The 55176-nt window shown below is 59.5% G+C and carries 58 protein-coding genes and 1 pseudogene (1 of these 59 only partly in view); 37 read left to right on the forward strand and 22 right to left on the reverse strand.

Annotated elements, in window-relative coordinates:
- Positions 1-1094, forward strand: the 3' portion of a protein-coding gene (locus PFU01S_RS14140) for a hypothetical protein (protein WP_028687353.1). The gene continues 529 nt to the left of window position 1, outside the view; 1094 of the gene's 1623 nt are visible here — the last part of the coding sequence; its start codon lies off the left edge, out of view; its stop codon occupies positions 1092-1094.
- Between the two features lie 184 nt (positions 1095-1278).
- Here the strand turns inward: PFU01S_RS14140 and PFU01S_RS14145 are convergent, their stop codons facing one another.
- The 6 genes from PFU01S_RS14145 to PFU01S_RS14175 all read right to left on the reverse strand — a co-directional run bounded on the left by PFU01S_RS14145 (position 1279) and on the right by PFU01S_RS14175 (position 4369).
- Complete coding sequence (locus tag PFU01S_RS14145; RefSeq protein WP_028687352.1) at positions 1279-1554, reverse strand: pyocin activator PrtN family protein; 276 nt, start codon at positions 1552-1554, stop codon at positions 1279-1281.
- The gene (locus PFU01S_RS22655) at positions 1551-2036 is read right to left on the reverse strand and encodes a nucleoside/nucleotide kinase family protein (protein ID WP_248694600.1); all 486 of its coding nucleotides are present in this window, start codon (positions 2034-2036) and stop codon (positions 1551-1553) included. The genes PFU01S_RS14145 and PFU01S_RS22655 overlap by 4 nt, the downstream gene beginning before the upstream one ends.
- On the reverse strand, positions 2033-2530 hold the full coding sequence (locus PFU01S_RS14160) for a hypothetical protein (RefSeq protein WP_028687351.1): 498 nt from the start codon (positions 2528-2530) through the stop codon (positions 2033-2035). The genes PFU01S_RS22655 and PFU01S_RS14160 overlap by 4 nt, the downstream gene beginning before the upstream one ends.
- Positions 2531-2615: 85 nt before the next feature.
- Positions 2616-2861, reverse strand: a complete 246-nt coding sequence (locus PFU01S_RS14165; RefSeq protein ID WP_028687350.1) for a pyocin activator PrtN family protein — start codon at positions 2859-2861, stop codon at positions 2616-2618.
- The gene (locus PFU01S_RS14170; protein ID WP_028687349.1) at positions 2858-3367 is read right to left on the reverse strand and encodes a hypothetical protein; all 510 of its coding nucleotides are present in this window, start codon (positions 3365-3367) and stop codon (positions 2858-2860) included. Before PFU01S_RS14170 ends, PFU01S_RS14165 begins: the two co-directional genes overlap by 4 nt.
- A gap of 297 nt (positions 3368-3664) precedes the next feature.
- Complete coding sequence (locus PFU01S_RS14175; RefSeq protein WP_028632506.1) at positions 3665-4369, reverse strand: LexA family transcriptional regulator; 705 nt, start codon at positions 4367-4369, stop codon at positions 3665-3667.
- Between the two features lie 96 nt (positions 4370-4465).
- Here PFU01S_RS14175 and PFU01S_RS14180 point away from each other — a divergent pair, with 96 nt between their 5' ends.
- From PFU01S_RS14180 to PFU01S_RS14340, 33 genes and pseudogenes are all read left to right on the forward strand, one after another.
- Positions 4466-4690 carry a YdaS family helix-turn-helix protein gene (locus PFU01S_RS14180; RefSeq protein ID WP_028632507.1) on the forward strand — a complete coding sequence of 75 codons (225 nt, stop codon included), beginning with the start codon at positions 4466-4468 and terminating at the stop codon, positions 4688-4690.
- 223 nt (positions 4691-4913) lie between these two features.
- Positions 4914-5402: a phage regulatory CII family protein gene (locus PFU01S_RS14185; protein ID WP_028687348.1), complete on the forward strand. Its 489-nt coding sequence runs from the start codon at positions 4914-4916 to the stop codon at positions 5400-5402.
- A complete protein-coding gene (locus tag PFU01S_RS14190) occupies positions 5395-5598 on the forward strand; it encodes a TraR/DksA C4-type zinc finger protein (protein ID WP_028632509.1) in 204 nt (67 codons plus the stop codon). The genes PFU01S_RS14185 and PFU01S_RS14190 overlap by 8 nt, the downstream gene beginning before the upstream one ends.
- Positions 5595-8375 (forward strand): bifunctional DNA primase/polymerase, encoded by a 2781-nt coding sequence (locus PFU01S_RS14195; RefSeq protein ID WP_028687347.1) that lies wholly within the window; start codon positions 5595-5597, stop codon positions 8373-8375. Before PFU01S_RS14190 ends, PFU01S_RS14195 begins: the two co-directional genes overlap by 4 nt.
- A gap of 325 nt (positions 8376-8700) precedes the next feature.
- Positions 8701-9249, forward strand: coding sequence for a hypothetical protein (locus tag PFU01S_RS14200; protein ID WP_050437998.1), 549 nt, complete (start codon positions 8701-8703; stop codon positions 9247-9249).
- A 208-nt stretch (positions 9250-9457) separates the two neighbouring features.
- On the forward strand, positions 9458-9805 hold the full coding sequence (locus tag PFU01S_RS14205; RefSeq protein WP_028687345.1) for a phage holin family protein: 348 nt from the start codon (positions 9458-9460) through the stop codon (positions 9803-9805).
- Positions 9806-9965: 160 nt separating this feature from the next.
- Positions 9966-10547, forward strand: a complete 582-nt coding sequence (locus PFU01S_RS14210; protein WP_028687344.1) for a hypothetical protein — start codon at positions 9966-9968, stop codon at positions 10545-10547.
- Positions 10548-10551: 4 nt separating this feature from the next.
- Positions 10552-12591, forward strand: coding sequence for a phage terminase large subunit family protein (locus PFU01S_RS14215; RefSeq protein ID WP_028687343.1), 2040 nt, complete (start codon positions 10552-10554; stop codon positions 12589-12591).
- Between the two features lies 1 nt (position 12592).
- Positions 12593-12799, forward strand: coding sequence for a phage head-tail joining protein (locus PFU01S_RS14220; protein WP_028687342.1), 207 nt, complete (start codon positions 12593-12595; stop codon positions 12797-12799).
- The gene (locus PFU01S_RS14225) at positions 12796-14286 is read left to right on the forward strand and encodes a phage portal protein (RefSeq protein ID WP_028687341.1); all 1491 of its coding nucleotides are present in this window, start codon (positions 12796-12798) and stop codon (positions 14284-14286) included. Before PFU01S_RS14220 ends, PFU01S_RS14225 begins: the two co-directional genes overlap by 4 nt.
- Complete coding sequence (locus PFU01S_RS14230) at positions 14283-15440, forward strand: head maturation protease, ClpP-related (RefSeq protein WP_028687340.1); 1158 nt, start codon at positions 14283-14285, stop codon at positions 15438-15440. Before PFU01S_RS14225 ends, PFU01S_RS14230 begins: the two co-directional genes overlap by 4 nt.
- Positions 15437-15784, forward strand: a complete 348-nt coding sequence (locus tag PFU01S_RS14235; protein ID WP_028687339.1) for a head decoration protein — start codon at positions 15437-15439, stop codon at positions 15782-15784. Before PFU01S_RS14230 ends, PFU01S_RS14235 begins: the two co-directional genes overlap by 4 nt.
- A 62-nt stretch (positions 15785-15846) precedes the next feature.
- Entirely contained in the window at positions 15847-16842 is a 996-nt protein-coding gene (locus PFU01S_RS14240; RefSeq protein ID WP_028687338.1) for a major capsid protein, read from the forward strand.
- Between the two features lie 2 nt (positions 16843-16844).
- Positions 16845-17159 (forward strand): head-tail joining protein, encoded by a 315-nt coding sequence (locus tag PFU01S_RS14245; RefSeq protein ID WP_028687337.1) that lies wholly within the window; start codon positions 16845-16847, stop codon positions 17157-17159.
- Positions 17156-17821 carry a hypothetical protein gene (locus tag PFU01S_RS14250; protein ID WP_028687336.1) on the forward strand — a complete coding sequence of 222 codons (666 nt, stop codon included), beginning with the start codon at positions 17156-17158 and terminating at the stop codon, positions 17819-17821. Before PFU01S_RS14245 ends, PFU01S_RS14250 begins: the two co-directional genes overlap by 4 nt.
- Positions 17811-18341, forward strand: coding sequence for a hypothetical protein (locus PFU01S_RS14255; RefSeq protein ID WP_028687335.1), 531 nt, complete (start codon positions 17811-17813; stop codon positions 18339-18341). Before PFU01S_RS14250 ends, PFU01S_RS14255 begins: the two co-directional genes overlap by 11 nt.
- A complete protein-coding gene (locus PFU01S_RS14260; RefSeq protein WP_028687334.1) occupies positions 18338-18898 on the forward strand; it encodes a phage baseplate assembly protein V in 561 nt (186 codons plus the stop codon). The genes PFU01S_RS14255 and PFU01S_RS14260 overlap by 4 nt, the downstream gene beginning before the upstream one ends.
- 40 nt (positions 18899-18938) lie before the next feature.
- Complete coding sequence (locus tag PFU01S_RS14265; RefSeq protein ID WP_033736937.1) at positions 18939-19148, forward strand: hypothetical protein; 210 nt, start codon at positions 18939-18941, stop codon at positions 19146-19148.
- 3 nt (positions 19149-19151) lie between these two features.
- Positions 19152-19478, forward strand: a complete 327-nt coding sequence (locus PFU01S_RS14270; protein ID WP_028687333.1) for a GPW/gp25 family protein — start codon at positions 19152-19154, stop codon at positions 19476-19478.
- Positions 19475-20362: a baseplate assembly protein gene (locus PFU01S_RS14275; protein ID WP_028687332.1), complete on the forward strand. Its 888-nt coding sequence runs from the start codon at positions 19475-19477 to the stop codon at positions 20360-20362. The genes PFU01S_RS14270 and PFU01S_RS14275 overlap by 4 nt, the downstream gene beginning before the upstream one ends.
- Positions 20362-20973 carry a phage tail protein I gene (locus PFU01S_RS14280; RefSeq protein ID WP_028687331.1) on the forward strand — a complete coding sequence of 204 codons (612 nt, stop codon included), beginning with the start codon at positions 20362-20364 and terminating at the stop codon, positions 20971-20973. Before PFU01S_RS14275 ends, PFU01S_RS14280 begins: the two co-directional genes overlap by 1 nt.
- Positions 20963-21760 (forward strand): annotated as a pseudogene (locus tag PFU01S_RS22935) (phage tail protein); the annotation flags it as partial. The gene PFU01S_RS14280 and the pseudogene PFU01S_RS22935, both read left to right, overlap by 11 nt.
- A gap of 2958 nt (positions 21761-24718) precedes the next feature.
- The gene (locus tag PFU01S_RS22940) at positions 24719-25255 is read left to right on the forward strand and encodes a tail fiber protein (protein WP_439646144.1); all 537 of its coding nucleotides are present in this window, start codon (positions 24719-24721) and stop codon (positions 25253-25255) included.
- A 7-nt stretch (positions 25256-25262) separates the two neighbouring features.
- A complete protein-coding gene (locus PFU01S_RS14295) occupies positions 25263-25976 on the forward strand; it encodes a tail fiber assembly protein (RefSeq protein WP_081783950.1) in 714 nt (237 codons plus the stop codon).
- Positions 25977-26062: 86 nt separating this feature from the next.
- Positions 26063-27241, forward strand: a complete 1179-nt coding sequence (locus tag PFU01S_RS14300) for a phage tail sheath subtilisin-like domain-containing protein (RefSeq protein ID WP_028687330.1) — start codon at positions 26063-26065, stop codon at positions 27239-27241.
- A gap of 14 nt (positions 27242-27255) precedes the next feature.
- Positions 27256-27765, forward strand: coding sequence for a phage major tail tube protein (locus tag PFU01S_RS14305; RefSeq protein WP_033736936.1), 510 nt, complete (start codon positions 27256-27258; stop codon positions 27763-27765).
- Positions 27766-27795: 30 nt separating this feature from the next.
- Positions 27796-28092, forward strand: a complete 297-nt coding sequence (locus PFU01S_RS14310; RefSeq protein ID WP_028687328.1) for a phage tail assembly protein — start codon at positions 27796-27798, stop codon at positions 28090-28092.
- Between the two features lie 132 nt (positions 28093-28224).
- Positions 28225-31467, forward strand: a complete 3243-nt coding sequence (locus PFU01S_RS14315; protein ID WP_028687327.1) for a phage tail tape measure protein — start codon at positions 28225-28227, stop codon at positions 31465-31467.
- Positions 31468-31476: 9 nt separating this feature from the next.
- The gene (locus tag PFU01S_RS14320) at positions 31477-32322 is read left to right on the forward strand and encodes a phage tail protein (RefSeq protein WP_028687326.1); all 846 of its coding nucleotides are present in this window, start codon (positions 31477-31479) and stop codon (positions 32320-32322) included.
- Positions 32297-32509, forward strand: coding sequence for a tail protein X (locus PFU01S_RS14325; RefSeq protein WP_028687325.1), 213 nt, complete (start codon positions 32297-32299; stop codon positions 32507-32509). Before PFU01S_RS14320 ends, PFU01S_RS14325 begins: the two co-directional genes overlap by 26 nt.
- A gap of 58 nt (positions 32510-32567) precedes the next feature.
- Positions 32568-33620, forward strand: a complete 1053-nt coding sequence (locus PFU01S_RS14330) for a phage late control D family protein (RefSeq protein ID WP_028687324.1) — start codon at positions 32568-32570, stop codon at positions 33618-33620.
- A gap of 22 nt (positions 33621-33642) precedes the next feature.
- A complete protein-coding gene (locus tag PFU01S_RS14335; protein WP_028687323.1) occupies positions 33643-34194 on the forward strand; it encodes a glycoside hydrolase family 19 protein in 552 nt (183 codons plus the stop codon).
- A 26-nt stretch (positions 34195-34220) separates the two neighbouring features.
- Positions 34221-34751 (forward strand): lysis system i-spanin subunit Rz, encoded by a 531-nt coding sequence (locus PFU01S_RS14340; RefSeq protein WP_033736945.1) that lies wholly within the window; start codon positions 34221-34223, stop codon positions 34749-34751.
- 177 nt (positions 34752-34928) lie between these two features.
- Here the strand turns inward: PFU01S_RS14340 and PFU01S_RS22165 are convergent, their stop codons facing one another.
- The 3 genes from PFU01S_RS22165 to PFU01S_RS14350 form a co-directional block, all read right to left on the reverse strand.
- Positions 34929-35975: a DUF6602 domain-containing protein gene (locus PFU01S_RS22165; RefSeq protein WP_154665198.1), complete on the reverse strand. Its 1047-nt coding sequence runs from the start codon at positions 35973-35975 to the stop codon at positions 34929-34931.
- A 143-nt stretch (positions 35976-36118) separates the two neighbouring features.
- Positions 36119-36325, reverse strand: a complete 207-nt coding sequence (locus PFU01S_RS14345) for a hypothetical protein (protein ID WP_028687321.1) — start codon at positions 36323-36325, stop codon at positions 36119-36121.
- 419 nt (positions 36326-36744) lie between these two features.
- Positions 36745-39207, reverse strand: coding sequence for an SIR2 family protein (locus tag PFU01S_RS14350; protein WP_161780416.1), 2463 nt, complete (start codon positions 39205-39207; stop codon positions 36745-36747).
- Between the two features lie 1194 nt (positions 39208-40401).
- On the opposite strand from PFU01S_RS14350, the gene PFU01S_RS14355 reads away from it, so the two are divergent.
- Positions 40402-41280 (forward strand): EthD domain-containing protein, encoded by an 879-nt coding sequence (locus PFU01S_RS14355; protein ID WP_028687319.1) that lies wholly within the window; start codon positions 40402-40404, stop codon positions 41278-41280.
- 136 nt (positions 41281-41416) lie between these two features.
- On the opposite strand, the gene PFU01S_RS14360 is transcribed toward PFU01S_RS14355, so the two are convergent.
- The 6 genes from PFU01S_RS14360 to PFU01S_RS14385 form a co-directional block, all read right to left on the reverse strand.
- Complete coding sequence (locus tag PFU01S_RS14360) at positions 41417-42187, reverse strand: amino acid ABC transporter ATP-binding protein (RefSeq protein ID WP_033695059.1); 771 nt, start codon at positions 42185-42187, stop codon at positions 41417-41419.
- Positions 42188-42266: 79 nt separating this feature from the next.
- Entirely contained in the window at positions 42267-43007 is a 741-nt protein-coding gene (locus PFU01S_RS14365; protein ID WP_027915019.1) for an amino acid ABC transporter ATP-binding protein, read from the reverse strand.
- Positions 43004-44506 carry an argininosuccinate lyase gene (gene argH / locus PFU01S_RS14370; RefSeq protein ID WP_028687318.1) on the reverse strand — a complete coding sequence of 501 codons (1503 nt, stop codon included), beginning with the start codon at positions 44504-44506 and terminating at the stop codon, positions 43004-43006. The genes PFU01S_RS14365 and argH overlap by 4 nt, the downstream gene beginning before the upstream one ends.
- Complete coding sequence (locus PFU01S_RS14375) at positions 44476-45195, reverse strand: amino acid ABC transporter permease (RefSeq protein ID WP_027915017.1); 720 nt, start codon at positions 45193-45195, stop codon at positions 44476-44478. The genes argH and PFU01S_RS14375 overlap by 31 nt, the downstream gene beginning before the upstream one ends.
- Positions 45196-45202: 7 nt before the next feature.
- Complete coding sequence (locus tag PFU01S_RS14380) at positions 45203-45865, reverse strand: amino acid ABC transporter permease (RefSeq protein WP_028687317.1); 663 nt, start codon at positions 45863-45865, stop codon at positions 45203-45205.
- A gap of 12 nt (positions 45866-45877) precedes the next feature.
- A complete protein-coding gene (locus PFU01S_RS14385; protein WP_028687316.1) occupies positions 45878-46723 on the reverse strand; it encodes a transporter substrate-binding domain-containing protein in 846 nt (281 codons plus the stop codon).
- A gap of 227 nt (positions 46724-46950) precedes the next feature.
- On the opposite strand from PFU01S_RS14385, the gene PFU01S_RS14390 reads away from it, so the two are divergent.
- Positions 46951-47868, forward strand: coding sequence for a LysR substrate-binding domain-containing protein (locus PFU01S_RS14390; RefSeq protein ID WP_241194968.1), 918 nt, complete (start codon positions 46951-46953; stop codon positions 47866-47868).
- Positions 47869-47886: 18 nt separating this feature from the next.
- Here the strand turns inward: PFU01S_RS14390 and PFU01S_RS14395 are convergent, their stop codons facing one another.
- The 7 genes from PFU01S_RS14395 to PFU01S_RS14425 are packed head-to-tail and all read right to left on the reverse strand — an operon-like array spanning position 47887 to position 54168.
- Entirely contained in the window at positions 47887-49251 is a 1365-nt protein-coding gene (locus PFU01S_RS14395; RefSeq protein ID WP_028687314.1) for a sensor histidine kinase, read from the reverse strand.
- Positions 49248-49910, reverse strand: a complete 663-nt coding sequence (locus PFU01S_RS14400; protein ID WP_027915012.1) for a response regulator — start codon at positions 49908-49910, stop codon at positions 49248-49250. Before PFU01S_RS14400 ends, PFU01S_RS14395 begins: the two co-directional genes overlap by 4 nt.
- Before the next feature lie 2 nt (positions 49911-49912).
- Entirely contained in the window at positions 49913-50554 is a 642-nt protein-coding gene (locus tag PFU01S_RS14405; RefSeq protein ID WP_027915011.1) for a tetratricopeptide repeat protein, read from the reverse strand.
- A complete protein-coding gene (locus PFU01S_RS14410; RefSeq protein WP_028687313.1) occupies positions 50551-51357 on the reverse strand; it encodes an SDR family oxidoreductase in 807 nt (268 codons plus the stop codon). The genes PFU01S_RS14405 and PFU01S_RS14410 overlap by 4 nt, the downstream gene beginning before the upstream one ends.
- A complete protein-coding gene (locus PFU01S_RS14415) occupies positions 51344-52024 on the reverse strand; it encodes an iron-containing redox enzyme family protein (protein WP_027915009.1) in 681 nt (226 codons plus the stop codon). The genes PFU01S_RS14410 and PFU01S_RS14415 overlap by 14 nt, the downstream gene beginning before the upstream one ends.
- Before the next feature lie 7 nt (positions 52025-52031).
- A complete protein-coding gene (locus PFU01S_RS14420) occupies positions 52032-53501 on the reverse strand; it encodes an AMP-binding protein (protein ID WP_028687312.1) in 1470 nt (489 codons plus the stop codon).
- A complete protein-coding gene (locus PFU01S_RS14425; RefSeq protein WP_028687311.1) occupies positions 53491-54168 on the reverse strand; it encodes a thermostable hemolysin in 678 nt (225 codons plus the stop codon). The genes PFU01S_RS14420 and PFU01S_RS14425 overlap by 11 nt, the downstream gene beginning before the upstream one ends.
- 273 nt (positions 54169-54441) lie before the next feature.
- Here PFU01S_RS14425 and PFU01S_RS21445 point away from each other — a divergent pair, with 273 nt between their 5' ends.
- Positions 54442-54774, forward strand: coding sequence for a hypothetical protein (locus PFU01S_RS21445; RefSeq protein ID WP_050437996.1), 333 nt, complete (start codon positions 54442-54444; stop codon positions 54772-54774).
- The last annotated feature ends 402 nt before the right edge of the window (positions 54775-55176 follow it).

A 55176-nucleotide genomic window follows, 5' to 3' on the forward strand; every position in this document is an offset into this window, starting at 1 on the left:
TATTGTCGGATGAGTCTAAAGCGGTTGTGGTTGCACGCTCTGACTACATGCGTAGAATCGATCATGAGTACTGGGAGGTTCTTAATTTAGAGCGAAAAATCGAAGATGAGGTATTTTTAAAAGATAAATTCAGCAGCGCATTGCTGGCTGCAAAAGGATTTACATCTGAACAAGTTGAAGCAGTCATAGATACCTTGCTTCATGAGGTTCTCTCGTCTGGAGTCGTACTAATTATTCCGGGTGAATATCTTGTGGATTGGGTTTCAGATGAAAGCAATATTCCTAAATCTACAGTATGTAAAATACTTAATTTCATGCTTATGTCTTCGTCCCTGTTTAGTGATCAAGGTGGTAATTTTCTAGATAAAAAAGACCCTGTTAGAATGATAAATTTTGCAGGTGTGCGGTTAGAGCAAGTGAAGTTTTTATCTTCTATCTATCCAAAGTCATCTGTAAATATGTCGCACGTAAAAAAAGCGTCGTGGCATGCGATAATTAATATATTCATGGTCGGCGAGTGGAGTGATATATTTAAACATCGGGCCTCGGTCGGGCAGCGCCCTGATTTAAAAGTTGGTCCATTGTTTAATCGTGAGCTTGAAGATATTGAGCAGTACCATCGGCGAAATATATTTGAGAACATTGTTCTCGGGATATTCAAGGCGGGTGGGTGCAAGGGCACCAAGGGAATTAAGAAATGGCCAGATAGCAATGGCGTCTCTAGGCTTTTGCCATGCGGCGAGATTGATATACTTGCGTACGAGTGCCATACGCGCACCTTGTTTGTGGTCGAGTGTAAGGCATCAGCTCCGGCTACAGACTCTCGGGGCCAGTTTCAGCAATACAAAGATCATTTTTCTCAAAAAAAATATCACGCCAAATTTTTGTTGAAAATTAAATGGGTGAAGGAAAGTCTTTCAGATCTAAGTAATTGTAAGGAGTTGTGCATAGGTGCAGCGGACATTCCTCACATTACAGTCGTGCCAATGATGGTTACTAGATATCCGTCCATAGTCAAGTTCTATGTTGATGAGTATTGCGTTCTAACGTACGGAGAGTTATATGAGGAAGTTTGTAGCGCTGAAGTGAAGTAGCTGCGTTTTGCTTAGGGCGTAGCGGGGCATTTAGTAATCGCTATTTGACTGATGCTGGTCCATTGCAGCCCGTGGTTAAGGGCTGCTTTAGGTCGTTAGCAGCCCTCGCCAAAGGCCGGTCCGGGTTGACCATCAACGATGCCGACGGGCACGGACACTGGCCAGGCGACGTGCAATCACCCAGTTAGCCGGCTCGAAGCGTCTTGTTCAATTGCGCACATTCCTTACGGCCAGCCTCCCGCTGCTGATCTAGGTATTGCGCCAGATCGGCAATATGAATGCCTCGCGCGGTCTTCTGGCTTGTCTCGAGCCTAGTAATGGGAAGCTTGATCTGTCCGGCAAGAACTTTCCGTTGAAACATGTCAGGGGTGAGGTGAGTAAAGTAGTCCCTGCATACCTGCTCAAGCGAGATAATCGCCGTGCCGTTATACTGCGCCATCAAAACAAAGGCTGTGTTCATGCGAAGCCCTCCTTTTCCTGCGAGTTAGATTTTCCGGCGCTGGGGCGAGGGGGTTGGCGATCTCCATGGAGTTGGATTAGCACCTGCTTGCTGGCAAGATTGAATAACTCGGCGGTGGTAACTGGGGTAACGGATTGCTCGAAGTTTCGCACGGCGTCAAACCGAGTGCGGTACAGCCCGGCCTGGCCGAGCCAAGCGGCGGCTCGCTGGTCTACATCGGGCGCAGGCAGTTCATTAGATTTCTCATGCTCGACCAGCTGCATAGCCTGATTGAAAGTCAGCACCCGGCCGTTGAAGTACCAGGAGGGATTGTCCGCGTCTGTCAGGATCAAAGTATCCAACAGCGGCACGGGGGCGCCCCCAGTCCAATTGTCGTGGATTCGACTCAAGCCAAGCGCTTTGGCGATTACATAGGCATGGGTGGATTTGCCGCATCCCGCTGGACCGTGGACGATGCAGCTGCGTCGGGTGGTAGCAGTCATGCGGCAGCTCCTGAGGTAGCGGCGCTACCAAGGTTGACGCGAAGTTGTTCGTGAATCCGCTTGGCCAATTCGTCAATCAACTCTGCCTGTGCCCCTGACTTGATGGCTTCCGACTCGATCCTCAATGCTTTGAACGTACGTTGGGCTAGTCGCATCGTAGACGAGGCGCTAACAAGCCTCTCGTAGTCCTTCTTGGTCACGGCTAGGCCGGTGTACGACATGATGCGGGCTTCAAGCTCAGCAATGCCGGCTTTGAGGTTAGCCACTGTCAGATGGTGCTTGCGTTGTACTGCCTCAGCCTGAATGCGTGCCTCGTCCAGATCTGCCTGCAAACCTTTGATCTGCAGCTTCAGATCAGCTCTTTGCTGCTGTTTACCCGCGTCGACGCCGTGGAGGAAGGCACGATGTCGTACCTTCGGAATGATAAAGGTGAGGGCAATCAGGCTGACTAGCCATACGATCCCCAAAGCGAGTACTTGCTGGTGCGGTTGCATGCGCTGTGCTCCGAGATAGCCCGCCACCGGGCAAGGTGAGAGTCAGTGGCGGGCGGAATGCCCCTGCTGGCCGGGGCCGCCTGGTTCAGGCGGATTGCTTATCGCGGTCTGCCTGACGGTCGAGGTACTCGGCCAGGTTGTGCAGATAAACCACGTATGAGGCTTTCCTAGAGCAGTCAATCTTGCTTACGCGAAGACCAATCCGCCCTTTATTGATGAGTTCTTTGAAGCGCCTGTCTGACCCGATGTGGGAGAAGTAGCGCTCCCTCACAGCGGACAGCGTCGGGCAGGGGGTGGAGAACTCGGCGCGTAGTTGCTCCAAGGTGCTCATGCGCATTTCCCGAAGTCGTCAGGGCCGGGCTGAAGCTTGGCGTGCACGGCTGCTGCGAGTTGCTCTTTGCTGGAGCCAGTGACAGCAACGCAGACGTCGCCCTGGTCGTTGGTTACGACTGCGCCAAGGGGAAGTTGGCGGTTGACGGTGGCGATGACGTAGGCGGTTTGACCCGACTGCAGCACCTCTTCGACGCAGGCCTGCGCCTCCATCAGTGCCAGCGCTTGTTCCGATTGGGCGCCGGTGTCAGTCCGTCCATTCGCAAGGTCCTGCACGAAATCCCGCAAGGATTGACACTTGGTGGACAGCGCACGGGGCAGGGTGAGGCTGCTGCTGAGCGGGCCCACGGATACTTTGATGCAATGGTGTGTGTTGTCGTTTTCAATCTCGATGTGGGCATCGACAGTGACTTCAGGACGCTGCAGTCTGCACGTCGCCGTGCCTCCGTGATCCAGGGTACGCTGCAACAACATGATCTGACGCAGAGGAATCTGGAAGTCGGTCATGCTGCACCCCCATCGGCGGGGATAGCCTGAGTTTTCCCGTTCAGAGCGACGATCAGTTGCAAGCCAGTGCTGCGCTGGAACGCCTGGATTCTCGCAGGGCTAATGCAAGCTGTTGGATGAATCAGGACCGCTGCCGGTCCGCTTCGCTGTGCTGTTTTCATTTGTCTGTGTCCTAGGTGTGAGAGTGGGCACAGATAGAAATTAGCAAAAGCTAATTTTTATATCAATAGCAGATGCTAAATTAGCAGGGCGTCGTTACTCCCCGGCATATCCCCGGTGTGAGGCAACGTTGAACGGTTAGAGCTTCTTGGCGTTCCAGGCCAGCAGAACGCGGGCTTGGATGTGCATCCGCTCGATCATCGACTCATCAATGGTGATGGGGGGGTAGATCGGGTTGTCGGAGATCATCCGTAGCTGGCCACCGGTTAGGCGCTGCAGACGCTTGATATAGAGATCACCTTCCAAGGTGAACACATAGATAGCGTCGGTTCGAACTTCGGAAATTCCACGATCCACCAGAAGGGCGTCGCCGTCAGCGAATGTACCCGACATGCTGTCGCCATCGCCGGTGATGATGGCTAGGTTTTCAACCTTTGAGAAGGTGAGGCCCTGCATCCTCAGCCAATCGAGATGGACCGTCATGTCGCGGATGACTTCAATGTGCATTTCTGGGGCTACCTTGCCATGGCCCATTGATCCCGCGATATCGAGGTACGGAATCAACACGAAGTTCTTGTCCTTTGTGGCCCTGGTGGGCAGGCGAACGACGTTCGTAGGGGCTGCGTTGGAGGGCTCCTCCGCAGGAGGAGATGTCAGCATCCCTGCCGCAAGTCCTATTTTGACTTCCAGATTTCGCGCAGCTTTCTCGCCCAGCTTCCGGTGGCCGTTGAGTAGCTGCGAAAGGTACGACGCGTCTAGGTCGTGAGCCTCAGCGAATTCCTTCTGGCTCAGCTTGCCCATGATCGTACGGAGTGAGGCGATACGCCTTTCATTTATGTCCATGCCGTGATGATTGCTTTCCGTTAGCAAACAGTAAATTACGATCTGCTATTGCTTAGAAAATTAGCAATTGCTAATCTGCCTGCCAATGGAGGCCCTATGACGCTCAGCGAGTACCTAAAGACCATGAACAAGGAGGGGCTGGATGCCCTCGCACAGCACTGCGGAACTTCAGTAGGTCAGCTCAAGCAGGTGGCCTACGGGAACCGTCGGGCGAGTGCGGGCTTGGCTGTCAGCCTGGATCGGGAAACAGGCGGGGAGATTCGATGCGAGTCGCTCCGTCCAGACATTGATTGGGGGTACTTGAGGCAGGAAAAAAAGTAGGACCGCTGAGCCAGGACTCTCACCTCCCGGCCCAGCTATGACAGTGCTACGCATCGTCACTCCCATCGTCCGGCAGCCTCTCTCACAAGTGCGACCGGACGACTGTTACCGCATGCAATACACGCACAGCACAGCGCGGATTTACGCAAAGCAAAACGGTCGTGGCTGTAGGATAGGGGTTACCCCTTCTTGTGGCTACACCGTAAACCGAGGATTTACGGTTATGAGTCGCATCGATCTTTTGCCGGACGCTGGTCCGGTTCTCGCATTGCGTCAGGCGCTCTATCGCGCCGGTCGTGACTATCACGGTGGTATCACAAAATTGGCCTTCGACATGGTCATGGATGTGGACACCCTGCAGAAGAAACTCCATCCCACTGAAGAGCGGCGTTGGCCCAGCCCGGACGAGATCGAGGAGATTGTTCGCTGGACCGCAGACCCTCGTCTGCTTGATGCCCTTGTTCGGCCGGCCGGGGTGGTCTGGTATCAGCCTGAGCCAGTACCCGCGACGAATGCGGCGCTTCATGCCGTTGCCAAGCTGCTGGAAGAATCCGGTGAATTCGTCGGTAGCCTGCACGACGGAGCTGCTGACAACGTCTGGACGGAAACCGAGGTGCTCGACCTTGAGCACCGGGGGATGGATGTGATCCGCCAAGTCCTGGCCATCATGGCCGGTGCCCGCCAAGCCATGGAGGACGAAGCCCATGGCTGACGCCGTTGATTTTGCAAACGACCACGCCGAGTACTTCCTGCAGCTGTCATTGCGGCGTCTTGCTCGGCTTCCCGACAAGCCAAGCGCACAGTTCTGTGAGGACTGTGATGAAGCGATACCTCTGGCCCGCCAGCAATCGGTTGCAGGATGCGAAACCTGCATCGACTGCCAGAGCCTGCGGGAGCGCCGGAGATGAGCGAGCGCCCAACACGTGCAACCGCTGATTGGGCGCGGCGTTACATTGAAACCTTCGATCTCGCACTCGTTCCGATTGAGCCAGGTGAGAAAGGACCAAAGGGCACTGGTTGGAACAAGCCTGGCGGGTACTTCACCGACCCGTCGAAGGCAGAGGCGTTCTGGAGCGCGAACCCGAGCCATAACCTCGGTGTTGTGCTTGGGCCGAGTCGTGTCTGTTCGCTCGATGTTGACGACGTCGAACTAACGCGGCTGGTCCTTCAGCAAACATTGGGTCTCAATGTTGACGCCCTAGCCGAGGAATATCCCACCTCTGTCGGAAATCCTGAACGCTTCCGCGTGATGTTTCGTGTGCCTGAAGGCGTGGAATTAAGCCGCCACGCACTGGTGTGGCCGAACAGGAATGACCCTGATGGCACCATCTACAAAGGGTTGATAGCGCAAGTAAAGGCTGCCATGGAGAGCGGTGACGCGGCCCGCGAAGCAGCGTTCCGCATGGCGGCTGAACCATTCAAGAAGGTGACCGTGTTCGAGTTGCGTGGCGGTTTGGTGCAGGACGTCTTGCCGCCATCCATACACCCAGGTACTGGTAAGCCTTACACGTGGAAGACCCCGCCGGCTGCAGAAGGGCTGCCTGAATTGCCGACCGATCTGTTGGAGATCTGGCAGGACTGGGATGCCTTCAAGGTCCAGGGAGAAAACGTATGTCCGTGGAAGCCGAAGGCGCCAAAGCCTCCATCGGTTTCTCGGCCTAGTGCCAGGCCAACATCCCCAACAGCTAGGTCAGGTGACCGGCTTCCAGAGGTGATTCCTGAGTTCAATCGGGTCCACGACATTGCAACCATGATCGAAGCTCATGGCTACAAGCGTATTGATGGCAAGTGGCTGAGCCCGCACAGCAGTTCAGGCCAGCCAGGGGTGACGATCACGGACGGCAAACTCTATTCGCATCACACATCGGATCCGTTGGCTAACGGACACAAGAATGATGCGTTCGATGTCTTCTGCATCCTTATGCACGACGGTGATCAAAGGGCGGCGACTAGGGCAGCGGCTCAAATCCTCGGCATAGATGCGAAGTCTCGGCCGCCGGCGCCTCCACCATTAGGCGAACTTCCCCGCGCCCCATCTGTGATCGAGCAGGCCGAGCAGCCACCGCATGAAGACAGTGATGCCGAGCAACTTCCCCACGCCCCATCGGATGAAGAAGCCCCCAGCCCGGCCGGCTCCTCGGCCAAGGGGGGGAACGGGGGTGACACCCTGGATATCGATGGTGCGATGCGCCGGTTCGCCTTGGTGGAAGGAACCACCAGCGTGTGGGATTTGGATAAGGGCAGGGCGATGAAGCGGGCAGGGTTCGAAGCCCTGGTTGGGAAGCCGCTGGCTAAGGAGTGGGTAGAGCGCACTGACAAGAAGCTGATCGGTTCTGAGCAGGTGACGGAGCTTGAACACGCTCGGAAGATGTCCAGCAAGAAGGGCGGTGCGCTGAAACTGGAGCCGCTGGACCGGTACATCTATATCGACGGTACGAAAGAGGCCTGGGACCGTGAGAAGAAGCGGCGCCTGCCCGAGGGTAGCGTCAAGATGGCCTTGGGTGATGCCTATCAGCTCTGGCTGAACAGCCCGGACCGTCGGGTGGTGGACGTTGACCATATCGTGTTCGACCCGACGATGACAAAAGATCCTGCGATCTACATCAACACTTTCGAGGGCCTGCCGCTTACGCCGGTGCGCGATGACGCTGCCTGCGAGAACCTGCGCTGGCTGATCGCGTTCCTCTGTAACAATGACGAGGAAGCCCTGAATTGGCTGATCAAGTGGCTCGCCTACCCGCTCCAGCACATGGGTGCGAAGATGGACACCGCGATCCTCTTTCATTCAACCATGGAGGGCTCGGGTAAGAGCTTACTGTTCGCAGACATCATGGGCGAGCTGTATGGCAGATACAGCGCCACGGTAGGGCAGGCGCAGTTGGAGGGCAACTTCAACGCTTGGCAGAGCGGCAAGCTATGGGCGGTATTCGAAGAGGTTGTGAGTCGGGATCAGCGATACAACCAGGTCGGTAAGATCAAGCACATGATCACCGGCAAGACGGTGCGCATGGAGTCCAAGTTTATCAACGGCTGGGAAGAGTCCAACCACATGAACTCTGCATTCCTGAGCAATGAGATCATGCCGTGGCCGATCAGCGAAGACGACCGCCGGATGCTGGTGATGTGGCCCTTGGAGACGTTGCCCCCTGAAAGGCAGAAGGCGATTTCCACAGAGCTGGCTAACGGTGGCGTGGCTGCTTTGTATGGATGGCTTCTAGACGTCGACCTCGAGGACTTCAATCAACGTACACGCCCGCCGAAGACAGAGGCTCGTCAGCGCCTCGTTGAGCTGAGCCGCACGGCCTGGCAGACCTTCTACCACCTCTGGCGCAATGGAGAGCTTGGCTACGGCCTTTGGGGCTGCTGCCTGACGTCAGATGTGTACGCCATGTTCATCGAGTGGTGTGCTCACAACAAAGAGCATGCCATGAGTCAAACCAAGTTCTCGCTGATGTTGAGCGCGAAGGTGGAGAAGACGAGGGCTATACCCTGGTCTGACTGCTCCACAGAGTGCGTAACCCGCCGATTTGCAGCGTTCTTCATGCCCACCGATGGTGATCCTTCCCTACCCCCATCCATGAATGCGGCCGTGCTGGGGAAGAATGTTCGCGAATGGCGTGAGCGAGCGAAGCTCGCAGGCTGGACGGTGGAAGCCTGGGACCACATAAAAAGGGTGGCTGCATGAGTGCGTCAGCAAGTGTGTTGGGTGTGTTGGGTCGGTGTTGGGTTGGTTTAATCAAGCCAACACACATGCAGCCCCCGGAATTCGTGGCTTGCGGTCAGTCTGTGTTGGGTGTGTTGGGTTCGCGCACGCGTGCGCGCATACGATCTTTAGCAAGCACCGAAATCATGGAGGGAAAAAATCTCCATGCGAGCCCTGAAAAAATCAACACACCCAACACACTCAACAAAGGTAACTCTAACCCTTTGAATTTATTGAGTTTATTGTGTGTTGGGTCTGTGTTGGGTTGGCCAAATGTGTGTTGGGTGCTGAATTTGGAGGTAAAACGATGAACATGGACGCCCGTAAAGGCCTTCAGCGCGAAATGCAGTTGGCCCAGCACATCAAGGAAATGGCCGAATTGATTGATCAAACCGAGCGCCTGCACTTGGTGGCCGGTCTGATGCATCACTGGGGAGAGCAGCGCAGGCAGCTTGGGCTTGGAGCAAGCATCGGCAGCCAAATGGGTACGATCATGGAATGGAAGGGATCGGCGCCACGCACCGGTGCCTCTGGTGCACGAATACTGGTATCAGGCGCAGGCCTGGACCATGCCGCTGCCGAAGTCGATGCGGCGGTGGCTGAATTAGCCCGCCGTGACGAACGTGGAGCAACGCTGGCCAAGCTGGCCGAGCTGAGGTACATGGAGCTGGCCACCATCAGGGCGCAGATGCGGGAGGTCGGGCTTGGCGAGCACGCCGACCGTACCTATCGGAACTGGGTGAAGGCGCTGCATCTACAGGTCTTCTCTGTACTTGCCGCCCGCGCAGGCCGCGTCCGACAACAGACCGTTCGTCGGGTGGGGATGCGACTTGCATGCAACATGAATGACAGATAGTCACCACATTGCGACGTACCGAAAATAGGCTCTTTTCGGTTTTTCCGGTGACCTGTAAAAAGTCCTCACGATATCAAAAGTGCGCTTAGGCGCTTTCCCCCATAAGCACTGTGTTGTGCAACCGGCCCCGACCTATCGGTGCATCGAGAACCCTGCCCACTGGCGGGGTTTTCTTTTTCCGGCACTTTGCTTTGCCAACGAGGCTTGAATGAACAGCGAGCAACAAGCGTTAGCCGAACTGCCGATCTGGATGGTGATTGTGCTGTCCCTAGTCGGCGGTGTTTCGGGAGAAATGTGGCGGGCCGACAAGGCGGGCGCTCGCGGGTGGGGGCTGGTTCGCCGGTTGGCACTGCGGTCTGGTGCCTGCGTCACCTGCGGGCTGTCGACCAACATGCTGCTGTACGCCCTCGGTGTTTCGGTGTGGGCGGCGGCAGCGGTCGGTTGCCTGACCGCGATGGCCGGCGCCGATGTGGCGATCAATCTGTATGAGCGCTGGGCCGCCAAGCGGTTGGGCATCGAGCAGGCGCCGCCACAGGCCGGAGAGCCGGGGCAGTGAGACGACCGGCAGCCCCGGTGGTGCCGGGGACCCTGGCAACCTGGCCGGGGTACGGGACTGGGAACCCGCGGTTCTTCGTTAGCGGGAGGTTCACCAGCTTAGTGAACTGCGGTGAACTGGTTAACCCCTTGGATTCATTGGGTGAACTGGACATTTTGCAATGACATACCTGACGAAATCGGAATTCGCCGCCAGGCGCGGATGGTCAAAATCCTATGTTTCCAAGCTGGCCAGCCAGGATCGGCTGGTGCTCACCGAAGGTGGCAAAGTTGATGTCGAGGCGACAGAGGCGCTGCTAGCCGAGTCGGCTGACCCCAGCAAAGCGGCCGTCACGGCCCGGCATGAGGAAAACCGAATTGACCGAGATGTCCGCAGCCAACTCCTGCCGGTCAGTGACACTCCTGCGGTGCAGCCAGCGGTTCAGCAACCAGGCAAGGGGTTGGATTTCCAGAAGGCGAGGGCACACCGCGAGTTCTATCTCGCCCAACTGGCGGAGGCCGAATTCAACAAGGTGCAAGGCAACCTGGTCGAGCGCAAGTCTGTGGAGGATGCAGCCTTTACGGCTGGTCGCACACTTCGCGACCTGGTGTTCGGCCTTGCACCCCAGCTTGCTGCAGAGCTGACCGGGATGAACGATTCTTGGGAAATCGAAAAGCACCTCAACGGCGCCTTTCGCCAAGTCTTCGAAGACGCGGCGAAGATGAGCGACGCCGATCTTGAACAAGCCATGACACAGAGCTGAGCCTATGCCCACCGGATACGCGGACGGTGCCAAGGTGTACCGCGAAGCGTATGGCCGTGGGCTGAAGCCCGACCCCGAATTGTGGGTGGACGAATGGGCTGACGAGTACATGCGCATCCCGCGTGATACTGGTGCAGCCGAGCCCGGCAAATACCGCACGGCGCGGACGCCGTATGCCCGTGAACCTATGCGCTGCCTATCACCAGCGCATCCCTGCAAGCGCGTCATAACCATGGTCGCCTCGCAGCTGATGAAAACTCAGATCGCCTTGAACTGGATCGGGGCGCTGATCCATATGTCTCCCTCGAACATCCTGACGTTGCTGCCAAGCCTCGCCCTGGCCAAGCGGGTATCAGCACGGATCGGGAAGACCATCGCCGCTACGCCAGAGCTGAAAGCGCGAGTAGCGACCTCCCGTTCACGGGATGCACGTAACACCATGGACACCAAGGAGTTCGAAGGCGGCACGCTGTACGCCACCACGGCTGGCTCGGCCTCCAACCTTGCAGAGCTGGCCGCACGATTCATCTACGGCGACGAGATCGACCGGTGGGACGTCGACGTCGATGAAGAGGGGGACCCAGTTGACCTGGCTGAAACCCGGGGAAGTACCTTTGGCCGGAATGCCAAGTTCTATTTCTCCAGTTCGCCCACTATCAAAGGTGCATCGCGGATATCTGACCTGTTCGAGATGAGTGACCAGCGGTACTACTACGTCCCGTGCCCGACCTGCGGTCACATGCAGGTATTGGAGTGGGAGAACCTGCTTTATTCAGCCGATTTCCAGACAGTCCACTACAGGTGTTCATCTGGCGATTGTGATGTGCTGATCGAGGAACACTACAAGGGCGAGATGCTCGCCAAGGGTGAGTGGCGCTCGACCACCCAGGGCGATGGGGAAACGGTTGGTTTCCACCTCAATGCTTTGTATGCCCCGCTCGGTTGGACCTCATGGGCTGATCTGGCCAAGCAGTTCGAGAAGGCCAAGCGCGCCCAGGACCGGGGTGACCTTGAACCCATGCAGGTGTTCTACAACACCCGTCTGGCGAAGGTTTGGGACAGCGCGGTCGAGCAGACCAAAGCTGAGGTGCTGCAGGCGAGGGCGCTGCAAGAGGACTACGTTCTAGGCACCTTGCCAGTTGGGGCACTCGCATTGACCGCCGCCGTTGACGTACAGGCCAACCGCCTGGAACTGATGACAATGGCCTGGGGGGCCGGGATGGAGCGCTGGGTGGTTGATCACCAGGTTATCCCAGGTGATCCGGCTGATGAGCGTACTTGGGAATTACTGGATGAACGTCTAAAGGTCCGGTACCGGCACCCCTGTGGTGTGAGCCTGGGGATCCTGGCCACTGGCATCGACTCCGGCGGTCATCACACGCATGAGGTGTATCAGTTCACACGCGTACGCCGCTGGCGCAACGTGTTCGCGCTCAAGGGCGCGAGCAAGCCGGGGCGCCCTGTGATCGCTCAGCGGCCGTCCCAGGTGGATGTCACCTGGAAGGGGCAAACGGAACGCAACGGCGCGGAGTTGTGGATCGTCGGTACCGACACGGCCAAGGACTGGATCTACAACCGCTACAGCTTTGAGAAGGGGCCTGGTGCGCTGCACTTCGCCAAAGACCTGCCGGATGAATTCTTCAAGCAGTGTGTGGCCGAGCGGAAGATTGCCCGTTACGTAAAGGGCTACAAGCGAATCGAGTGGGTAAAAGGCAAGGCCGACCGCAACGAAGCGCTCGACCTGATGGTGTACAACTTGGCCATGGCCAACTTTCTCGGCCTTCACCGCTACGGCGAGCAGGACTGGGACAGGCTGCGGCAGGCGCTCGCTCAGGCCAACTTGTTCGAGCAAGGCGAACCGGAGCCAGCCCGGCCCCAGGCCAGTGAGCCTGATGACGACCTGGATAACGAAGTCGAGTCGCCGGGTTCCGCGCCTGTTCCAGTCAAGCGCAACGATCCCCCACCACCACCGCCGGCTCCGCGAGCCGCACCCCAACCCACGCAACGCCGCAGCTCCAGCAGCGGCTATCTCAAGAGACGCTGACATGGCATATACAAAGGCCCACCTCGACGCGGTCGAGCGGGCGATTGCGCGTGGTGAAAAGACCGTCCGGTACACCGACCGCACCGTTGAGTACCGCACGGTTGACGAGCTGATCCGGGCTCGTGACCTGATCCGCACTGAGCTAACTGCCGCTGCCGGGCCCCGGTCCCGGGTGATCCGCATTTATCACGGGGGTAAGGGGCTTTGAGCGGACGATACCTATCCCTTGGGCGTTCGGGAATTTTGGTGCCTGAGCGTATCAAGGCCAGCTATGAAGGCGCTGCAGAGGGGCGGCGCTCATCAGGGTGGGACGCGCCGGACACCGGCGCAAACAGCCTGATCATGCCCGCGTTGAGGAACCTGCGATCACGCTCGCGCAGTGCAGTGCGCAATGATCCCTATGCCGCCAACGTCATTGATAAGCGCGTCAGCAATCTGATCGGCACTGGGATCACACCGCACCCGCGATTGCTGGACAAGGCGGTGCGCAAGGCAATGCAGGAACTGTGGGAGGACTGGGTGGATGAAGCTGATGCCGATCAACTCACCGACTTTTACGGCTTGCAAGCACTCGTAGCGCGCACCGTCGAACAGTCAGGTGAGTGCTTCATTCGCCTGCGTCCACGCAGACCGGAAGATGGCTACGCGGTACCGTTGCAGCTGCAGTGTCTGGCGCCAGAATTCATTCCCCATGACAAGTTCGAGCTGACCCGTTCTGGCAATGTGGTCAGGGCGGGCATCGAGTTCAACGGTATTGGCCGTCGTGTGGCGTACTGGTGCCATCGCAACCATCCCAGCGATAAGTCATCGCTCAATGCGGGCTACAACCAGCTGGTGCGGATTCCAGCAGAGCAGATGCTGCATGTTTTCGAGCCTTTGGAGCCTGGACAGCTGCGCGGAGTGCCGCGTTTGGCGCCGGTCCTCAAGCGATTGCGCAGCCTGGACAACTTCGACGATGCGGTGCTGTTCCGGCAGGAGGTCGCCAACCTGTTCGCGGGTTTCGTCCGCAAGCCGGCCCCCGATGGGGCACCTCAACTCGACATGGTCACAGGGGCGCCGGTCAAGTTCGACCGGGATGCCTTCACGCCTATGGTAGGCCTGGAGCCCGGGACGATGCAGGAGCTGCTCCCTGGGGAACAGGTGGAGTTCTCGGCCCCCCCGGATGCCGGCAACAACTACCCCGACTTCATGAGGCAGCAGCTGATGGCGGCGGCCGCCGGGTCGGGGCTTCCCTACGAGCTGATGACCGGTGACATGCAGGGCGTGAACGACCGGGCGATCCGCGTGGTGCTGAACGAGTTTCGGCGGCGCCTTGAGCAGCTTCAGTTCCAAGTGTATGTCCACCAGCTTTGTCGTCCAGTACGCAAAGCCTGGTTGGACATGGCCGTGCTCGCCGGGGCTTTGGAGCTACCGGACTACTCCCAGCGCCGGCGTGAGTATCAGCGTACCCGCTGGGTGCCGCAGGGTTGGGCCTATATCCACCCGGTTCAAGACGTCCAGTCACGCAGTATGGAAATCGCTGCGGGGTTCGCATCGCGCAGCGAAGTTTGTCTGCGCAACGGGACCGACTCAGAGGTGGTGGACGAAGAGAACGCCGCCGACATTGCTCGGGCCAAGGCCCTGGGCCTCAACTACAGAAGCCTGCCGGTCATTGAGGATGATCCTGATGAACCCGGCGAAAAGGGGAAGACATGAAACCGTTGATGCCGTTTCGCATCTTCAACAAGGCGCCCTCGGTGCCGAAAGTCGAAGATCAGCATTGGTACAAGATCACTGCAGCCGTGAAGGAGGAGGGCGCTGATGGAGGTGAGCCCACTCCCATCGAAGTCTACGTTTATGGCGAGATTGGCGGGTGGGGTATTACCGCAAACCAATTTATTCAGGACTTGAAAGCGGTCGACGATGGCGTGTCGCCGGTCGTGGTGGCTTTCAACACCAACGGTGGCGACCTATTCGAAGGGCTTGCCATCCACAATGCGCTGAGCCGCCTGGGCGAGCGCTGTACGGGCCGAGTCGATGCACTGGCGGCAAGCGCTGGCAGCGTAGCGGTATGCGGCGCACATCGGGTGGTGATGGCATCGAACGCAATCCTGATGATCCACAACCCATACACCTGGGCGGGTGGGGATGCAGAGGAATTGCGACGTGTAGCCGATGTGCTCGATCAGGCGTTCGAAGTGATCATCGCAGCCTACAAGGCCAAAGCACCTGATATCGATGAAGCTGAATTGCGCCGTATGGTCAACGATGAAACCTGGCTCACCGCCCAGGAGGCGCTCGAACTCGGTTTGGCTGATGAGGTTGGAAATGGCCTTCAGGTACGGGCCTGCCTTGGCCAAGGCAACGCCATGGCGCGGTACCGAAACACTCCCCAGACGCTACTGGACCAGCTGGCAAGCAGCTTGGAACCATCCGCAGACGATCCGGCAACGCCGCTTGAACTCCCAGCGCCAAGTCCCGGTGATGCCACAGCGCTTGCCTTGATGATCACGCAAGCCTGTGCGAAAGCGGGGATCAGCAACCTGGTTGAGCCTCTGATTGCCTCGACCAAACTGATCAATCCGAGCGAGGTGCAGGCCGCTTTGAATCGCGCCAAGGATGTACACGGGCTCTGCGTAGCAGCTCGGTTGCCAGAGCTTACCGCTGAGTTCGTGATGGCCGGGCTGGAGCCCGATGCGGTGCGGGCGCGGTTGTTCGAGAAGGTGGTCGGCTCAGGCAAGGGAATCGAGATCGACAACAGCCTCCCCCCGGCCGATGACGAACCAGAGAAAGTCAGGGCCCAACTACCCAACCCCTCCAGCATTTGGGCTGCCCGCCGGCAAGCCGCCAACAGAGGAGCACGACCATGAGCAGCATCCAACAAGAACCGGTTCACGCCGGGGAATTCCTGCTTTCCGAAGGACCGGGCAAAATTTCCCGAGAAGCCATCAACGTAGCCGCTGGCTCGGCACTGGTCGCCGGCCAGCTGCTCGGTCTAGTCACCGCAAGCGGTGAATTCAACGCCTACAACCCTGCTGCGGAAGACGGCAGTGAAAAGGCCGTCTGTATTCTCTATGCATCCTTGGGCGAGTCCGACATTACCCGGCGCGGCCGCGCAGTGGTTCGCCTTGCCGAGGTGCATGAGACTCTGCTGACAGGTGTAGACGCGGATGCCGAACAAGCCTTAGCCGCGCACTTCATCATATTGCGCTGAACCTGTTACCTCATTTCTCTCAACCCCGCCTAGAGCGGGGTTCTTACTTTCTGGAGTACTTCATGGCTGACATTGCCATTTTTCAAGACGACGCTTTCAGTGTTGCGGCCCTCACCGCAGCTATTAACGATCAGGAATATCTCCCAGGTCGCCTTGCCGCACTTGGTCTGTTTCAAGAGGAGGGGGTTGCTACCCTGACTGTGCAGATCGAGAAGGACGGTGACACCCTTGCGCTGGTGCCTGCCGGCGAGCGCGGCACTTCCGGCCTGGTAGTCGGGGGCAGCAAGCGCACTCTGATCCCGTTCAACACGGTCCACTTGCCGCAGCGCTTTGCTATCAAGGCGGACGAAATCCAAGGTATCCGCGCTTTTGGCAGCCTGACCGAGCTGCAGGCTGTGCAGGATGTGGTGAACAAACGCCTGGCCAAAGCAAAGCGTCAGCTGGATGCCACCCACGAGTTTCACCGCATGGGGGCAATCAACGGCAAAGTGCTGGATGCTGATGGTTCCTTAGTGCTGCTGGATATCTTCAAGGTATTTGGTGTGTCCCAGCAGAAGCTGGCGATGGGGCTGAACGATGCGAATGTGAATGTCCAGGTTCAGTGTGTGGAAGCGCTGGACATGCAAGAAGACGCGCTCGGTAACGTCACCACCACAGGCGCCCGTGCCTTCTGTGGCAAGAACTATTGGAAGAAGCTGATTGCCCATCAGTCGGTGGTCGAGACTTACAAAGGTAGCCAGCAGGCCGCTGCGCTGCGTGGCGATGGCCGCGAAACGTTCGACTTCGGTGGCATCACCTGGGAGCGCTACCGGGGCAAGGTATCGGGTGTTCCGTTTGTGCCTGACGACGAAGCTCGTCTGGTACCAGAAGGTGTCTCAGACCTATTCCTGTCTATCTATGCCCCTGCGGACTACATGGAAACGGTCAACACCGAAGGGCTGCCGTATTACAGCAAGATCGAGGAAATGAAGTTCGGCAAGGGGGTTGAGGGCGAAGCACAGTCCAACCCATTACACATCTGCACCCGCCCGCGTGCTGTCATCCGCCTGACGATCTGATCATGGCTTTCCGTGACCTGGTCGACGACGTGGATGAGGCGATCTTTGACGTGCTGGGCGATCCGGCTGAGATCGATGGTCGTCCGGTTCTCGGGATGTTTTCGGCGCCTTGGTTGCAACCCAAGCTCGGCCAGATCAGAACAGCGCTTCGCGAGCCGCATCTGGTTATCCGCGTTGGCGACAACGCAGGTGTCGAGGTCAAGCAAAGGGTCGTGATCGATCTGCCGGCCGAGGACGGTGGCGGGACGTACACAATCGCTGGCAGTGAGCCTGGTGGCGATGGACTTGTAACGCTGATCTTGAGGAAAGCGCTATGAGTGTAGGCAGCTATTTCAAGCAGGCATCCAACAGCGGTTTGATCACGCTGCAATTGGATCCCGCCGGGGTGGATGTATTCGATCAATTCACTCGGCAATTCCCCAAAGCCGCTCACGCAGCCCAGCGAAGGGCAATCAACAAGACACTGCGCTGGCTGCGGACTCACATCGCTCGTGCGGTTGGTCAGCAGCAGCGCATCGCTATTGCGGCAGTGAGGCAACGGCTCAGGGCGTTTCCTGTGTCGGGAAGCGGTCGCGGGAAGCTGTGGTTTGGTATCAATGCCATCGAGGCCAGCCGTGCGGGGCGGCCACGCCAAACACGCACAGGGGTGTCAGTGGCGGGCCGTAAATATGAAGGCGCGTTCTTCAAGACGGTATACGGAGGCAAGCCAGATATATGGATCCGCACAGCCAGTAGACACTTCGATGCGGATGACTACCCGGATAGCGAGGTATCAGGCCGCGGCGGTCACCGATCCGGCTGGATCTCTGAAAACGACAGCCGCTTCCCGTTGGCCAAGGCCAAGATTTCCCTGGCGGACGTCCGGCCCCACTTTGAGGAGTGGACCGGGCGCGCTCACCAGCGCTTGGTGGTTGTGATGGAGCAGGAGTTGAACTTCGAACTGCAGAAATACCTACGGAGAACCGGCAATGGTCGATGACCCCATCCCGCTCGCTCAGGTCTACGCGGCCATGGAAGAGCACATCAGGCAGGCCATTCCGGGCCTGCAGTACGTTGGAACCATGCCAAGCGGTATTGAGGTGGTACCGCCGCCTGCTGTGGTGCTGGAACTGGCCGGGTTTGAAAATGCCGACAAGGATCCTGGTACCGGTGAAGTTGCGGTAGAGGCTCGATTCGAAGCGCGGGTGCTTGTTCCGGGAGAGGAAGACAACTGTTTGCATGTTGCGGCTTTCGTTGCAGCACAGCTGACGGTGCTTTTGCGTATGCAGTCCTGGGGCTTGGCTGTGGAGTTCGCTGAGTTCGTGCGTGCAGAGCGAGACTGGAGCCGGCCGGAGCTGGACAGCTTTGCCGTATGGGTTGTCGAATGGACGCAGGTCATTTATCTCGGTGAAGAAGAATGGCCCTGGTCCCTAGAGCCCGGCCCGCTGGTCGTCGCGTTCGATCCAGACACCGGCCCAGGTAATGAGCATCACTACGTCGCGCCGGAGGCCTTGGTTTGACGTACGCAACCGCGCAACATGACCGCATGTTGTCGTGCATGGTGATCCCCTGCCGGGTGGTGGCCGTTGACCTGGCGGCTGCCATGGTGCGCGTTTCCGATGGCAGCGGCTGGACCAGTGCCTGGGTCCGCTGGCATGCCCAGGCTGCCGGCAAGGCCCGCCATTGGCGTGCGCCCAGTCTGAACGAGCAGGGCGCGCTCATCAGCCCAAGCGGCGAGCCCGCCCAAGGCACGTTTGTGCCTGGGCTCTACGGCAACGCCGGTGCGCAGCCGGATAACCGTGAGCACGTAGAGGTATGGCGTTTCGATGACGGCGGCTCGCTGGTCTACGACTGGCAGGCAAAGAGCTACACCATCACGCTTCCGAGCGGCACGGTTGCTTTAAAGGTGGCCGGCAGTGAAGTGGTGGTGACCGATAACGCTATTACAGCCAAAGCCGCAGCCATCACCCTGACCGGCCCTGTGACAATCAACGGAGAGTTGAGCGTAACGGGGGACATTTTAGGTGGTGCGCGAATCATCGACACCGCTGGCAACACGCCAAATCACAAACACTAACAGCCCGCTCTAGCGGGCTTTTTCATCTCTGGAGCATCCCATGGGAACCAAGAAAGCTCCCGCTGCGCCCAGTGCGCCGGCGGCGCTGATCTATCGCGACAAAACCTACGCGCAGCGCTCGCTATTCATGCCCAACGGCCGCGAGCTGAAAGTGCAGCGCGGCCGCCTGGTTGTCCAGCCCGACGACGACGAGGCGCGCCAGTATCTGGACGCGCGGCGAGACTTCGAGGCGTTGAGCCAGGAGGTGTAACCCATGATCGGAATGGACCGCCGAACGGGTAAGCCGCTGTCGGGCCTGGCCCATCTGCGGCAGTCCATTGAGGACATTCTGACCACGCCCCTGGGCTCTAGGCGCATGCGCCCGGACTACGGGAGCACCATTCGCCGTTACGTCGACCTGCCGGTGAATGAGGGCTGGAAAAGCGCCGTACAGGCCGAAGTGGCACGCGCCTTGGGGCGTTGGGAGCCCCGTCTGCAGCTGGAGCGGGTCAAGGTGGTTTCGGTCGTCGGCGGGCAAATCACCCTGCAGCTGACCGGCAAGTACCTGGGCGACGACACGGTACTGGAGATAAGTGCATGACCATTGACTTAACGGCGCTGCCGGCGCCGGCAGTGCTTGAGGCGCTGGATTTCGAGGAAACGTATCAGGCCGAGCTGGCGACCTACCGCCAGTTGATGGAGGACGACGGGCAAGAGTGGTCCGCGCCGCTGGAAAGCGACCCGGTCACCAAGCTGATCGAGCTTGGCAGCTATCGGCGCTTGCTCAACCGGGCGCGGGTCAACGATGCCAGCAAGGCGCTGCTGCTGGCCTACGCCAAAGGCACCGACCTTGATCAGCTGGCGGCAAACGTCAACCTCAAACGTCTGGTCATCCAGGCCGAGGATTTAGCCGCGGTGCCGCCGGTACCGGCGGTGATGGAGGAAGACGACGCGCTTCGCGAGCGTGTGCAACTGGTGTATGAGGGCCTGACCACGGCCGGGCCGCGTAACAGCTACATTTTGCACGCCCGTAACGCCTCGGGCCTGGTGGCCGATGCCACGGCCGAAAGTCCGTCGCCGGCGGTGGTGGTTGTCACCGTGCTGTCGCTGGAAGGTAACGGCGCGGCCCCCGCCGATCTGCTCGCAACCGTTGCAGCGCAGCTCAATGACGACGACGTGCGGCCGGTAGCGGATCGGGTCATAGTGCAGAGCGCGCAGATACTGCCGTACAAGGTCGATGCCAAGGTCTACATGGTCAGCAACGGCCCTGAGAATGAGGCGATTCTGGCGACGTGCCGCGAGCGCCTGCAGGCTTGGATTAACCCCCGGCGCCGGCTGGGGGTTGAGGTGGCCAGGTCCGGGGTTGACGCCCAGTTGCACATCAACGGGGTTTCACGGGTTGAGCTGACCGCCTGGACGGATATCAAGCCCACCAAGGCGCAGGCAGCGTGGTGTACAGGCATCAACGTACTGCGGGGTACGTGATGACCAGCCTACTCCCCAACAACGCTACGCCGCTTGAGCGGGCCGTGGAGGGCGCCGGGACCGAAACCACGGCCATTACGCTGCGCACGCTGTACAACCCGGACACTTGCCCAGCGCACCTGCTGTACCAGCTTGCATGGGCCTGGTCTGTCGACCGCTGGGACGATGGATGGTCGGAGGCGGTTAAACGCTCGGTCATCAAGTCCTCGTTTTACATCCACAAGCACAAGGGAACCATCGGCGCGCTGCGCCGCGTGGTGGAGCCGTTCGGCTACCTGATTGAGGTGGTCGAGTGGTGGAACATGGCCCCGGCGGGCGTGCCTGGCACGTTCGCGCTCAAGGTCGGGGTATCTGATTCGGGTATCAGCGACGACACCTACCGGGAATTGTCGGCGCTGCTCGATGACGCCCGGCCCGTGAGTCGGCACATGGTCGGCCTGGAAATCAGCCTTGAAGCCAATGGCCGGTTCTACTTCGGTGCAAGCCTTAGTGAAGGCGACATTCTTAGCGTGTACCCGCCCATGCAGCGTGACATTGAAGTCATCGGCGTGATTGGGCGCGGGGGTCGCGAAACCACAATTGACACTCTGGAAATCGGATATGGCGGATAAGAACACGCAGTTCTACGCGATCCTCACGAACATCGGCGCGGCTAAGCAGGCCAACGCCGACGCGCTGGGCATCCCGTGGAAGATCACGCAAATGGGGGTTGGCGATGCCAACGGCGCCGAGCCCACCCCGAACGCAACGCAGAAGACGCTGATCAACGAGTGGCGCCGTGCACCGCTGAATCAGTTGAAGGTCGACGACAACGACCCGTCAATCATCGTGGCCGAGCAAGTCATACCGGCCGACATTGGCGGTAAGTGGATTCGGGAAATCGGTCTGTACGACGAGGCCGGCGACCTGGTGGCTGTGGCCAACTGCGCGCCGACCTACAAGCCGCTACTGTCACAGGGCTCGGGACGCACCCAGGTGTTGCGCATGAGCCTGGTGGTGAGCAACGCGGCAAGCGTCCAACTCAAGATCGACCCAAGCGTTGTGCTGGCCACACGTGAATGGGTCACCGAAGAACTGAGCCGCCAGGACTTCAAGCACTCGGTGCTTGTGGCCACCACTGCCGGCATCAACCTGTCGGGCCTGCAGACGATTGACGGCGTGACGCTGACAGCCGGGGCGCGGGTGCTGGTGAAGAACCAAGCGACGGCCAAGGAAAACGGTATTTACACCGTGGTATCGGGCGGCGCGTGGAAGCGCTCTACCGATGCCGACACTACTGCCAAGGTGACCCCTGGGCTGTTGGTGTTGGTTGAGTCAGGCATGGTCAACGGTGACAGCGGTTGGCAGCTGGTCACGGATGCGCCCATTGCCCTGGGCGTTACGGCGCTGTCATTTGAAATGGCCTTCGGACGCACGGGTGTGAACGCCGGCACGTACAAAAGCGTGCAGGTCGATAAGTACGGCCGCGTGGTTTCCGCGACAAACCCGACCACCGTTGCGGGCTATGGTATTACCGACGTTTATACCAAGTCGGAAACCTACAGCCGAAGCGAAATCGCCAAGGCTATTGCCGATTCGGTGACAACGGCGGTAAACGGTTTGGTCGACTCGGCGCCGGGTGCTCTGGACACGCTCAAAGAGCTGGCCACCGCAATTGGCAATGACCCGAACTTTGCGGCCAGCATGGTCAATGAGCTGTCCAAAAAGGCCAATCTGATATCGCCAAAGTTCTCCGGCTCACCTGAGACGCCGACGCCGTCTGCAAGCAGCACCGGCTTGCAGATTGCGAACATGAGCGCCTTGGCTACTGCCGTGGCTGCTTCGGCGCGTCAGTTCAAGACCGCAGTTATTGGTGTGAGCACAAACACCACACTGACAGCCGCGCAGATGGGCAACGCTGTGCAGTTTAACGGCGGCGCTGTGACCTTGGCGTTGCCATCGGTTGCCGACGTTGGCAATGGCGCCTCGGTAATGCTGCGCAACCCATCGGCCACGGCGACGCAGAACATCGTGGTGGCGTCTTCGGGCTCAATTGTGGATGCAGGCACCACGGGTGGTTCGTTCGCTCTTAAACCCTTGGAATGGGCCGAACTGGCGTCTTCTGGTTCGGCCTGGTTCGTTGTAGGGCGTGGCAAACTGAAAGAGGTGGCTGAGCTTGATTCGCCCGTATTCACCGGCTCGCCGGAAGTGCCAACAGCCCCGCTGGGGTCGGTCAACAAGCTGATTGCCAATATGGCGGCGGTCGCGGCTGCGTTTCAGGCCTTCGGGTTGGGAACGACTATCGGCGTCACGATTCCTGATTTTGATGGCGTAACCGAATCGGGCTTGTATCGAGCAGAGGGCACCGCTAAGAACTCGCCATTCCCCAATGCGTCCATGGCGCTGCTCCACATCCAGTTCAATCAAACCGGTTGTTTCCAGCTGGCGGCGGGATGCAGTAGCAACATTAGCAATGCCCGCCTTTTCTGGCGTACAAAAGCTGGCGGCTCCTGGGCTGACTGGCAAACTGTGGCGCGCCTTGACTCGCCAGGCTTTACCGGCACACCGACTGCACCGACCGCCGCGCTTGGCACCAACTCGTCGCAAATCTCGACCATGGCGGCGCTGCTACAGGCAGTGAATGCGTTTAAGCGCAGCTACAGCGGCAACGTGGTAGGCGTCGGGGCGGATATCACCTTGGCCGGTGCGCAGACGGGTTATGCCTTCAACGCGACGGCGCCCGTTACCATAACGCTGCCGGCCTCAAGCGAGGCGGGATCGGGCGGCACGTTTGTGATTCGCAACGTGAGTTCGGGCGTGGTCACCGTTGCTACAACGAGCGGGAAAGTCTTCGAGAAGAACAACACCGTGGCCGCTGCAGCCATCCAGCCCGGTGAATGGATCGAGCTGCAGGCGTCCACCACCAACTACTTTATCAACCAGCGGGGCACGCTCAACGAGATTGGTAAGGTCATTTCGGATGCCATGGCCTCGTTCGGCATTGGCGGCTACAACGTCAAGTCAGGGGTTGATATCAACACCTTGACTCAAGGTGGGCTCGCGTACTGCATCAACCCAACCAACAGCCCGGTTGGTACTGACGGGCAGTCGAGTGCCAACGGTTATTTGCTGTCGTTCCAATACATGGACGGCACCACGTACTGCGCTCAGGTGTTTATCCCTTCGTTGGTGGGCGCCTCGCTCGACACGATGCATTTCCGCCGGATGACGGCAGGTAATTGGGGCGCATGGAACACCCTGGCCACTACCGGCTTTGTAGAGCTGGCATTGAAAGCGGTGGGCCTTGGAACCAACGTGGCGCCGTTGTGTGCAGACGTTGACGCGCAGGCCACAAGTGGGTTCTTTTATGTGGCAACTAAGTTGTCAGCAAACATGCCCCTTGAAAGCAATGGTTTCCTTCTGCAATTCCCGTGGAATGGAAACTCTGCCGCGCTGCAAATCTATGTAGCCGCTTCGGTGGACAAGTTCATGTATCGCGCCAAGAGTTCCGGCAACTGGCGCCCCTGGAAAGACATTCCGTCGCTAGATGGCGTCATCGGCGCTATCAACAACAGTTCTCGCAGTTTCCGAACGCAAGCGGCCACGGGCATTGCGCAGAGCCTCACGCTCAACACCACTACTCATATGGGTTCGCTGCTGCAGTTCAACGCCGACGGGCTAACTGTGACGCTGCCAGTCTCAACGGGCGTAGCAGATGGCACGGTGGTCACGTTGCGCAACCCGCGAGCATCGGCACAGACCCTGGCGGCATCTTCTGGGGGGATCGTTGAAGAAGGTGGCACAGCCAGCAAGATGACCTTACAGCCCTATGAATGGGTTGAGCTGACGTCTTCAAGCACAGTGTGGTTTGTGAGTGCTCGCGGCAAGGTCAAGGAAGCGGCGACGGTAGATCAGTTGCAGGAGGCTGTTCAGCCGCTCGCGCCGCTGAACAGTCCGGCCTTAACCGGTAAGCCAACGGCGCCGACGCAAAAGGTCAATGATGCGTCGAAGTTGTTGGCGACTACCGAGTTTGTGGAGTTGTCCAAGCGCAATTACTCGGGGCCTGTATTGGGTTTCAGTTCCAGCATGAGCCTGAGTGTGGCGCAGTCGGGGCGGTTGTATCAGGCGAACGCCAATAACCTGACCGTGACACTGCCCGCAGCGGTTGACGCGGCTGGGGGCACGGCTTACGCCTTCCGCAACCCCAGCGGCGGCACGCTTTCAATCAAGGCCGCCAGCGGCAGTATTGTCTCTGATGTCACCCTGGGCACGTTGGTGCTGCAGTCCGGCGAGTACGTCGAACTGGTGAGCAATACCAACACCGGTTGGTTCGTGTCTTCGCGGGGCAAGTTGGCCGAATCGCCTACGGTCGATGCAATGAATGCCGCCGTTACGGCTGCCGCGCCGCCAGGCCAGGTCGCGTACTTTGCGTGCGAAAGCCCGCCAACAGGGTGGTTGAAACGTAATGGCGCCGCATACTCGCGCACTGCGTATCCGGCGCTGTTTGCTGAAATCGGTACTAAGTTTGGCGCCGGCAACGGCACCACCACATTCAACGTACCGGATGACCGTGAGTTGATGGACAAGGCTTGGACTGATGGCCTAAACGCCGCAGACCCCGGCCGCGTCCTTTTCTCGACCCAGGCCGGGCAAATTGAGTCACACAATCACACCGGATACACCAACAGTGCCGGCGCCCACTCACACACCATGCAGTTCATTCGGGAGCGCATCACCTCGGGATATGTTCCCGATGGCGGAAACGCCGTGTTCGGCGATCAAGAGAGCGACGGTGTGCAAACGCTTACATCTTCTACAGGTGGCGTCCATAACCACACCCTGAACATTGGCAACACTGGCGGAACTGAAAACCGCGTGGCCAACCGGGCCTATCTGGCCTGCATCAAGTATTGAGGTATTTATGACCGACGAAAGTACGGACCTGCTGGAGCAGCAGGAAGTCGTCGCCCCGGAGGAACTGCCGGAAGTTGTAGACCTGCGCCCCTGGTGGCAGCGTGAAGGCGTTCAAGCGCCGCAGGTCTGCAATGTGCACCGTGGTACCGGTGAGTTCCTGGGCGTGTGTGTGGCTGATCCAAGCCCGCTAGAGCCTGATGTGTGGGCGTTTCCGGCTTACGGCTACCCCATTGCGCCACCTGATGTGCAGGCTGGCTTTGCTGCGCTGATCAACCGTGACGCCAGCGGCTGGGAAATTGTCGCTGACCACCGCGGTGCGACGGTCTACAGCACCGAGACGGGCGAGCCGCGCCAGTGGCTGGCCCTGGGCGATCTGCCCGAGGGTTACACGCTGCAGGCGCCGGAATCGGAGTTCGACACCTGGCAGGGTGACAAGTGGGCGCCCGATGAAGGGGCTATTGCTGAGGCGGCGCGTCAAGCGGCCTACCTCAAGCAGCAGCTGGCCAACCAGTACGCCACGGCGCGCATCAGCACGCTGCAGGATGCCGTATCCATGGACATGGCCACCGAGGCCGAGGCCGAAGCGCTCAAGGCGTGGAAGGTCTACCGCGTTGAGCTGAACCGCCTGGATATCACCACCACTGCGCCGGCCGATGACGATTGGCCAGGCAGTCCCAACGACGAAGCGCTGGCCGTGTGGCTGGCTTCGCAAACCCACTAAGCGCCCCGCACTGACGGGGCGTTTTCTTTTCCGCTGTACCTCAAAGCCCCGCACGCGGGGCTTTCTCATATCTGGAGAATGGATTTATGAGTGGTTTTTTCCACGGCGTTACCGTAACGAACGTCGATACCGGCGCCCGCAGCATTGCCCTGCCGTCGTCCTCGATCATCGGCCTGGTCGACACCTTCACCCCAGGGCCTGGCGCGGTCGCTACCCCGACCGCCAAGGAAAACGACCTGGTGCTGATCACCAGCGAGCGCGAAGCGGTAGCCGCGTTCGGCGCTGATGCGGCCATTACCAAGGCCTGCCGTGCGATCTACCAGCGCGCCAAAGCCGTCATTGTCGCCTGCGGCGTGACCAAGCTGAGCGACCCTGCCGAGCAAACATCGGCCATCATCGGCGGCGAGCTGGCCAACGGCAGCCGTACTGGCCTGCAGGCGCTGCGCGACGGTAAAAGCCGGTTCAACGCCCAGCCCCGTCTGTTGGTAGCGCCCAAGCACAGTGCTACCCAAGCGGTAGGCACGGCGCTGGTAGGGCTGGCTGACAAGTTGCGCGGGCTGGCCATCATCGACGGCCCAGGCACAACCGACGAGGCAGCCATTGCCTACGCGGCCAGCTTCGGCTCGAAACGCGCATTCATGGTCGACCCCGGTGTGCAGTATTGGGATACCAGCAAAAGCGCCACGGTCGATGCGCCTGGCTCGGCCTGGGTGGCCGGCCTGTTCGCCTGGACCGACAGCGAATACGGCTTCTGGGCCTCGCCGTCCAACAAGGAGTTCGTGGGCATCACCGGCACGACCCGTCCTATCGAGTTCCTCGACGGTGACGAAACCTGCCGGGCCAACCTGCTCAACAACGCCAATATCGCGACCATCATTCGCGACGACGGTTACCGCCTGTGGGGTAACCGCACCTTGTCGAGCGATCCGAAATGGGCGTTTGTCACCCGCGTGCGAACGCTCGACATCGTCATGGACGCTATCCAGGCAGGGCACAAATGGGCGGTAGACCGCTCGATCACGGCTACCTACGTCAAGGACGTAACCGAGGGCCTGCAGAACTTCATGCGCGACCTGAAAGCTCAGGGCGCAATCATCAACTTTGAAGTGTACGCCGACCCTGAGCTGAACACGGCCAGCCAGCTGGGGCAGGGCAAGGTGTATTGGAACATCCGCTTTACCGATGTGCCGCCTGCCGAAAACCCCAATTTCCGCGTTGAAGTCACTGATCAGTGGCTGACCGAAGTCCTCGACACCGCCGCTTAAGGAGCAACACCACCATGGCAATGATTCCCGAAACCCTGGCCAACCTGAACTTGTTCGTGGACGGCATCAGCTTCCAGGGCGATGTACCCAGCCTGACCCTGCCGAAACTCACGCTCAAGATGGAAGAACACCGCCCCGGCGGTATGGACATGCCCGTCGAGCTGGACATGGGCATGGAGAAACAAGAAGCCAGCTTCACCACCACCGGCGTGCGCCGTGAGGCGTTGAACCACTTCGGCCTGGCCGATGGCACCGCGTTCAACGGCACGTTCCGTGGCGCCTTCAAGGGCCTGAAAGGCGCCATCAAGCCGGTTGCCGTCACCCTGCGGGGCTCACTGAAAGAAATCGACATGGGCGACTGGAAGGCCGGCGACAAGGCCGAAATCAAGCACGCCGTGGCGCTGACCTTCTACAAGCTCGAAGTAGACGGCCGTGTTGTGTACGAAATCGACGCGCTTGGCATGCGCCGCGTTATCAACGGCGTTGACCAGCTGGCTGCCCAGCGCCAGGCCCTGGGCCTGTAATCCCCCTCACAAACTCAAGGAAACCGAACAATGACCAAGCCACTGCCGAAATACCTGACCCTGACCGACGCCGGTATTACCGTGCGCCTGAGCCGTCCCACGGACATGAACGGGATGCAAACTGACTCCATCCACCTGCGTGCGCCGACTGTGCGTGACGTACGTTCGGCGTCGACCACGGCCGCCGGCGATGAGGAACAAGCCGAACTGAACCTGTTCGCCAGCCTGGCGGAGGTCGGCGCCAAGGACCTGGAAGGCCTGGCACTCAAGGATTACACCCGCCTGCAGGCTGGTTACTTTCGCCTGGTGCAGGACGACGAAGTTTGACCCAAGGGTGCAAAAGGGGCTGGCCAAGCGGCTGGCCGCTGAGCTGGGTTTCTCGTCCGGCGAAATCATGACCATGCCATGGTCCGACATGGTCTGGTGGCTCACGGACTGAGCCGCTAAGGGGGGTTACCGATGGCAAGCAAACTGGCGTTATCGCTGGTGATTGGCGGCGCGGTGGCGTCGTCAGTCGGTGCAGCTTTCCGCACGGTCGAAAGCGGCATCGACAAGCTCAAGAAAAAGGGTGACAAGGCCAAGGTGCTGCAAAGCACCATTGGCGAAACCATGAAGCTGCAGGCCGAGTGGAAGCGGGCGCACGAAAACGGCGCTGCCAGTGCTGACAAGCTGCTGCGCAAGCTCAATGGCAACCTTGATGCCCTGCGCAAACAAGGCGTGGAGGTTGGCCGCCTGGGCCGGGAGTATCAACGCCTGGGCCGGGATGCCAGAGCCGCCGACCTGCAGGTGATAGGTCGCGAGCAAATCGCCGCCGGCCGGGCCTCGCTCAAGTCCACTGTGGGGGCTGCTGCAGTGGGCATCGGTCTGACCGCCGTGCCCACCAAGATCAGTGCGGACTATCAAGCGATCATCCGTGACATTGCGATCAAGGCAGACGCGGCCAACCAGCCCGAAGAAGTGCAGCTAAGCCGCAATGTCATTCAAACCTCGAATGACACCGGCATGGCCCGCAATGACGTGGCCGACCTGATCAACCAGCTGGTTGGCGCCGGCATGGAGCTGGACAAGGCCATGGCCTACTCCAAGACGGCGGCCAAGTTCGCGGTAGGGCAGGGTGCATCGGGCGTCGACACGGCCAGCATGATCATGGCGCTGCAGCAAAACGCCAAGATCACCGACCCCAAGGTGATGCAGCAGGCCCTTGAGGCCATCGCTTATCAGGGCCAGGCAGGCAGCTTTGAAGCCAACGACATGGCCAAGTGGTTCCCGCAGCTGCTGGCGGGCATGGAAAAGAACGGCATTACCGGCCTTGATGCTGTGTCGTCGCTGGGCTCGATGCTGCAAGTGCAGATGAAAACTGCAGGCAGTTCGGACGAGGCTGCCAACAATTTCAAGAACTGGATGGAGAAGATCGGCGCCGGCGACGTGGTCAAGGCGTACAAAGACGCCGGGATTGATTATCAGGCTTCGCTCAATACCGGCCTGCAGAAGGGTATGAACGTCATTGAGGCGTCCATGGGCCTGGCCATGCAGTATGTGGAGGCGACCGACCCGGCCAAGGCCAAAAAGATCAAGGATGCTCAAGCCAAGATCGACAAACAGGTCGACCCGGAAAAGGCCAAGGCAGCGCTTGAGGCCCTGGAAAAGACCCTGCGCACCGGTGACCTGTTTGCCGATATGCAGGTAAAAGCGGCGCTGACTGCCTACGGTCAGAACCGAGGGCTGTACAACGAGCTGAAAGCCGATTCCATGAAGGCAACCGGCATTCTCGACAAGAACCTGGCCGAGCGGCGCGAAACGTCGGCACAGCGCTGGTCTGAGCTGGTGCAGTCCACTGATGACGCTATGCGCAGCATTGGTGATGCCATCCGACCGGCGACCGATGCGTTCGCTACCGGGGCGACAACCGTTGCCCGCTGGGTCACCAAGTTGTCGGACGATGTACCCCAGTTGGCCATGGGCCTGGCAGGCCTGGCCACGGCTGTCGGGGCGGTCATTGCGGCGCGCAGTGCGGCCAAGGTAGGCCGGGGCGTGTTCAACGTCGCACGCGGCCGCGCCTGGGGATATCGCCGTGCAAGCAAGCTGCCAGGTGCGCCGGAGCAAGCGGCAGCGCCAAGGGCCGGTAGGCGGGTGGTCGACGCAGGTTTAGGCGCGCTGGGCAAGGTGCTTGGAGTGCCCGCCAGTAATGACCCTGCGCAGGGGGCCGGCAACGAGCCTATGCGCGTATTTGTGGTCAATGCTGATGCCTTTGGCGGGTTCAGCCCTTCCGGGCCTAATTCAAGCCCTGGAGGCGCTACACGGGGGCGTCGGGTACGTCGCCGGCGTCGGGCAGTTGCGCCGGCACCTGTACGCTCGCCGCTGGGCGTGCATCGGCCGGTGCCAGTTGCAGTTAAGGCGCCAGTACGGCTAACCCCCGTCGTGCACCCGCCGGCGGCCATTAAGCCACCGGCCGCTGCCATGCCATCGCCCGTTGCGCCAAAGGTCGCCGCGCCGCCGCCGGCCGTGGCACAGCACTTGGCGCCGGCATTACCCACTGCAGGCGTCTCTAAGCTGGTCGCCGCCCCGGCGGTGCCTGAACTGAGTCGCCTGGGGCAGATGGTGCGCAGTGTGCGTGGCGTCACCAAGGTGGCAGGCAAGTTGCCAGGTGGCCAGGTCGCAGACGCCATTCCCGGCATGCTCGATACGGCGCTGAATGCCCGGACCCGCGACGAGAAAGCCGAGGGTTATGGCGGTGTGGCCGGGGGCATGGCTGGGGCATGGGCGGGCGGCATCGCCGGTGCCGCTATCGGGTCTGTTGTGCCTGTGATTGGCACTGCCGTTGGCGGTGCTATCGGCATGGCCTTGGGCGGCCTCAGCGGCGAGTCCCTAGGTGGATGGCTGGGCAAGACCTGGTTCGGTGATGACAAGGACAAGCCCCAGCAGGAGCAGGAGTCAGTCAACGGCCAAGCCGCGCCAGCACCCCAGGCGCCGGCAGTGACAGCGCCGATGTCGGCAATGCCGGCGCCGGTAGTCGAAGCGCCCAAGCCTTTGCCGCCTGTGCTATCGCCGCCGGTGGTGGTCACCACTGTGCCGGCGCCGAAAGCGCCTGACCCGGTGCCGGCCGCGCCGGCGCCTGTGGCAAGCCCGCCGGCGCCGGTCAAACTGGCGCCTGAGCCAGTGGCCAGGCCGCCAGCGCCTGTTGTCCAGGGCATGGCACCGCCGGCGGCGCCAGTCCCAGTTCAACCGCCTGTTGTTACGGTAACGGCACCTGGCGCGAAACCGTCTACGCCCGCGCCTACGCCCGCTGTGAAGATCGAGGCGGGCGGCGCGCCGGCCCCAGCACCTGCAGTGCCGAGCAAACCCAAAGTGATCGAGCGCTTCCGGCCTGAGCCTGCACGCGGTCTACGCCGTAATGCCGCAGAGCGGGCCGAGTCGATGGGCGATGTGGTGCGCTCGCTGGTCGAGGTGGCGGCGCCTGTCGCTGCAGCACCAGCACCACCCTCGCACAAGCCTGCAGAGCAGGCCAGGTCGGAGCCGTCCAAGGTTGAACAGACCTTTTCAATTGCGCTGAGTATGCCGGTCACTATCGAGGGGGATGTGAAAGACCCCTATCAGACGGTGGCCGCCATGGAAACGCCGTTGCGTGGCCTGTTTGAGCGCCTGCAGCGCGAGTTTGCAGGCAACCGCTTTAGCGCCCAGCTGTACGACGAGGCGCACGTCTAAGGAAACGCGATGGCTTATATGGAACTGATGAAATCAACGCTATCGTCGTTGGTGGCGGCCGGTGAGGCCGGCCGTACCAGTGTCGACGGCATGTTAGGGCCGCTCAACGGCGCCGTCAGTGACATGACCGGTGCCGCGTCCGAGCTGGATAGTTTGCCGATCGTCGGCCCCGCAGTCGGCGCAAAGCTGCAACGAGCCCTGCGAGCCATCAGCGCGGCCCAGTCCACGGTGGGCTCGGTAGCGTCGAAATACAGCCAGGTCACAAGCGCCGCCACCCAGGTGCGCGAGCGCTTGGGCACGCTGAGTGAGCAGGCCGGGAAAGCGGGCTCGGCCATCAACCGCATGGCCGGCAAGGTCAGTCCGTCGCTGACGGGCATTTTGCCGACCAGCACGTTTGGCACCAGTGCCACGCCGGCAGCGGCCGCCGTAACGCCGTTCCCGCATCTGCTGATTCTGCAGCCGCTCAAGGCAGGTTCGCAGCCCTATTACTTCAACCTCAACACGGCCGCGTTCAAAGAGCTGCAGCGGCGTACTGCGTTCCGCTGGGCTGGCCAAGAACGCCTGTCCCGCGATATCGCCCAGCAAGGGGTGGGGCAGGGTGAGGATGCGCTGACGATCAAGGGGGCGGTGTTCCCGTTGTTTAAGGGCGGGATCAGCCAGCTGGACGCGCTGCGCACGATTGGCCGGCAAATGACGCCGGTCAGCTTGACCACTGGCTATGGCGCAGTGCTGGGCAACTGGTGCTTGCGTAAGGTCGATGAAGATCAATCGTCCTTGCTCGCCGGCGGTATCCCGCGCAAGCAAGGCTTTACCTTGGAGTTCATCAAATATGGCGATGACCTGCAGAACGTCTGACGGTGACGTGCTGGACACGCTTTGCCAGGCCTTTTATGGACATTTGAAGGGCACCGTTGAAGCAGTCATGGAAGCCAATCAAGGCCTTGCCGAGCAGCGGCAACCTTTTCAAGCAGGGCTGTTGATCATGTTCCCTGATATGCCCGCGATCACGCCTGATGCGGAGCACATCACCTTGTGGGATTAGATCCCGGATCCTCCAACCGACCCCGCCACGTGCGGGGTTTTTCATTTTCGGAGTGCACATGAAACCTTCGTTTCGAATAGTCGCTGACGGCCGGGACATCACCGCGCTGATCAACGACCGCTTGCTGCTGCTTCGCACCTTGGACAAGCCCGGTATGGACTCAGACGAGTTCGAACTGCGTGTGGACGACCGCGATCAGGCCGTCACGCTGCCTAAGCGGGGCGCCAACATAGAGGCATTCATGGGATACGAAGGCCAGGCGCTGGCCCGACTTGGTAGCTACCGGGTGGACCAGGTCGAAGTAACTGGCCCGCCTGACACCGTCACCCTGCGTGGCAAGGCAAGCGACATGCGCGGCAGCGGCAAAACCACCCGTAGTGGCAGCTGGGAGAACGTGCCGCTTGCGCAGATCGTCAGTGACCTGGCTGCGCGCAATGGGTGGAAGGCTGGCTGCACTGTGCAGACCAAGGTGGCCCGCGTCGACCAGCGCAACGAGTCCGACTTTAACTTCATCACCCGCCTGGCCAGGCAGTACGACTGCACGGCCAAGGTGGGCGACGGGCAGCTGCTGGTCATGCCGCGCCAAGGTGGCAGCACCCCCGGTGGCAAGGCCTTTGGTGCCGTCACTATCCAGCGCAGTGATGTGAACCGCTACAGCTTCCGCCTGGGCGACCGCACCACGCAGAAGGCCGTGAAGACGCAGCATCAAGACAAGAAAACCGGTGCGCTCAAGGTCGTGGAGCTGGGCAACGACGAAGCGCCCGAAGGCCTGCCCGCTGTGCACACCGACCGCCACATCTACCCCGACAAGGGCGCTGCCGAGCAAGCGGCCAAGGCCCGCTTGGCGGCGTTCAACCGCAGCACCGCCGGCGTGCGCCTGGAAATGTTCGGGCGCACCGACCTCTTTGCAGAACGCTCGATCAACGCCCAGGGCTTCAAAAGCGGGCTCGACGGCGAGTACCTGGTGGACAGCGTGGAGCAGGTGTTTATGCCCTCGGGCTGGTCGACCACGGTCGAGTGCAACGGCGGCAAGCAGGGCAAGGCGAAAGCCAAGGGCAAGAAAAAGAAGCAGACCAAACCACTACGCACCGTAGACGTATCTGCGGCGTAACCCATCACTCTGGAGACAAGCGATGCCAATCAGCGAGAAGCAGTTGTTACAGATCCTCCCGAACGCCGGCCGCAAAGCCGGCGTATTTGTTCCCGGCCTTAACGCCACCATGGGCAAGTACGCCATCGTTACGCGCCTGCGCATGGCTGCGTTCCTGGCTCAGATCGGCCATGAGTCGGGCCAGCTGCAGTACGTCCGCGAACTGGGCATTGACAAGTACCTGTCCAAGTACGACACCGGTCGCCTGGCTCAGCGGCTTGGTAACACGCCTGAGCCGGATGGGGACGGCCAGCTCTACCGCGGCCGAGGGCTGATTCAAGTGACGGGCCGCTCCAACTATGAAGCCTGCAGCGAAGCGCTGTTCGGAGATAGTCGGCTGCTGAATACGCCAGAGCTGCTCGAGCATCCGGTCTACGCATCGATGTCTGCAGGCTGGTTCTGGCAGAAGGAGGGCCTGAACACCCTAGCCGACGAGAGTGATTTCTTGGCCATCACCAAGAGCATCAACGGCGGTACCAATGGCCTAGAGGATCGCAAAGCCATCTACAAGCGAGCGCTCGAGGTGCTGCAGTGAGGGCCTGGGTCGCCTGCCTGGTCGTAATGGCGCTGCTGCTGGCCGCCAGCGCTGGCGGTGCCCGGGCAGCCTGGGTGTGGCAGGCCAACGTCTACAAGGCGCAGCTCGCTGATCAGGCCGGTAACTTTGGTATGCAGTTGGCGGAGAAGGATCGCGCACACGGTCTGGAGCGGGAGAAGGCTGCAGCAGCAGCGCTTGATCAACTGGCTGAGCAGCAGGAGGCGCGGCGCGCCCTGGAAGCCCGCCTGCAGGAGCAGGCACAAACGCATTGGAAGGAAATGGAAGATGCTCAACAAACTCAAGCTCGCCTGCGTGACCGGCTTGCTACCTCTGATTTGCGGCTGTCAGTCCTGGTCGACGCCGGAGCCTTTACCGGCACGAGTCGTGACGACAGGGTGCGAAAAGCCACCTGCACCGGAAGCATGGTTCATGGCGCCGTACGCGCCCAACTTGACCGAGCGCATGCTCAACGAATTGTCGCCATCACCAACGAAGGCAACCGGGGACTGATCGCCCTACTGGCCTGCCAGGCTTACGTGCGTGAAGTGACCCAGTAGTAAAGAGGAGAGCCGGGTTGATGCGCCAAAATCCGACCCGGCCAATCGCTGACTGACGAAGTGTTGACCAGACAACCCGGGTGCTGAGCGACTTTCCGTTTGTAATCCGATATATGCGAGTGTTGCCAACGTTGACTGTACCAATTTAAGTTTGGTCGTGACAGTATAAACGTCTAGTCAGAAGAAAAAACTATCCCATCCATTTTGGGCTCTTCTAGGTGATTCCCAAGTGGACTTGTTAATTACATTGCTTGGCCAAGGCAGCTTGCCGCCTGCCAATTTTACGCCGCCGTTACTGCCGGGAATATGAACTGACTTGAAATAGTGAGATATATTAAGAAGGCTCTCGTCACGGTACGCTAATTTATCATACATTGCGCCAATGAAGGCGCCCACCGGAGTAAATTTTTCCCAGATTTGATCCGGAGCTTCGTGGTCTATGTGTTCTGGGTAAAACTGTACCATGTACTCACTGTGAGGCTTATCCACCCATAGCTGGTGAAAATGCGCATCGCGATGTTCTTGATGTGAGCAATCCGCATGTAAGCTCTTAAGGTGATTAATGTAAGATTCGCGAGTTGTGGCGTCTGGTATGTTGTAGTCACCGAAAATATAGTGCGTAGTAGTGGAATGACTCAAGCGCCATCCTGCCAGGTCGGCGATGCAAATTAGTTCAGGAAGTTCTCTAGGTTCGGATGCTTGCTTTGCAATGTTGTGAATTTTGTTGGTTAGCTCAGCTACAACCGTTTTGGCATCAGACTTCCAAGTATGGCTGTGTGCTAGTACGCCATATATCAGCGGTGACATTAGCTCTTTTTTAGGGGATCCGATTTGTTTTGGACTCAGACTGGCGATGACTTTGGCGTTTCGCATAACCTTTTCTAAGTGCCCTGATTTTAAGGTAAGCTTACATTCGAAGGCAGCCGCAACTCCATCTAGAAGATAGTATTTTTCCGCTTTGAGGAACTTAGGGTAACTTGGTTTCAGAACTATGACATCAATTTGTGGGCTTGCTTCCCCTGAAGCACCGAGAATTCTTCCTTTGGTGACTACAGAGTAACCTTCTGGTAACCATTCTCGAAGTAATCTAGCCCAAGACTCTTCACCTTGATCTCCGGAAGTCCCTGGGTCTTCGAGAACACGCGCCCTGAATGCTTTGTAGTCTTCGGCCAGTCTATTAGAAAAACTTTTGAAAAATGCATGCAGCTCGTGCTTTGGCTTCATAAGGTGGTGCTCTCAAGTACGTTAACGGTTGGTTGTGAGAGTAACCGTCGAGCTTAACGGGCTGGTTTTGTTTTGGGCAACAGCTAAGCCTGCGGGCTCACCCCAAGGTTCAGGCTTGAGGCCGTCGCTAGCTGCGTGATCGCTCACGTCCGCAGCCGTTCTACCCCGGCTGAGATCAGCTCAGCGTGGATATCAAGGGTCGCCAAGGCGGCCGTGACATTTTCATGTATGTGGACTGAGCCACGATGGCTCACCCATAGAGAGAGCTCTTCCAGGGCTGCTCTGATGGCGATCTGGTTCAGATGTAGCAACTCAAGGGTGTCAGCGATTGTAGAAGCTTGGTCATCCATACGCATGCTCCTGGCACGAGAACTTTTAGGGCAAATTTAGGTCAAATACTGGACCACGTTAGGCCTGTTGAGGCCATCCGCCAAAGCCAGAATAACCTTTTATGCTGGCCTGCGGGAGTTTATCGAGGTCCACGGGCGGATTCAAATCCCTGTGCCGCGTTTAAGTAGGCTAAGCGCAGTTTTCCGCTCGGCCTCAGTGGCCCGATCTGTCTCTGTTAGTGGGGGTGAATGGGGCAAAGCGCACGCCATTCAATGCCAATGCAAATACCAGCACCGCAATCAAAAGGCGCCCAATCCCAATGATTAAGGGTGGGCGCTGTTCTCTATTTTTACTGCAGCACAATCGGGGTGAGATCCAATGCGGTTCATTGGCCGATACTGAATCTGGAGGCCTATGTCCTCACATACCATGCGCCGGTTCAGTTCGAATTGGTTGTCCTCAGATTCACAATATCATCGAGGGTCTTCTGCAAGTTATCTTGCGCTCGAGATATTGGTCCATAGCTTTGGGCGCTTGCTCCATTGGATTTTACGAGCTTCTGAACATCGGCAAGCATTTTTTTGCAAGCGTGTTCGAATTCTACTTTTTGTTTGGAGCTGAGTCGGATAAATTGCGCGGCATAAAATTTCGCATAATCATCAACTTGACGATACCTGTAAATGTCGTTGCTGGTTTTGCAAAATAGGTTATGAGCACTTCTGAAAAGTTCGAAAGACTTAGTCGGGTCTGCAGATTGTGTTGCTTGGATTAGATAGAGTCTACCTTGTTGGGTGTCCAGATGATTTGTGTGATAGTTCGGCTTTTTTTTGGCAAGCGCATAGGCCTGATCAAGGAATTGTTGGGCTTTATGATAGTCTTTCTCTGGGATAACTGACATTGCATATTGAAGCCAGTAATGGGGGTCATACTGCAGCCATTTGACTTGAATCTTCAGTTGTTCATAATACTTTCTGATGTTGGCTTTTTTGGCGGCGTCAGGAAGAATTCGCTCTATAAATGAAAATCGCAGAAGAGATTTGAATAGTTCTTGCTCTTCGTAAACGTTGCCTGATTTGGCACCATATTTTTTTGCGATACTCAGCAGTTTTTGGATTATGTAAGAAGCTTGAAAACTATTTTTTAGAAGGAAAAAGCTAAATAGGCTAGACTTTGGTTTGATATCATTACCAATCATTCTAAATATCTGTCTAAAGCCGGCTTCGCGATGCAGGCTTGCTGCATAGATAGCGTCGTTATCAGCAACATCTGAGACTAGGCTGCTTGTAACCGGTTGATTGATCACGTTTATCAACGATGCTGCGAAGACAGTATCGCTGTAGTCTTTGTTCGTTTCGCAAAACTCCATGGCTGCCTTTAGGCTGGCAGTGATATGTTTGGACTTAAATAGCTCTAGAAGTGTTAGCGATATTTGTGAGTCGTTCTCGTATTTCAAGAAGTCACATTTTTTTTGGTGGCTTAATGCTGCTCTTTCTCCCCAGGCGCCGATGTTGCTGATTACTGAAATAAACTCCTCAATTTCGTGTGGTGTTAGCTGGTCTATAAATATTTCTTGATAGGTAAAGCCGGACTCTTGAAGGTCTGGTTTGAGTCTTGAGTGGTGATGGAGTCGGGCTGTTAATACTAATATTAAGTTGTCGGGGCTGATTCTGCTGATATGTTTTACAAGGTCTATGTGGTGCTCGTAGTTATCTATCAGCAGTACCGACTTTCTTGTGCTGGCTATGATTTGGTCAATGTCGCCAACTAAATCGGCGCCGGTGTCGATTATCTGGTAAACGTCGAAAGAGCGTGTGTGTAGGTAAGGGAGCAATGATTTTATGAATATAGTTTTCCCATTGCCAAAACCAGAGCATATTACAGTGTTGAGTTTGTTTTTCAGAAAGCGGTGGACCGTTTCTAAATCATTTCGTTTTACTATGAATGGTATTTCTGTGTCGCTTGTTATGCTGGCGTCGACTGATTCTTGCTCTATTGCGCCGAAGACCATTAAGTTTTCCACGTCTCGGTCGGCAATTATGTTTTCAGGTCTGTTCAACTCATAGAGTTCCAAGCCTTCGAACATTCGCTCGGAATCATTTGCATGGGACTGATATGTAGTGACCGCTTCCTCAATCATCAAGCTGAAAGCTTGCGCGCCTATTGGTAGTATGGTTCCATATTTTTTTAAAGTGTGAATCTCTTTTTCATCAAGCTTCGGGGCGGTGACGAAATATGTCTTCTGTCGCAGTGTGTCGTTGTCAAAAAGAAGTTTTCTTATCTCCATGTCATACATTGAGTATCCTATGAAAACAAGGGCGCTACATGTCTCAATATCTGTTTTGAAATGGTAATGCCATTCTGAGTCGAGAAAAGAATCGGCAGAGACATAGGATGACTCAGATAGTTTAAAGCTTGTGTTTATCGTCTCTTCATTTAGTTTTTTTATGTGCCCGTTTAGGTGAATGCATAAGTTGTTTTTCTGGTAGTGTTGGCTCGGGAGCGAGTTGATATCTAAGCTTTCTACGCGGCGACCCATTTTTACTGATGCAATTTCAAATACTTCGTCGTAATTTGTTGTGTAGCATCGTCGCCAGTTTGCTGACGCGATTCGGGTATGGTGGTCGCATGTTTCACGGATCGTGAAAGTGTCTTTAAGTAAAGCGATAAGTTCTGATGCGTGATTGGTTTCTAGGAATTTGTCTGAAGTGTATCTTAGGTCTTCATCTTCAGTGAATTTGCCGAGCCTTGAAATTTGTCGAGACAGTTCTTTTGCTGAGGGTACGTCAATGTTTTTGACGCTTTTACAACCCAGTGAGAAGCCTGCGCCGAGAAATGCGACTGCTTTCCCAGATGCTACAGTTGCTGCCACCCTTGAAGCTTCGACTTGAATCTGATCTTCCATAGAACTGTGTCCCATTTCCCACTCCCTTGCGTGATGTCGATTTGAGTTCACAAATCATAACCTCAGTGCATTTGGCGCGTAAACTCCTGTCGGTTCGACAGCCGACGTTGAGGTGCCTTCGGACTCAGTGCCGGTTAGCTTAGGGATTTCGCACGCATTCCTAGTGAGCTGTTGGACGGCTCTCAAAGGATTACGAGGGACGTCGCGCTTAGGGCGAAGCTAGGCAGGATTGATACTCAGTTGGAAAAAGCTTCAACGAGGACCGTTAATGGAGCGGTTGCCCTGACTCAACTGAGAGCGATCCGATCCGCGAGTTAAGGGATTGCATACGACCGCAAACGTTTTAAGGCCGATAAAAATGCCTCTGCATTCAAATCGAGGGTTGCCAGGCCAGTCACGACGTTGTCATGGGTGGCTGTTGACCCGGGATGACTGACCCAAAGTGACAGCTCCTCCAGAGCTGCTCTGATTGCCACTTGGTTGAAGAGCAGCAACTCGAGGGTGCTGGCCGTGGTCAAAGAATGGTCGTTCGTGGGTAAGCTTCAGTTTCGGAAATTTTTAGGGAAGTCTAGGACGGATCCTAAGGTGCGCTCGTCTGAAGTAGGGCTCCTGTTACCGCCAGAATAGACGGTTGAAGATGTGGCAACAGCTGTCATGTTGTGATTGAAGCTGAATTAACTGATGTGTAGAAGCTTAGCCAAAGGCGCGTTTGATGCTCCCAGCAAAGGCGCGGTTGGTACAAAATTGGTACCGTTCAACATAGTTTGCCCTAGAGGTCTTGTAAATCATGGTATTTGAGTAACAGCCGCCCAATCCATCATGGGGGCAACAGAAAACCGTCTCACTACCGTATCCATGGGGCTGGCCGCGTTTTCTGGCGTTTCGGGGGGCATTCGGAAATCTCTCGGTTACTACTGATGTAGAGCGCTTTTTGCTGACCGGTCACCGCCATCGTCCTCAGAGAGGAGGTCTGTTAGCCGTGTCTTGTGCTCAGTCCACGATCAAGCGCAAAAGCGGGAATTCTATCAGGTCTGCTGATCAAGAAGTCCCCGTTGACTGCACCTCTCGGCCAGTAAGCCTCTCGATCTGTTACGCCCAACTCCCTCTAGCCAAGCCGCGATGACCTCGACTGAACGCCGTCCCCCCCAGCCAGCTCTGACTCTAAACACCCCACAAGCTCAACAAGGTCAAGCGATGACGATCACCATCAACAGCTACACCACGGTCAAAAGACGCGAGCGCGTCCCACACGCCATCTTCGCCCACTACTGGCGCGACGTGCACGGGCCGTTGTGCTCCCGGTTGCCAGGGTTGGGCTTGTACATCCAGCATCACTTCTCGCGTAATCAGGACGCACACCTCTGGCCATTGGCCGAGGGTGTGGCAGAGATCGCAGACTACGAACTTGATGGCGGTGTGGAGATCGGCTTCAAGTCCGCCGACCAGCAAGAGCGCTTCAAGCAAGCCAGCCCTCTGCTGTTTTCGGACGAGCAGAACATGTTCGAGGAAACGCTGGCGTACGACCTGCCGCACGGATCAATGAGGGTGGTGAATCGACTGGCAGACGAGCGCCTCAATGGGCTCGATCATGCCGATCGGATCCATGTGCACATGAGCCCACGCCAAAGCCTTGAAGATCTGCAAGCGTATGTGCGCGACAAACTCGCGCCGTCTCTGGCGCAGGATACCTCGGTCTTGAAAGTGCAACTGCACCTGTGCGCCCCTTTCCAGAACGATGGGAGCCATCCACCGGCGCCAGACGTGGCACACACGGCCACGCCGGCGCGCGCCGAACTGGTGATCATGGAAGTCGCCTTCGGAAACCCTGTGGCACGGCGCCGGTTTTTCGAGGGGCAGGCGTTCAAGAAGACGCTGGCGGATCAGGCGCGGCACATCGGAAGTTTGAAGGCGTTTGCGGTAAGTGGTGTGTACAGCTATGTGGTCGATGGAGAAATGACCACGGCCGGGCTGCGTGGTAGCCGGGCGGCAGAGTTGATCGAGTATCTCGGCGCGGTCAATCAACTGGAACCTGAAGTAGAGGCGGTGTTCAAGCGCGTCGATGCAGCGAGTTAAGCTGCCCCGGCCTACAACACGCGCGGGGCATGCTCGCGGTGGATGCGCGGCTCGGTCCTACCGTCGAAAGCAAGAGCAGGTTGTCGCTCAGGTGCCTGTTAGTGGTTCAGTTGGCGCCCAAGGGGCACCCCCCTGCTCAATGCAACACCTGACTCAAGAACAACCGCCCTCGCTCACTCAAAGGTCGCTCGAAAAACACCGCTGGCGCAGCCTGCTCGACCACCTCGCCCTGGTCCATGAACACCACCCGGTGCGCCACGGTCCGGGCGAAGCCCATTTCATGGGTCACGCACACCATGGTCATGCCGTCCTCGGCCAGGCTGACCATGGTGTCGAGCACCTCCTTGACCATTTCCGGGTCCAGTGCCGAGGTGGGTTCGTCAAACAGCATGATCTTGGGTTTCATGCACAACGCCCGGGCAATCGCCACGCGCTGCTGCTGGCCGCCGGACAATTGGCCAGGGTACTTGTGCGCCTGTTCGGGAATACGCACCCGCTCCAGGTAATGCATCGCCAGGGCTTGCGCCTCGTGGCGCGGCAGCTTGCGGGCCCAGATGGGCGCGAGGGTGCAGTTCTGCAGGATGGTCAGGTGGGGGAACAGGTTGAAGTGCTGGAACACCATGCCGACTTCGCGGCGGATGGTTTCGACCTGCCGGGCGTCGTCGGTCAGTTCGACACCCTCGACGACAATGCGGCCCTGCTGGTGTTCTTCAAGGCGGTTCAGGCAGCGAATGGTGGTCGACTTGCCTGAGCCGGATGGGCCGCACAGCACGATGCGCTCACCTGGCTGCACGCTGAGGTTGATGTTCTTGAGCACCTGGAAGCTGCCGTACCACTTGCTGACGTTCTCCATCTGGATCATGGGGCGCAGGCCCGGTGAGTCCAGCGATTGGGTCGCTTGGTTCATCTGGAATACTCCTGGCTGGCGCGCAGCCACGCTTGGCCGGTGCAAGCGGGCGCACCGGCATTGGGAAGAGGATGTTCGTTCAGCGCAGGACGCTTTGCAGAAACTGCCGGGTGCGGGCCTGTTCAGGGGCGCTGAAGAGCTGCGACGGCGGTCCGGTCTCGATGACCTTGCCGGCATCGAAGAACACCACGCGGTCGGCCACTTCGCGGGCGAACCCCATTTCGTGGGTGACGACGATCATGGTCATGCCCTCGGCCGCCAGGCCCTTCATGACGTTGAGCACGTCACCGACGGTTTCCGGGTCGAGCGCAGAGGTGGGCTCGTCGAACAGCATCAGCTTGGGTTTCATCGCCAAGGCGCGAACGATCGCCACCCGCTGCTGCTGGCCGCCTGACAGCTCGGCCGGGTAATGCCCGGCCTTGTGCTGCAGGCCGACGCGCTCGAGCAAGGCCAGGGCATGGGCCTGGGCTTGCGCCTTGGTTGCGCGCTTGAGCTTGACTGGGGCAAGCATCATGTTGGCCAGCACCGTCATGTGCGGAAACAACGTGTAGTCCTGAAACACCATGCCCACGTCCTCGCGCAGCCGGGCCAGGGCTTTACGGTTTCCCGCCTGGGTCTGATCGCCATCGCCCACCACCACGGTGCCCTTGGAGGGCGGTTCCAGGCTGTTCAGACAGCGGATGAAGGTGGACTTGCCCGAGCCGCTGGGGCCGATGATGACCACCACCTCGCCTTGGCGCACGTCCATGTCGACGCCCTTGACCACTTCATGGGTGCCAAAGCTTTTATGCAGGTCGCGAACCGTCAGGATCGTGCTCATAGGCCCGCCTGTGCCCGGGTCAGGGCTTGCAGGTTGAGGTCGGCCTCGCTCATGCGCGCGCGGCGTTGCTGGTTGGCCGTACGCTCTGCGCTCAGGCGCTCGCTGGCGCGGGCGAGGCTTGGCATCAGCGACCCAAACGACGGGCCGCCGGCGGAGCTGCGACCCTGCACGTTGCTGACCGGGTCCAGGCAATCACGCACTTTCTGCTCGGGTAGGTGCAGGGCATGACCCAGCTGCTCGAGGGCGCAGGCATCGACCATCTGGGTGGTGATCTGATGGGCCGGCAGGCCCTGGTCCATGGCCATGCGCACCACGCCCCCGACCACATGGTGGGCTTCGCGGAACGACAGGTCGACCTCGCGCACCATCAGGTCGGCCAAACCGGTGGCGGTGGAAAAATCCTCACCGGCGCGGCGTGCCGCCAGGTCGATGTTGGGGGTGGCGGTGCGCAGCACCAGGTCCAGCAGTTTCAGGCAGCGCAGGCTTTCTTCGGCGGCCTCCCAGAAGCCCCGCGTCCCTTCGCGGTTGCCGTCGCCGGTGTGGGAAAAATTGGTGCCCTTGATGGTCACGCTCGCACCCATCAGCAGGCCGACGATATGGCCACTGCGGCCCTTGAGGTACTCCAGCACGGTGGGGTTCTTCTTTTGCGGCATGATGCTGGACGTGGCGGCGACGCTGTCGGGGAAGTCGATGAGGTTGAACTCATGGGTACTCCACACGAAATAGTCCTGCGCGACGCGGCTCCAGAACACCGCCAGGTTGCTCAGGTGCGACAGGCTTTCGAGCAGAAAGTCCCGCGAGCCGATGGCATCCAGGGCATTGTCCAGGTAGCCGTCGAAGCCCAGCAGCTCGGCGGTGCGCGCGCGGTCGATGTCGAACGGCGTGCCGGCGAAGGCAGCGGCACCCAGCGGGCACTGGTTCATCGACTCCAGGGTCTGGGTCAGGCGCTTGCTGTCGCGCTCCAGGGCCTGTTCCACTGCGCTCAGGTAATAGCCGTAGGTGATTGGCTGGGCCGGTTGAAGATGCGTGTAGCCGGGCATCACCACTTCGGCGTAGCGCTTGGCACAGCACAGGGCCGTGGCCCGTACCGTTGCCAATTCGTCGATCAGGTCCATCAGCAGGTCGCGGCAGCGCAGGCGGTCGAGGGTGGCCAGGATGTCGTTGCGGCTGCGACCGGTGTGCAGGCGCCCGCCGATGTCAGCGCCGATATGCTCGATCAGGTGCGCCTCGTAGTTGAAGTAGGCGTCCTCGCGCGAAGGGTCCAGCTCGACCGCCTCTGGTCCTGCCTGCTCCATGTCCAGCACACCCTTGGCCAACACGCTGGCATGTTCGCCGCGGATAAGGCCCTGTTCGGCCAGCATCAGGATGTGCGCCTTGTTGACGTTACCCAGGTTCGCGAAGCCGCTGGCAAAGCCTTCCAGGCGCGGGCGGTAGATGTACTCGTTCACTTGCGGCGCAGTGCTTTCCTTCAGGCGCCGACTGACTTTGGATGCTTGCATGCTGGAACCTCTTCAATGGAAGTACGTGCCGCCGGACGACCCAGACGACGTTCGAGATAACGGCTGAGCCAGGTCAGCGCCGAACAGATGACGAAGTACACCAGCAACACCACGCCGTAGACCGCGAAGGCAGGGCTGACGCCGGTCATGACGGTTTCACGCTCGATGATGATCTGGCCCACCTTGAGAAACTCCCCCACACCCACCAAAGCGCCCAGGGACGTGGCCTGCACCAGGATCGTCAGCAGCCCGGTGTAGGCTGGCAGAATGGCTTTCATCGACTGCGGCACAACCACGTGCAGGTAGATCTGCCAGGGGCGCAGGCCCAGGGCCCAGGCGCTTTTCCACTGGTGCCTGGACACCGACTCCAGCCCGCCACGCACGATCTCGATCCCGTTGGCGCTGCCCCACAGGGTCAGGCCCACGGTGACGGCGGCGAACGGGCTCAGGTCCACACCGAACATCGGCGCACCGAAGAAGATGAAGAACACGTTGACGATCAGCGGAATGGAGCGAAACAGCTCCACGTAGGCATGGATCGTCCACCCCAACAGGCGGTTCTTGACCGTGGCCAGCACGCCGAGCACGGCCGAGATCAGCGTGGTGAACAGCAACACCACCAAAGCCAGGTACAGGGTCATCAACAACCCTTTGCACACGAAGCTCCAGTTTTCGAGTAGGAAATTCATGGTCGCCTCACTGCCGGAAAGGGCGTTGCAGGTGGGCAGACAGCCGCGCAGTCATCAACGCGAGCCCCCCCACCAGCACCAGGTACATGACGCAGATGGCCGTGAACATCTCGATGGCGCGAAAGTCCGTGGCGATGCGGTCCACCGCGACGAAGGTCAATTCCGCAAGGCCGATGGCCTGTAGATAGGAAGAGTTCTTCAGCAGTGAAATCGCGGTGTTGAGCATCGCCGGCAGGCTGGTGCGAAACGCGATGGGCATGGCGATCAGCGCGAAGTACTGCAGGGGCTTGAGGCTCAGTGCCAGGCTCGCCTCGCGCATGCCGCGCTCCACCGTGGCCAGCCCGCCGCGGATGTTCTCGATCTGGTATGCACCGGCCCACAGCGACAGGCACACCACCCCCGACCAGAACAGCGACAGCCCAAGCCCAATGGCCGGCAGGCCATAGAAGATGAAGAATAACTGCACCAGGATCGGCGTATTGCGGATCAACTCCACGTACAGCGCCACTGCCTGGGACAGCACCGGGACCTTCATGACGCGCACTGCCCCGCCCAGCACCCCGATCAGCAGGGAACACAGGATGGCCAGGGCCGTGATGCGCAGCGTCATCAGCACACCGTCGAGCAGGGCAGGCCATTGCTCGATCAGATAATGGACGTCGAACTCCATGATGGCGGCCGATCAAAGTGCTTCGGCAGGCTTGGCCTGCTCGAAGACGCTGATGTAGTAGCTCTGGATGTTTTCGGGTACGAACTGCTGCACCCAGCCTCGGAACAGGTGTTCTTCGCGCATGCGCAATACCGCCGCGCTCAGGAAGTCGCGCCATTGCGCTTCGTTCTTGCGTACGCCGATGGCCGCGTCGGAGATCTGGAACGGTTGGCCTATCAGGCGAGCATCCTGGTCGTTGTCGGCGACCACCACCAGGGTCGCGGCATCGTGGGTGTAGGCGTCGGCGCGACCTTGGCGGAAGGCTTGCAGGGCATCGGCTGCGCTGTTCATGCGCAGGGTCTTGACGTCGGGCATGTGGTCTTCGAACCACTTGGCCTGCACCGACCCCTTGAGCGTGGCAAGGGTCTTGCCCTTGAGGTCGGCGATGGTCCGGGCCGGGCTGTCCTTCTTCACGACCACGTCACTGGCACCCCACCGGTAGGGCGTGGTGAAGTCGATCACCCGTTGGCGTTCCGGGGTGACGCCCAGCGTGGCGATCAGCAAGTCCACCTTGCGGCCCAGCAGCTGCGGCACTCGGTTTTCGGCGGTGACGCAGGTGAAGCTGACCTTGTCCTTCGAGCCCAGGGCCCAAAGCGAAATCTGCTTGGCCATTTCGACCTCGACGCCGGCGAATTCACCCTTGTTGTCCTGATAGCCATACGGTGGCTGGTCGCAGCGCACACCCGCGCGCAGGTGGTCCGCCTCTTTGATGGCTGCTGGAACTGCTGGCAGGTCGGCGGCCTGAACGGTGGATACCGCCGCCAACGACACGCACGTCAGGGCCAGTGCAGCGCTTAGTTTTTTATACGAGAACGACATGATGCCTCCTGATTACCGGGCTGCATCGCGCCAATGTGCTGGAGCGATGCGTGAGTACAAGGGCAGAGCTGAAGTGACGCTGGAGCACCGGTTTTATGTGTGTTGTTGCCGGTATGCGCTCGGGGGTATCGCGCTGCATCGGGGCAGACGTCGATGTGGTTGTAGTTATAAAATCTGCGCGTCATGCAATCAAATGACAATACATCAACCCGTCATGCAGAAATGATATGGCCATCAATTTCAAGCAGATCGAAACCTTCCGCGCGGTCATGCTCAGCGGCTCCATGACAGCAGCGGCGCAGGCGCTGCATACCTCCCAGCCCAATGTCAGCCGGCTGATCGCGCAACTGGAACGGGCCAATGGGTTCAAGTTGTTCGAGCGGGTAGGGGGGCGCTTGCTGCCGACCGATGAGGGCGCGCAGTTCTTCGCTGACGTGGAGCGCGCGTTCATCGGGCTGCACAGCCTGGAAACCTCCGCCGAGCACCTCAAGCGCGGGGGCACCGGGCAATTGCGCATCGGTGCGGTGCCTTCCCTGACCCATGGCTTGCTGCCCAAGATCATCCAGCGCTTTCGCCAGCAGAACCCGCACGTTCATATCTCCATCCACACCAACGACTCGCCGAACGTGGCGCACTGGGCCGCGACCCGGTTTTGCGACGTGTGCCTGGTGTCTTATGTGGCCGAGGACATGGCGGGCGTGCAGTCCCAGATCATCTGTGATGTACCGGGTGTGTGCATCTTCCCCAAGGAGCACCGGCTCGGTGCCTTGCAGGCCGTGACGCCCGCGGACCTCAAGGGCGAAGAATTCATATCGCTGTCGCACACTGACGGCTCGCGCACTCGGCTCGACCGGCTGTTTGCCGATGACGACCCGCGGGTGCTCAACCTGGACGCTACCCATGCCGCCACCGTGTGCTCACTGGTCGGGCTTGGGCTGGGGGTGAGCGTGGTCAGTCCACTGGTCGCGGCAGAGTATTTGCACACCGGCATCGACATACGGCCGTTTGCCCCGCAGTTGCGGTTCTACACGTATCTGCTGCGCTCATCCGACCGGCCGGAGAACGTGCTGACTCGACGATTTCGGGTGTTGGCGGGGGAAATGCTGGGGCAGGCGGCGCAGGCGTGTACGGCTGGCCTTGGGTAACAGGCTCGGTACCGCGCCTCATTGCCTCGGCAGCACCAGCGCTGCCTCTAGCCCGCCCGCCGCTCGGTTTTTCAGGACCACCCGGCCACCCAGGTGCTCCATGATGGTTGCCACGATCGACAGCCCAAGGCCAGCGCCGTTGGGGCTATTGCGGCTGTAGAAACGTTCGAACACCCGTGAGAGGCTCGCCTCGTCGATGCCTGGCCCTTCGTCTTCCACCACCAACTCGACACGCTCATCGTGGCCCCGCAGCGAGACCGTGATGCGCCCCCCGAGAGGCGAGTGCTCGACCGCGTTGGACATCAGGTTCTGCAATGCAATGCCCAACGCGCTGGCGTCGACGGCTACACGGTGCTCGCCGCCCTCTATTTCCAGCGAGGGCTCCAGCCCTTTGTCCAGTATCCAAGGGGTAAGCTCGGCCAGGATGTCGGTGACCACCTCGGCAAGGTCGACAGGCTCATGGGGGCGATGGCCGAGCCGAGGCTCCACGCGGGCCAGTGTCAGCAGTTGGTTGACCACTCGCGTCAACCGATCCACACCGCCCATCAGGAACGTCAAGGCCTTGTTGCGTTCGACGTCGTTGCTGGCAGCCAGTGCGTTCTGCGCATGCAGGCGCAACACCGCCAAGGGTGTTCGCATTTCGTGGGCCGCGTCGGCAATGAAGCGATGTTCACGGCGCAGCAGGTCCTTGATCTGCGCCAGCAGGCGATTGAGGGCAGCCTGCATGGGCTCGAGCTCCGATGGCAGCGGCACCAGCTGCAGCGGTTCGAGTGATTCGGCATGCCGCGCGCGAATGACGTCTGCCATGTTCTTCAACGGCTTGAGCCCCCAGCCAATGGCGGCCCATACCAGCACGGCAAGCGCCAGGGCCCCCAGCAGAAATGGCATCAAGGTGTGACGAACGATTCGGTCGATCAAGTCATAGCGCACGTCATCGCGTTCACCCACCCAGATCACCCAGCCTTTCTCGGGCACAGGTAGCACGAAGCCGCGCCATTGCTTGTCGTCGCTGGTGAAGTCGTAAAACCCAGGCCGCATGGGCCGCGGGTCCAGGCGAGGTGCGCTGGGCGTCTGCACCATCAGGGTGGCGTTTTCGTCCCAGACCTGGAAGGCCAGCTTGCTCTCGTAGGGATGCCCCACTCGGTGTCGGCCCGCCTGAGCCAGCGCGGCGTTGAAGGCACGGTACAGGTCGTCACGCGCGCCGCCTTGCACTGGCATGCTCATTACTCCCTGGAGCAGGCGTGCGTTCTGGGCAAGGTGCGCGTCGTACACTTCGTTAATTTCATGGCGGCTGTCGTGGTAGTTGTACAACGCAAGCAAGCCGGTGCCGATCAGCAGCAAGAGCATGACGCGCCACAGCGTGCGCTGGCGTAGCGACCTCATACCTTGGCCTCGACCAGGTAGCCGATACCACGCACGGTGCGTATCAGGCCATTGAACAGTTTCTTGCGCAGCTGATAGATGTTCACTTCCAGGGTATTGCTCTCCGGCTCCTCGTCCCAGCCATAGAGCAACTGCGTCAGGCGTTCGCGGGTAAAGACTTTGCCGGGCTGGGCGAGTAGCTCGTGCAGCAGCCGGTACTCCTTGGGCGTGAGCACCACTTCGGCCCCCTTGAAATGCACCTGCTGGGTTGCCGGGTCCAAGCTGACACCGCCGTGCTCGATCAGCACCGTGGCGCGGCCAGCGCTGCGGCGCAGCAGTGCACGCAGGCGTGCCTTGAGTTCATTGAGGTCGAAGGGTTTGACCAGGTAGTCATCCGCCCCGGCGTCAAGCCCTGCGATGCGATCGTCCAAGGCATCGCGTGCGGTGAGAATCAGCACCGGCAGGCTGTTGCCTCCCGCGCGAAGCCGCCGCAACAATTCAATGCCGTCCAGGCGTGGGAGGCCCAGGTCCAGTATCAACACGTCGAATGCTTCATGCTGCAAGGCGTGCAAGCCACTGACGCCGTCCTGCAACCAGTCAAGGGTATAGCCCTCCTGGCGCAAACCATCGCAGATGCCTTCACCCAACGCGCTATCGTCCTCAACCAGCAGCAGGCGCATGTCTAGTCCTGTTTGTCCTTGATGGTGTCGAGTAAAGCATTGATATCGGCACGCCGGCCCTCATCGGCCAATTCCCGGCCCGGCCTGGGCGGTGCCTGCAACGCCTTGTGCAGCGCAGCCCTGGCCTCACTGTAACGCTTCTGACGCACCAAATGATCGCCCCAGAAATAGTTGCTGTCGATGCCTGCGGGATTGATTTTCAAGGCCTGCCTGAGCAGCGTGTCGGCTTTGTCGTCATCCCCGAAGCCGATGGGCCAGCCTGGAACCTGGTCATACAAGGTGCCCAGGCTGGTGTAGGCCGAGCCTTGCAGGGCTTGAGGGTCGAGGGCGATGGCCTTTTCCAGGCTGGCCTTGGCGGCCTTGACCTTGCCTAGCGCACTCAGCCCACCGGTTGCGCCAGCCCAGCTGCTGTTGATGATGCCGTCCCAGATCAGAGGCTCGGGGGTATTGGGGTTCTGGCGGACGAAAACGGCCGCCTCGTTTGCCAGCTTCTCGAACGCGCCTGCGCGTTGATCCTTGGGCAACTGATATTGGATATGCGCCCATTGTTGCTGCAAGTCGTGCAGGTGTTGGGCGCCTGTCTGATCAAGCGCCCAGCCAAACGGGGTAAATGCCAGCAGGCTGGCCAGTACGATGGGCTTCATTTGCTCGGTTCCTTTATGTGGCTGCCGATATGGCGCCGAATCAAGGGCAGTTGTTTACGCAAGGCTCGATCTACCAACCCTGGCAGGATGCCGTTCAGGCGCACGAACATTTTCTCCGGCCAGCCCAGGTAGAGCTCGCTGCGCTCGGACTGGACCGCCTGGAGCACGGCTTTGGCAACGTAGACCGGGTCGTCCATGCCTACCTTCAGCGCCTGGTTGAGGGCGGTAGCGGCGCTGCTGTTCATGCTGGTGCGGGTTGCGCGTGGCGCGACGTACAGCACATTGACCGGGGTGTCGGCCAATTCACGGCGCAGTGCTTCGGAAAACCCGCGCAGCGCGAACTTGCTGGCGCAGTAGCTGGCATAGCCGGGGTAGCCGATCGAGCCGTAAGTCGAGCCGACGTTGACGACCAACGCCTTGGGTTGCTCGCGCAGAAGAGGCAAGCAAGCCCGGGTCAGTTGCAAAGGTGCCTTCAGGTTGATGTCCAGCAGCTCATCGAGGGCCTGTTCGTCCAGTTGGTCGAGCAAGGCGAAGCGATTGACCCCGGCAGCGTTGATCAGCACATTGAAGCCGCCCAGTTCGCGCGCGCGCGTCACGACCTGTGCCCGGCCTTCCTGTGTCCGCAAGTCCGCCGACTGCCAGCGCAGGCTGCCTGGGTAGCGGTTCATCAGGCTGGCCAGTTTGCCCATGTGCCGACTCACGGCCAAAACCTGCGCGCCGGCATGGCAGAGCTGCTCGGCCAGCTCCAGGCCAATCCCGCCGCTGGCGCCGGTGAGCACCACGATCGACTCATGCAACCGCATGGCGCACCCCTGACTGGCCCGCACGGGGCAACGTTTGGAACATCTCGGCGTACAGGCGGTAGACCATCTTGGCCGCGTGAATGACCGCCTGCTGGTCTTCGGCATTGTCCAGGCGGTCCATCAACTGCCTGTATGTCACCATATGGTCCTGGTCGAGCGCGCCGTGGGACTTGAGGTAGCTCATTGCCCGGTCTGGCAGCGAAAGGCTGTGTGCAATGGCGCCGGCGGCCTGTGTGGCCAGGGCAATGCTGGTGCCTTCCAGGACGTTGACCATGCCGAACAGCCCTACCGGGTTGCCCCGTGCGATCAAGTCGTAGAGATAAGCGACCATGAGCTCGATCGACTGCGCGGGTCGGCCGTCGCGTACCGCCTCCCAGTCGCCCCCACAGGCCTCGATGTCGTTGAGGATCCACTGTTCATGGCCGTATTCTTCCTCGATGTACTCGCACACGGCACCGCGCAGCCATTCGAGCCGGGCGGGCAGGCGCGCCCCGCATGCCATCATCAGCGGGACGGTGTGGCGCACGTGGTAGTAGGCCTGGGTGAGAAATGCGATGTAGCTGTCGAGGCTGACCTGCCCAGCCATGGCCTCGCGGATCACCGGAACGCCGAACAGCGCCTGGCGCTCATGGGCGGTTTGCAGTTGCAACGTTTCAAAGAAGGACATGGCGAACTCACTCCTGGGGTATGCGGATCAGAGATTGATAGCGTTCAAGAATCGCCTCGCGCCGAGGGCGGCCGTTGGCTGTCAGGGTTTGATCGGTGACGCTGAGCGGCGCCGTGAGGCGTCGCCAGTGGTGGGCACGTGCGTAATCGGGCAGCCGTGCATTGCACTGGCCCACTACCTGGTCGATCTGGTCGTCACTCAGGCTCGGGTCCATCGGCCAGATCAACGCCACGTTGCCTGGCAGGCTCTCGCCGTGCACGAATGCCTGGGCAATGACGCCGCTCTGGGTCAGTTCGGCCTCTACCCATTCAGGGCTGACGTTTCGGCCGAAACTGGTGATGAACTGGTGCTTCTTGCGTCCGTCGAGGTACAGGTAGCCGTCGTCATCCAAATGGCCCAGGTCCCCGGTTGCCCACCATCGACCGTCGAAAGGCGCGGCATCGAGGTAGCCCAGTAGCGTGCAACCGGCCACCAGCACCTCGCCATCCTTCGCGATGCGCACCTGCACGTGGGGCAGCGGCTTGCCCACACTGCCACGGCGGACGCTGCCCGGACGGTTGAGCGCGACCACCGACGCGCATTCAGACAGCCCATAGCCTTCGTACACCGCAAGCCCGACAGCCTCGGCACGGGCCAGCAAGCTGGGCGATACCCGAGCGCCACCTACGGCGACGAACCTCAGCTGCTCAGCGGGCATCGCCCCTTGTTCAACAGCGGCAACCAGCCCCATCAGCAGTTGCGGCACAAGGATCAGGCTCTGGGCCTGACGCTGCACAATCACACCCACTAGCCGCTTGAAGTCCACCTGGGTGGCGCCGCTGATGCCCAGGTGCTGCTGGCTGAGCAGGTGCACGCAGGCCCCGGCGATCAGCGCGGCGTATACGCCCAGGTTTTCCAGCAGAACGCCCAGTGGCAGAACGGCCAGGTGATGCATGGGTGCGCTGGCGCGGCTAGCCGCCTCAAGTTCATGGGCCACGCCCAGCAACGCCTCGGCGCTCAGGCAGACACCTTTCGGTGATCCCGTGCTGCCGGAGGTGTAGGTGATTTTTGCCGTTTCGGGCGCAATGGCCGCCGCAGCGTACGATTTACAGAGCCAGAACCCCGGCCGAGCGTGTGGGGCGTAGCCCAGCTCGACAAGGCGCGAGTCCCATCCGCTTTCGCTCAGCACCAGGGTGACGCCACTTTGCCTGAGACAATGGGACATTTGAGCGCGGGTGAAAAACGGAGGGATGACCACGCAGGGACGTTCGGCGAACAGCGCTGCAAGGTCCCACAGCAGCAGTTGCGGGCCATTGTCCAAGGCCAGGGCGAATGCGCCCTGAGGTTGGCTCCCAAGCCAGGCGGCGCGTACCTCGACCGCCTCGAACAAGGCGCGATAGGTCAGGTGCTGGTCGGCACCTTGCACGGCGATGGCGTCAGGCTGACGTTGGGCGTGTTCCTTCAGCAAGGCCTTGAAGCGGTTCAGTTCATGCCGCATGACCGGATTCCTCTGTCAGGACCGGAAAGCCAAGGCGCTGAAAGACGCCTGACCGGGTCAAGGCATCGAAGCCGTAACGGATATTTCCGGCAAACACCTGAGGGCAATGGCTGTAGTAGGTGCCCCATATTTCAGCCTGGTCCTCAAGGCGAGCAGGATCGGCTGGCGCCAGGACGACGGGCGTCAACCCCAGTCGCTGGAAGCTGTTGATCAGCGTCGCCGCGCCGGTGAATGCGACCCAGTGCAGGCCGCGTGAGGCCAGCAGCCACGTGACCGCAGCGATCATCAAGCGCGCGCTGCCGGCGCTGAGCGAGGCCAGGTTACCCACCTCGACCATACAACTGCGCGGCAGGGTTGCCCCGACCACACGGGACACGGCGTCTTCCAGAGGCATGTCGAGGTAGCGCTCCAGAAATAGGGGGCCGTCATTGGCTGGGCGAATGCCCGCGGCGGCTGTCAACCGGCCTTGGCTGTCGTGAAACGCCAGTAATTGCGGCAGGAAATGCTGAATGTCGGCCTGATGGCTTAGCGCAAAGCACTGATGTATGAACCGCTCGAGGGCCATTCGCCCCGGGTCGTCTGCCAGGTGTAGCGACAATGTTGCCTGACGATCGGCCTGGCTGCCGATGGCCAGTGGAAGCAGGTGGCTCCAGTCACGGTGGGTCATGAAACGTCTCCCAGCAGGTTCGATGGGAGACAGTGTCGAGTGCTTATCTGAAGGGAATCTGAAGTCAGGCTGTTTCGGGTTCGATTTCGACGAATGCCATTGCGATGTTTCTCCGGGGCCTACATGGCATCGCCAGCCGTTGCCGACGAGCGCCCCCTTGATGGCCACCGTCCGATTTACCGCAGACCTGGCCTGTGACCTGCTCCGCACCCTTGCCGTCAACCTGTGCATGGAACGGCACCGCTTGTGCCGACGTGGAAAGCAGGAGCATTCATGGCCAAAAAAAAACCGTTATCCCCAGGCCCGTCCTGGAACGAAAATTTCGTGGTGTTGGGAGAGATTCTTTTCTGGGGTTTTTGGGCGCCAGTCCTGTTCTTGATCGCTGCACCCTGGTTGAGCCTGGCCATCGTCAGCTACTGGCCCAAGCCTGTGCTTGCCGGATTTTTCAGCGCCATGGCATCCACCGGTTGGCTGGTCGCCTCGGTGGTGATTCTGGCAGTGATTGCCTACCAGGCGGGCATGGGTTACTACCGTCAGCACCGTAGCCGCAAGCGTACTGCCGCTGAGCTGGCTGCCAAAAGGGCCCAGGGCGACAAGCGTCTTTGATCGATCCGGCCGGCTGATTGGCCTGTGTGGGTGGCCGGCGCTAGCGGCCCGCGCGGGGCTTGCTTGGCACCCTCACATAACTGATATCGTAATGATGTCATTGCCGCGCAACCTTTGTCGTTGTGCTGCTGTCGTAGTACGCACTACCGGTCAGGCAGCAGTGATCGCGACCTGCGATTGCTGTGCGTGACCCAGTATTGAAGCCAGGGATTGGTCTTTTTCGTCTTCCTCCGAGTACCGACCCATGCTTCATCTTTTTCGTAACCGCGGCGAGCGTCAGGCGCTCACGCAGCTGGCTGCGTCCCTCCCGCAAACCCACACTGACGGTGGCCGCACTGCCCCCAGATGGACAGACGTGCAACGTGAGTGGACCTCGCGTGAGTTGCATGCCACTGCGCGTGA

It is taken from the genome of Pseudomonas fulva NBRC 16637 = DSM 17717 (assembly GCF_000730565.1).
In the GTDB taxonomy this organism is placed as follows: Bacteria; Pseudomonadota; Gammaproteobacteria; order Pseudomonadales; family Pseudomonadaceae; genus Aquipseudomonas; species Aquipseudomonas fulva.

What these genes read in the sequence shown, in the direction of transcription:
- PFU01S_RS14250 (WP_028687336.1), top strand. Translation starts at nt 17,156, where the DNA reads ATGAGTGTAGGCAGCTATTTCAAGCAGGCATCCAACAGCGGTTTGATC.
- PFU01S_RS14220 (WP_028687342.1), top strand. Translation starts at nt 12,593, where the DNA reads ATGGCATATACAAAGGCCCACCTCGACGCGGTCGAGCGGGCGATTGCG.
- PFU01S_RS14205 (WP_028687345.1), top strand. Translation starts at nt 9,458, where the DNA reads ATGAACAGCGAGCAACAAGCGTTAGCCGAACTGCCGATCTGGATGGTG.
- PFU01S_RS14425 (WP_028687311.1), bottom strand. Translation starts at nt 54,168, where the DNA reads ATGACCCACCGTGACTGGAGCCACCTGCTTCCACTGGCCATCGGCAGC.
- PFU01S_RS14230 (WP_028687340.1), top strand. Translation starts at nt 14,283, where the DNA reads ATGAAACCGTTGATGCCGTTTCGCATCTTCAACAAGGCGCCCTCGGTG.
- PFU01S_RS14255 (WP_028687335.1), top strand. Translation starts at nt 17,811, where the DNA reads ATGGTCGATGACCCCATCCCGCTCGCTCAGGTCTACGCGGCCATGGAA.
- PFU01S_RS14335 (WP_028687323.1), top strand. Translation starts at nt 33,643, where the DNA reads ATGCCAATCAGCGAGAAGCAGTTGTTACAGATCCTCCCGAACGCCGGC.
- PFU01S_RS14165 (WP_028687350.1), bottom strand. Translation starts at nt 2,861, where the DNA reads ATGAGCACCTTGGAGCAACTACGCGCCGAGTTCTCCACCCCCTGCCCG.
- PFU01S_RS14395 (WP_028687314.1), bottom strand. Translation starts at nt 49,251, where the DNA reads ATGAGGTCGCTACGCCAGCGCACGCTGTGGCGCGTCATGCTCTTGCTG.
- PFU01S_RS14420 (WP_028687312.1), bottom strand. Translation starts at nt 53,501, where the DNA reads ATGCGGCATGAACTGAACCGCTTCAAGGCCTTGCTGAAGGAACACGCC.
- PFU01S_RS14185 (WP_028687348.1), top strand. Translation starts at nt 4,914, where the DNA reads ATGAGTCGCATCGATCTTTTGCCGGACGCTGGTCCGGTTCTCGCATTG.
- PFU01S_RS14360 (WP_033695059.1), bottom strand. Translation starts at nt 42,187, where the DNA reads ATGAACCAAGCGACCCAATCGCTGGACTCACCGGGCCTGCGCCCCATG.
- PFU01S_RS14295 (WP_081783950.1), top strand. Translation starts at nt 25,263, where the DNA reads ATGACCGACGAAAGTACGGACCTGCTGGAGCAGCAGGAAGTCGTCGCC.
- PFU01S_RS22940 (WP_439646144.1), top strand. Translation starts at nt 24,719, where the DNA reads ATGAATGCCGCCGTTACGGCTGCCGCGCCGCCAGGCCAGGTCGCGTAC.
- PFU01S_RS22655 (WP_248694600.1), bottom strand. Translation starts at nt 2,036, where the DNA reads ATGACTGCTACCACCCGACGCAGCTGCATCGTCCACGGTCCAGCGGGA.
- PFU01S_RS14180 (WP_028632507.1), top strand. Translation starts at nt 4,466, where the DNA reads ATGACGCTCAGCGAGTACCTAAAGACCATGAACAAGGAGGGGCTGGAT.
- PFU01S_RS14310 (WP_028687328.1), top strand. Translation starts at nt 27,796, where the DNA reads ATGACCAAGCCACTGCCGAAATACCTGACCCTGACCGACGCCGGTATT.
- PFU01S_RS14415 (WP_027915009.1), bottom strand. Translation starts at nt 52,024, where the DNA reads ATGTCCTTCTTTGAAACGTTGCAACTGCAAACCGCCCATGAGCGCCAG.
- PFU01S_RS14340 (WP_033736945.1), top strand. Translation starts at nt 34,221, where the DNA reads ATGGCGCTGCTGCTGGCCGCCAGCGCTGGCGGTGCCCGGGCAGCCTGG.
- PFU01S_RS14195 (WP_028687347.1), top strand. Translation starts at nt 5,595, where the DNA reads ATGAGCGAGCGCCCAACACGTGCAACCGCTGATTGGGCGCGGCGTTAC.
- PFU01S_RS21445 (WP_050437996.1), top strand. Translation starts at nt 54,442, where the DNA reads ATGGCCAAAAAAAAACCGTTATCCCCAGGCCCGTCCTGGAACGAAAAT.
- PFU01S_RS14320 (WP_028687326.1), top strand. Translation starts at nt 31,477, where the DNA reads ATGGCTTATATGGAACTGATGAAATCAACGCTATCGTCGTTGGTGGCG.
- PFU01S_RS14305 (WP_033736936.1), top strand. Translation starts at nt 27,256, where the DNA reads ATGGCAATGATTCCCGAAACCCTGGCCAACCTGAACTTGTTCGTGGAC.
- PFU01S_RS14245 (WP_028687337.1), top strand. Translation starts at nt 16,845, where the DNA reads ATGGCTTTCCGTGACCTGGTCGACGACGTGGATGAGGCGATCTTTGAC.
- PFU01S_RS14300 (WP_028687330.1), top strand. Translation starts at nt 26,063, where the DNA reads ATGAGTGGTTTTTTCCACGGCGTTACCGTAACGAACGTCGATACCGGC.
- PFU01S_RS14400 (WP_027915012.1), bottom strand. Translation starts at nt 49,910, where the DNA reads ATGCGCCTGCTGCTGGTTGAGGACGATAGCGCGTTGGGTGAAGGCATC.
- PFU01S_RS14215 (WP_028687343.1), top strand. Translation starts at nt 10,552, where the DNA reads ATGCCCACCGGATACGCGGACGGTGCCAAGGTGTACCGCGAAGCGTAT.
- PFU01S_RS14270 (WP_028687333.1), top strand. Translation starts at nt 19,152, where the DNA reads ATGATCGGAATGGACCGCCGAACGGGTAAGCCGCTGTCGGGCCTGGCC.
- PFU01S_RS14330 (WP_028687324.1), top strand. Translation starts at nt 32,568, where the DNA reads ATGAAACCTTCGTTTCGAATAGTCGCTGACGGCCGGGACATCACCGCG.
- PFU01S_RS14345 (WP_028687321.1), bottom strand. Translation starts at nt 36,325, where the DNA reads ATGGATGACCAAGCTTCTACAATCGCTGACACCCTTGAGTTGCTACAT.
- PFU01S_RS14265 (WP_033736937.1), top strand. Translation starts at nt 18,939, where the DNA reads ATGGGAACCAAGAAAGCTCCCGCTGCGCCCAGTGCGCCGGCGGCGCTG.
- PFU01S_RS14235 (WP_028687339.1), top strand. Translation starts at nt 15,437, where the DNA reads ATGAGCAGCATCCAACAAGAACCGGTTCACGCCGGGGAATTCCTGCTT.
- PFU01S_RS14325 (WP_028687325.1), top strand. Translation starts at nt 32,297, where the DNA reads ATGGCGATGACCTGCAGAACGTCTGACGGTGACGTGCTGGACACGCTT.
- PFU01S_RS14390 (WP_241194968.1), top strand. Translation starts at nt 46,951, where the DNA reads ATGGCCATCAATTTCAAGCAGATCGAAACCTTCCGCGCGGTCATGCTC.
- PFU01S_RS14170 (WP_028687349.1), bottom strand. Translation starts at nt 3,367, where the DNA reads ATGACCGACTTCCAGATTCCTCTGCGTCAGATCATGTTGTTGCAGCGT.
- PFU01S_RS14175 (WP_028632506.1), bottom strand. Translation starts at nt 4,369, where the DNA reads ATGGACATAAATGAAAGGCGTATCGCCTCACTCCGTACGATCATGGGC.
- PFU01S_RS14280 (WP_028687331.1), top strand. Translation starts at nt 20,362, where the DNA reads ATGACCAGCCTACTCCCCAACAACGCTACGCCGCTTGAGCGGGCCGTG.
- PFU01S_RS14275 (WP_028687332.1), top strand. Translation starts at nt 19,475, where the DNA reads ATGACCATTGACTTAACGGCGCTGCCGGCGCCGGCAGTGCTTGAGGCG.
- PFU01S_RS14160 (WP_028687351.1), bottom strand. Translation starts at nt 2,530, where the DNA reads ATGCAACCGCACCAGCAAGTACTCGCTTTGGGGATCGTATGGCTAGTC.
- PFU01S_RS14355 (WP_028687319.1), top strand. Translation starts at nt 40,402, where the DNA reads ATGACGATCACCATCAACAGCTACACCACGGTCAAAAGACGCGAGCGC.
- PFU01S_RS14410 (WP_028687313.1), bottom strand. Translation starts at nt 51,357, where the DNA reads ATGCGGTTGCATGAGTCGATCGTGGTGCTCACCGGCGCCAGCGGCGGG.
- PFU01S_RS14350 (WP_161780416.1), bottom strand. Translation starts at nt 39,207, where the DNA reads ATGGAAGATCAGATTCAAGTCGAAGCTTCAAGGGTGGCAGCAACTGTA.
- PFU01S_RS14145 (WP_028687352.1), bottom strand. Translation starts at nt 1,554, where the DNA reads ATGAACACAGCCTTTGTTTTGATGGCGCAGTATAACGGCACGGCGATT.
- PFU01S_RS14240 (WP_028687338.1), top strand. Translation starts at nt 15,847, where the DNA reads ATGGCTGACATTGCCATTTTTCAAGACGACGCTTTCAGTGTTGCGGCC.
- PFU01S_RS22165 (WP_154665198.1), bottom strand. Translation starts at nt 35,975, where the DNA reads ATGAAGCCAAAGCACGAGCTGCATGCATTTTTCAAAAGTTTTTCTAAT.
- argH (WP_028687318.1), bottom strand. Translation starts at nt 44,506, where the DNA reads ATGCAAGCATCCAAAGTCAGTCGGCGCCTGAAGGAAAGCACTGCGCCG.
- PFU01S_RS14380 (WP_028687317.1), bottom strand. Translation starts at nt 45,865, where the DNA reads ATGGAGTTCGACGTCCATTATCTGATCGAGCAATGGCCTGCCCTGCTC.
- PFU01S_RS14200 (WP_050437998.1), top strand. Translation starts at nt 8,701, where the DNA reads ATGAACATGGACGCCCGTAAAGGCCTTCAGCGCGAAATGCAGTTGGCC.
- PFU01S_RS14385 (WP_028687316.1), bottom strand. Translation starts at nt 46,723, where the DNA reads ATGTCGTTCTCGTATAAAAAACTAAGCGCTGCACTGGCCCTGACGTGC.
- PFU01S_RS14315 (WP_028687327.1), top strand. Translation starts at nt 28,225, where the DNA reads ATGGCAAGCAAACTGGCGTTATCGCTGGTGATTGGCGGCGCGGTGGCG.
- PFU01S_RS14210 (WP_028687344.1), top strand. Translation starts at nt 9,966, where the DNA reads ATGACATACCTGACGAAATCGGAATTCGCCGCCAGGCGCGGATGGTCA.
- PFU01S_RS14405 (WP_027915011.1), bottom strand. Translation starts at nt 50,554, where the DNA reads ATGAAGCCCATCGTACTGGCCAGCCTGCTGGCATTTACCCCGTTTGGC.
- PFU01S_RS14365 (WP_027915019.1), bottom strand. Translation starts at nt 43,007, where the DNA reads ATGAGCACGATCCTGACGGTTCGCGACCTGCATAAAAGCTTTGGCACC.
- PFU01S_RS14375 (WP_027915017.1), bottom strand. Translation starts at nt 45,195, where the DNA reads ATGAATTTCCTACTCGAAAACTGGAGCTTCGTGTGCAAAGGGTTGTTG.
- PFU01S_RS14190 (WP_028632509.1), top strand. Translation starts at nt 5,395, where the DNA reads ATGGCTGACGCCGTTGATTTTGCAAACGACCACGCCGAGTACTTCCTG.